This is a genomic window from Mycolicibacter minnesotensis (assembly GCF_010731755.1).
Taxonomy (GTDB): domain Bacteria; phylum Actinomycetota; class Actinomycetes; order Mycobacteriales; family Mycobacteriaceae; genus Mycobacterium; species Mycobacterium minnesotense.
In genome coordinates, this window is the sequence record NZ_AP022589.1 from 1597550 (window position 1) to 1655220 (window position 57671).

28 protein-coding genes (2 of these 28 running past the window's edge) are annotated in these 57671 nt (G+C 68.7%); 9 read left to right on the top strand and 19 right to left on the bottom strand.

Annotated features, from left to right (window positions below; all coding sequences use genetic code 11):
• Positions 1-2523: the 5' portion of a PE family protein gene (locus G6N09_RS20275; RefSeq protein WP_163752706.1), read on the bottom strand. It extends 27 nt beyond the left edge of the window; only the first 2523 of its 2550 coding nucleotides appear in the window; the start codon lies at positions 2521-2523; the stop codon falls past the left edge of the window.
• A 326-nt stretch (positions 2524-2849) separates the two neighbouring features.
• On the opposite strand from G6N09_RS20275, the gene G6N09_RS07570 reads away from it, so the two are divergent.
• Positions 2850-3251, top strand: a complete 402-nt coding sequence (locus tag G6N09_RS07570; RefSeq protein ID WP_083025567.1) for a GtrA family protein — start codon at positions 2850-2852, stop codon at positions 3249-3251.
• A 106-nt stretch (positions 3252-3357) separates the two neighbouring features.
• Here the strand turns inward: G6N09_RS07570 and G6N09_RS20280 are convergent, their stop codons facing one another.
• From G6N09_RS20280 to G6N09_RS07590, 4 genes are all read right to left on the bottom strand, one after another.
• The gene (locus tag G6N09_RS20280) at positions 3358-16359 is read right to left on the bottom strand and encodes a beta strand repeat-containing protein (RefSeq protein ID WP_163752708.1); all 13002 of its coding nucleotides are present in this window, start codon (positions 16357-16359) and stop codon (positions 3358-3360) included.
• A gap of 1126 nt (positions 16360-17485) precedes the next feature.
• The gene (locus G6N09_RS07580; protein WP_163752711.1) at positions 17486-17824 is read right to left on the bottom strand and encodes a hypothetical protein; all 339 of its coding nucleotides are present in this window, start codon (positions 17822-17824) and stop codon (positions 17486-17488) included.
• A gap of 129 nt (positions 17825-17953) precedes the next feature.
• Complete coding sequence (locus G6N09_RS20285) at positions 17954-18085, bottom strand: hypothetical protein (RefSeq protein ID WP_264074652.1); 132 nt, start codon at positions 18083-18085, stop codon at positions 17954-17956.
• Positions 18086-18134: 49 nt separating this feature from the next.
• Positions 18135-18683 carry a hypothetical protein gene (locus tag G6N09_RS07590; protein ID WP_234807119.1) on the bottom strand — a complete coding sequence of 183 codons (549 nt, stop codon included), beginning with the start codon at positions 18681-18683 and terminating at the stop codon, positions 18135-18137.
• 77 nt (positions 18684-18760) lie between these two features.
• Between G6N09_RS07590 and G6N09_RS07595 the strand changes: the two genes are divergently transcribed.
• Genes G6N09_RS07595 through G6N09_RS07610 form a run of 4 tightly spaced genes read left to right on the top strand, consistent with a single transcriptional unit; the run spans position 18761 to position 26092 of the window.
• Positions 18761-20143 (top strand): decaprenylphosphoryl-beta-D-ribose oxidase, encoded by a 1383-nt coding sequence (locus tag G6N09_RS07595; RefSeq protein ID WP_083027979.1) that lies wholly within the window; start codon positions 18761-18763, stop codon positions 20141-20143.
• The gene (locus G6N09_RS07600) at positions 20144-20908 is read left to right on the top strand and encodes a decaprenylphospho-beta-D-erythro-pentofuranosid-2-ulose 2-reductase (protein WP_083027978.1); all 765 of its coding nucleotides are present in this window, start codon (positions 20144-20146) and stop codon (positions 20906-20908) included. It abuts the gene before it with no gap.
• Complete coding sequence (locus G6N09_RS07605; RefSeq protein WP_083027977.1) at positions 20908-22860, top strand: galactan 5-O-arabinofuranosyltransferase; 1953 nt, start codon at positions 20908-20910, stop codon at positions 22858-22860. Before G6N09_RS07600 ends, G6N09_RS07605 begins: the two co-directional genes overlap by 1 nt.
• A gap of 34 nt (positions 22861-22894) precedes the next feature.
• Entirely contained in the window at positions 22895-26092 is a 3198-nt protein-coding gene (locus tag G6N09_RS07610; RefSeq protein WP_083027976.1) for an arabinosyltransferase domain-containing protein, read from the top strand.
• Positions 26093-26215: 123 nt separating this feature from the next.
• Here the strand turns inward: G6N09_RS07610 and G6N09_RS07615 are convergent, their stop codons facing one another.
• Positions 26216-27610: an IS110 family RNA-guided transposase gene (locus G6N09_RS07615; protein WP_083028024.1), complete on the bottom strand. Its 1395-nt coding sequence runs from the start codon at positions 27608-27610 to the stop codon at positions 26216-26218.
• A gap of 261 nt (positions 27611-27871) precedes the next feature.
• On the opposite strand from G6N09_RS07615, the gene G6N09_RS07620 reads away from it, so the two are divergent.
• From G6N09_RS07620 to G6N09_RS07630, 3 genes are all read left to right on the top strand, one after another.
• Entirely contained in the window at positions 27872-28189 is a 318-nt protein-coding gene (locus tag G6N09_RS07620) for a hypothetical protein (protein WP_083027059.1), read from the top strand.
• Positions 28190-28268: 79 nt separating this feature from the next.
• Entirely contained in the window at positions 28269-31544 is a 3276-nt protein-coding gene (locus G6N09_RS07625) for an arabinosyltransferase domain-containing protein (protein ID WP_083027060.1), read from the top strand.
• Positions 31541-34705 carry an arabinosyltransferase domain-containing protein gene (locus tag G6N09_RS07630; protein ID WP_083027061.1) on the top strand — a complete coding sequence of 1055 codons (3165 nt, stop codon included), beginning with the start codon at positions 31541-31543 and terminating at the stop codon, positions 34703-34705. Before G6N09_RS07625 ends, G6N09_RS07630 begins: the two co-directional genes overlap by 4 nt.
• On the opposite strand, the gene G6N09_RS07635 is transcribed toward G6N09_RS07630, so the two are convergent.
• The 13 genes from G6N09_RS07635 to glf form a co-directional block, all read right to left on the bottom strand.
• On the bottom strand, positions 34695-36131 hold the full coding sequence (locus G6N09_RS07635) for an MFS transporter (protein WP_083027062.1): 1437 nt from the start codon (positions 36129-36131) through the stop codon (positions 34695-34697). The two genes, G6N09_RS07630 and G6N09_RS07635, sit on opposite strands and share 11 nt — an antisense overlap.
• 211 nt (positions 36132-36342) lie before the next feature.
• Positions 36343-37635 carry a PE-PPE domain-containing protein gene (locus tag G6N09_RS07640; protein ID WP_083027063.1) on the bottom strand — a complete coding sequence of 431 codons (1293 nt, stop codon included), beginning with the start codon at positions 37633-37635 and terminating at the stop codon, positions 36343-36345.
• Between the two features lie 208 nt (positions 37636-37843).
• Positions 37844-39397 (bottom strand): acyl-CoA carboxylase subunit beta, encoded by a 1554-nt coding sequence (locus tag G6N09_RS07645; RefSeq protein WP_083027064.1) that lies wholly within the window; start codon positions 39395-39397, stop codon positions 37844-37846.
• Positions 39394-44739, bottom strand: coding sequence for a polyketide synthase Pks13 (gene pks13 / locus G6N09_RS07650; RefSeq protein WP_407662685.1), 5346 nt, complete (start codon positions 44737-44739; stop codon positions 39394-39396). The genes G6N09_RS07645 and pks13 overlap by 4 nt, the downstream gene beginning before the upstream one ends.
• 24 nt (positions 44740-44763) lie before the next feature.
• On the bottom strand, positions 44764-46674 hold the full coding sequence (gene fadD32 / locus G6N09_RS07655) for a long-chain-fatty-acid--AMP ligase FadD32 (RefSeq protein ID WP_083027066.1): 1911 nt from the start codon (positions 46672-46674) through the stop codon (positions 44764-44766).
• A gap of 293 nt (positions 46675-46967) precedes the next feature.
• Positions 46968-48020: a carboxylesterase Culp6 gene (gene culp6 / locus G6N09_RS07660; RefSeq protein WP_083027121.1), complete on the bottom strand. Its 1053-nt coding sequence runs from the start codon at positions 48018-48020 to the stop codon at positions 46968-46970.
• 170 nt (positions 48021-48190) lie between these two features.
• Positions 48191-49084: an alpha/beta hydrolase-fold protein gene (locus G6N09_RS07665; RefSeq protein WP_083027067.1), complete on the bottom strand. Its 894-nt coding sequence runs from the start codon at positions 49082-49084 to the stop codon at positions 48191-48193.
• Positions 49085-49249: 165 nt separating this feature from the next.
• Positions 49250-50242, bottom strand: a complete 993-nt coding sequence (locus G6N09_RS07670) for an esterase family protein (RefSeq protein ID WP_083027068.1) — start codon at positions 50240-50242, stop codon at positions 49250-49252.
• A 276-nt stretch (positions 50243-50518) separates the two neighbouring features.
• Positions 50519-52504, bottom strand: a complete 1986-nt coding sequence (zomB, locus tag G6N09_RS07675) for a terminal beta-(1->2)-arabinofuranosyltransferase (RefSeq protein ID WP_109558985.1) — start codon at positions 52502-52504, stop codon at positions 50519-50521.
• A gap of 16 nt (positions 52505-52520) precedes the next feature.
• Complete coding sequence (locus G6N09_RS07680) at positions 52521-53444, bottom strand: decaprenyl-phosphate phosphoribosyltransferase (RefSeq protein ID WP_083027070.1); 924 nt, start codon at positions 53442-53444, stop codon at positions 52521-52523.
• Positions 53441-54004, bottom strand: coding sequence for a phosphatase PAP2 family protein (locus G6N09_RS07685; RefSeq protein WP_083027071.1), 564 nt, complete (start codon positions 54002-54004; stop codon positions 53441-53443). The genes G6N09_RS07680 and G6N09_RS07685 overlap by 4 nt, the downstream gene beginning before the upstream one ends.
• Complete coding sequence (locus G6N09_RS07690) at positions 54001-55896, bottom strand: glycosyltransferase (RefSeq protein ID WP_083027072.1); 1896 nt, start codon at positions 55894-55896, stop codon at positions 54001-54003. Before G6N09_RS07690 ends, G6N09_RS07685 begins: the two co-directional genes overlap by 4 nt.
• Entirely contained in the window at positions 55893-57086 is a 1194-nt protein-coding gene (gene glf / locus G6N09_RS07695; RefSeq protein ID WP_083027073.1) for a UDP-galactopyranose mutase, read from the bottom strand. Before glf ends, G6N09_RS07690 begins: the two co-directional genes overlap by 4 nt.
• A 229-nt stretch (positions 57087-57315) precedes the next feature.
• Here glf and G6N09_RS07700 point away from each other — a divergent pair, with 229 nt between their 5' ends.
• Positions 57316-57671: the 5' portion of a hypothetical protein gene (locus G6N09_RS07700; RefSeq protein ID WP_083027074.1), read on the top strand. 529 nt of this gene lie beyond the right edge of the window; 356 of the gene's 885 nt are visible here — the first part of the coding sequence; it begins with the start codon at positions 57316-57318; its stop codon lies beyond the right edge, outside the window.

Consider the following 57671-nt stretch of genomic DNA (forward strand, 5'->3'; position numbering starts at 1 on the left):
AGCGGTGCCCGGAGTGCCATCCTGGCCCGGAGTGCCGGTCACCGGGCCGGTACCCCCAGCGCCACCGACGCCTGCGGCTCCACCGGCGCTGCCGGTACCCGGGGTGTCGCCGGCCCCACCGTTGAGGCCGTCGTCGCCCAGGTGCGGGGTGACGACGTCGCCGCCGTTACCACCGTTACCACCGTTACCACCGACGTTGTCGCCATCGCCGCCAGCACCACCGTTACCACCGGCACCGCCGTGGACGTTGTCGATCGGACCCGAGGAGGAGTCGCCGGAGGTGGTGTTCCAATCCGGGTCACCCCAACGGATGTCGCTGGCGCTGCCGCCGTTACCGCCGGCACCACCGTCGCCACCGACACCACCGGTGCCGTCGACGTTGGCCAGGCCGAGGCCGCCAGCACCACCGATGCCACCGGCACCACCGTTGGCACCGCCCGCGTTCGGGTCGCTGCCACCGTTACCGCCGTTGCCACCGGCCCCACCGGTGGCACCGAAGCCACCGGCACCGCCGGCACCGCCGAAGCCGGCCGAGCCCTGCGGTCCCACGACGCCCGACCCGGCCGGGCCCTCGACCGAAGCGTGACCGGTCACGTCAGCGATATCGCCACCGTTGCCGCCGTTGCCACCCTTGCCACCATCACCGATGTGTCCGTCGCTGCCGTTGGCCGCGCCCGTACCGGCCGCGCCAGCGTTACCGCCGGAGCCTCCGTAGCCGCCGTTACCGGGGGCGTTGTACAGACCGTGCACGGAGTCGGTTGCGCCGTGGATCGAGGCGCTTCCGTGACCGCCGTTGCCACCGTCGGAGCCGGCCCCGCCGACACCACCGTTGCCACCGTTACCGGCGGTGCCACCACCGTTACCACCGGCACCACCGTGACCGCCCGCGGCCCCGTTGCCACCGCTGGTGGCCGAGACATCGGCCGGCGATCCGCCATCGCGGAAGCCGTTGACACCGTCGCGGCCGTTCGTGGCGGCCGAGGCGTTGCCGCCGTTACCGCCGTTGCCGCCGTCACCGTCAACACCGGCAGCACCCGCGGTCGCGCCGGCTCCACCAGCTGCACCACCGGCCGCAGCAGCGCCACCGTTACCGGCGTTGCCACCGTTACCGCCGGCTGAGCCGTTCTCGCCCACGCCGTTGGCCGCCAAGCCGTCGGCACCGGTGCCGCCGTCGCCGCCGCGACCACCGTTACCACCGATACCACCGTTGCCGTTGGCACCGACCGTGCCGACCACCGAGCCGACACCAGCCGCACCACCGACCCCACCCTGGCCGCCGATCGCACCGTTGCCACCGTTGCCGCCGGTACCACCGTCACCGGAGCCCTCATCCGCGAAGCTGCCCGCCGCACCGGTCACACCAGCGCCACCGTTACCGCCGGCGCCACCGACACCACCGGCACCACCGTTGCCGGCAGCACCGGGGGTGTGCACCCCGAAGAAGCCACCCGCGCCACCGTTACCGCCGACGCCACCGTTGCCAGCAAGCCCACCGATGCCGGCATCGCCGCCGTCGGGCTCGTTCTCGTCACCGGCAGCCCCGGCACCACCCGCGCCACCGTTGCCCCCGACACCACCGGTGCCACCGGCACCGGAGTTGCCGAACAGGCCGGCCACGCCACCGCTGCCGCCCGCACCACCGTTACCGGCAGCGCCACCGGCCTGGCCGATACCACCGGCAGCACCAGTGCCACCGGTACCACCGATACCGCCGACGCCGCCGTTGCCGATCAGGAAGCCACCGTCACCACCGGTGCCACCGGCGAAGCCGATCAGGCCGATGTCACCGATGCCGCCCTGACCGCCGGCGCCACCGTTGCCCATCAGGAAGCCACCGGCGCCACCATCGCCACCGAGGCCGAAGAAGCTGCCACCGTCGCCACCGTTGCCGATCAGGCCGGCGTTGGCGCCGTCGAGGTTCAACGGCGAACCCGCATCAAAGACATACGTGCCGTTCTCGATGCCGGCCAAGGTGACCACGTCACCGTTGCCATCGAGCAACACCGAGCCCCCGGCACCGATCACGTCACCATCGGCGTTGACAAACGCACCCGTGCCACCGTCACCGAACAGGAAGCCACCCGCGGTCGCCGCGTTGTAGACCAGATCCCCGTCACCATCAATGGTCACGAAGGCGCTGGCACCGTTGTTGAAGACACCGTCAATCGCCAGACCGCCACCGATCAAGAACTGACCAATGCCATAGATCGGCTGGTAGATCAGCGCGTTGAGCGTGTTGGCCACCAGCGCGTTCAGGCCATCGAGCGGGGTGGCCGCTGCCGAACCCGCCAGGTCACCATCAAAGAGCGTGTTGAATCCCGACCAGTCAAAACCCGTGGTGTCCACCGCGCCGGGCTCAAACCAGCTGAACAGGTCCCCGAAGAAGTCATCCAGGTCAGCGCTCGCCGGCGCCGCCGTCAGCGGCGTCATGCTCACGGCAAGGAAGGCTCCCACAGCGCTGGTGGCCCCGACGAAACGGTTGATCTTGCGCTTGTTGCCCTTGCCGGCGAAGCGGTCAGACATAGATTCCCCTCAGATTGCTTGACTGTTCACGGTTGACGGCGGCGTAAGTAACTTAGCCACCGTTAAGGTAACAGAACCTGTGAACAGATTCCAAGCGATATCGTTAATTTCCTGAGAAGGTTCGCTGCCTCGTGGGTGGCCAGCGCCTGAACTGCGTCGCTATGCCCGGACGTAGAAGTTTGCTGTGCCGCCGGCCTGCCCTGGGCTAGCCTGGCTCAATCTCGCCCGGCGGACTTCACTGTGATTTTTATTAGGGCCGCGCAAGCAGTCCGTAACTGGTGTGCAGGGTTGAACGCACCCCTGCTTAAGCTGCCCGAGTGGACCAGATGCCCAGCAGTCCGTTACGCCTGTCGACCCAGGTGTGGCGTTTCCTTATTACCGGGGCGCTGTCCGCGGTGGTGGATTTCGGGTTGTACCTGCTGCTGTATCTCGGCGCAGGTGTCCCGGTGGATCTCGCCAAGGCGGGCAGCTTCGTCGCCGGCACTACGACCGCCTACCTGATCAACCGCCGGTGGACCTTCCAGTCCTCAGCGCATGCGGGTCGGTTTGTCGCGGTGATGGCGCTCTATGCGCTGACGTTCGGGGTTCAGGTGGGGATCAACCATGCCTGCCTGGCGTTGCTCGACTACCAACGGTGGGCGCTGCCGGTGGCGTTCGTGATCGCCCAGGGGACCGCGACCGTGATCAACTTCGTGGTGCAGCGGACGCTGATCTTCCGGACGCGCTGACGGACTGCTGCCCGTCCGCTAGGGGCCTGGCTTCGGCAACGAAACGAGGGTGCCCCGCACACGTTGCGTGTGCGGGGCACCCTCGCCTAGGTGCGGGTCGCCGCGGTCAGTTGCTAGTGCCGTTGGTGCCGGCCGTACCAGTCACCCCGCCGGGTTGCCCGACGCCACCGTCACCGCCGTCACCGCCGGTGCCGGACTGGCCGTTGAAGCCGCCGGTTCCGCCGCTGCCGCCCTTGCCGCCGGCGCCGTCGCCGACGCCCGGGCCGCCGTCACCACCGTTACCGCCGTTGCCGCCGACACCGGCACTGCCGGTGACCGAGGTGGGGGCAGGGCCTTGGAGCTGGACATTGCCCCAACCACCGGCACCACCGGCACCACCCTTGGCGCCGCCCGCGCCGTTGAGGCCGCCATCACCGCCAGTACCGCCGGTCGCGGTGCTCGCTGTGATCGAGGTGCCCGGGTAGGTCGCCTGCAACCATGCACGGCCGCCGAGCCCGCCGTCACCTCCCAGGCCGGCACCGCCGTCGCCGGCGGTCAACGTGCCATCGGCCGTCGCGTTGAAGGCGCTCAAGTTGGCCGAGCCACCCTTGCCGCCGGTGGCACCCGCAGCACTCGCGTCGCCGCCGTTACCGCCCTGGGCGATACCGGAAGCTTCGGCCCCAGTTCCACCGGCCAGGATGCTGCCGCGGTCCCCAGCGCCGCCCTTGCCGCCGCCGGTGGCGTCGCCGCCGTTGCCGCCGGTGGCGGTGCCGTGTGCGGTCCCACCGATGCCGCCCCCCTCTGGCCGAGCGCTTTGAATGATGCCGGTGGCGCCGACACCGCCGACACTGCCTGCGCCGGTGGCGTTGCCGCCGCTGCCGCCGGTGGCGGTGCCGTAGGAGAGGCCTCCCGCGCCGTTGGCCTCGAGTTCGCCGAACCAGCCCTTGCCGCCCACGCCGCCGTCGGTGCCGGCGCCGCCGGCGCCGCCGATAGCGATCGCGGTGTTGCCGCCACCGACCGTGCCGCCGGCGTCGTCGACGATCAGCTGACCACTGCCGCCTTCGCCGCCGGTCCCGTTGGTTCCGGCCCCGCCGACCCCACCAAAGGCGGTGCCGGTGATGCTGCTGCCGGCACCGTTGGCACCGGCGAGGACGAATCCGCCGAGACCACCGTGTCCGCCGTCGGTTCCCGCGCCGCCGGCACCGGCAGTGACGGTGGTGTTGGTGACCGACGCGCCGTTGGTGACGGCAACGGTGGCCGCACCACCCGCGCCACCGATACCCCCGGTGGACCCGACGCCGGCGTTACCGCCGGTGGCGGTGCTGCCGGAGACGGTGCTCCCGGTGCCATCGGCCGACACCGTCGCATTGCCGCCGGTGGCCGTGGCGCCGTTCTGTCCGGCGATTGCGTGGCTGCCCGAGATGGAACCACCGTTGGTGGCACTGACCGTGGCATAACCACCCAGGCCCGCGCCGCCGCCGTCAGCCCCCACCGCCGAGCTATTGGCAATGGTCCCGTTGATGGCCTCGACCTTGGCGATTCCGCCGTTGATCGTGCTGCTGGCGTCGCCGCCGGTAGCGGTGCTGCCGGTGATGTTGCCGCCGCTGCCGGCGTCACCCAGGGTGCCGGCGAAGACGTACCCCTGGCCGCCCAGGGCGCCCGAAGCGTTGACCCCGCCGAGGCCGGAGCCACCGTCGCCGCCGGTGGCCGTGCTGCCGGTGGCGATGCTGCCGTCGGCGTTCGCCACGATCCGGCCCTGACCACCGGTGCCACCGCGGCCACCGTCGCTGGCCGCGCCGCCGTCGCCACCGGTCGCGGTTCCCGACGCCTGGCTGTTCTGACCGAACGCCTGGATGTTGCCGATGGTGCCGTTGCCGCCCACACTGCCCGCACCGGTGCCGTCGCCGCCGTTGCCGCTGGACGCGGTGCCGCTGGCTTGTGAGCCGGCGGCGAACGCACCCACCTGGCCGGCGCTGCCGTTGCCGCCGGTGCCGCCCTCAAGGCCGGCGCCGCCGTTGCCGCCGTTCGCGGTGCCGTTGGCCGTCGCCCCGGATCCGCCGGCGACCACGCTGCCGGTGGCGCCGGTGCCGCCCTTGCCTCCGCCGGTGGCGTCACCACCGTTGCCGCCTTGAGCGGTTCCGCTCGCCGAGCCGTCGTTGCCGCCGATGCCCGTTCGGACGAAGCCGGACTGGATGTTGCCGCTGCCGCCCTTACCGCCGATGCTGCCGGCGCCGTCGGCGCTACCGCCGTTACCGCCTTGGCCGTCACCGGATGTGCTGCCGCCGGCGCCGCCCTCGACTCCGGCCGTGACGGCGGAGTAGCCACCGGCTCCGCCGACGCCGCCCTCTGTTGCGCTACCACCGTCGCCGCCGGTCGCCGACCCATTCGTCACGGTGCCGCCAAAGGCGGCCGCGACGTCGGCGTCCGAACCTGTGCCGCCGACACTGTCGACGCCGGAGGCGTTGCCACCGTTGCCGCCGGTGGCGGTGGCACCGTCCACGCTGCTACCGGCGCCGACGGCCGTGATCCGGCCCGCACCGCCGTTGCCGCCGTGGCCACCGTCGGTGCCGGTTCCGCCTTGGCCGCCGTAGGCGGTCGAGTTGGTGACCACGCCGCCGCCGGTGGCGGTGATGGTGGCATCGCCACCGGCACCGTCGGTGCCGGGGACCGAGAAGAGGCTGAAGCCGCCGCGGGCGAACTCTTCGCCACCGCCGCCGCCGTCCGCGCCCACCACATGGCTGCCGGTGATGGTGCTGCCTGAGTCAGCGGTGATCGTCGCGTCGCCGCCGGCCGCGCTGGCCGAGGCATTGCCGCCGGTCGCCGAACTGTCTTCGACGGTGCTGCCGTCGGTGGCGTACACCGTTGCCGACCCGCCAGCGCCACCGTCGCCGCCGTTACCGCCGGTGACCTGAGTGCCGGTGACGGAGGCGCCGCTGTCGACGTTCACGATGGCGCCGCCGCCTTCGCCGCCGTTACCGGCGTTGCCGCCCACGACCGTCACGTTGGTGACGGTGACGTCTGAGCCCACAGCCTCGATGACGGCCGCTCCGCCCGCATAATCGTCGCCACCATTACCGCCCGTGACGGAGCTGTCGATGATGGCGGCTCCGTCGGTCGCGGCCAGCTTGGCGTCGCCACCCGCGCCCCCGGCGCCGGCGTTGCCGCCGGTGATGCTGCCGCCCGTGATGGTGCTGGTCGCGTCGACGGTGACGATCGCCGAGCCGCCCGCGAAGTCCGCCGAGGAACTGCCGCCGGTGATCGTCACGTTCTCCACGGTGCCGTCGATGACGAGGCTGGCCACACCGCCGGTCAGGCCGGGAGCCCCCGGTCCGCTGACGGTGCCGTTCTCGCCGTTGCCGCCCTTGCCGCCGGTGACCGTAGTGCCGGTGGTGTCTCCGGTGCCGCCGAGGTAGGCGCCGCCACCGCCACCACCGCCACCACCGCCGTAGCCGATGTCGCCGGAACCTTGGTGACCGGTGCCGCCGACACCGCCGCCGCCGCCGGTCGCGCCGTTACCGACTCCCGCGCCCTTGCCACCATCGCCGCCGGTGCCTCCGGTGGCGCCGGTACCACCGTTACCGCCGTTACCGCCGGTTCCGCCGGACTGCGGAATGCCGCCGATCAGGCCCGCGGCGTCGCCGCCGTCGCCGCCGTTTCCACCGGCACCACCGGCGCCCGTGGCACCGACGGTTCCGCTGGCGCCCGTGGTGCCACCGGTGCCGCCGGCACCCGCCGCCCCACCAACACCGCCGCTGACGCTGCCGCCATTGCCGCCGTTGCCGGCCAGCAGACCGGTGCCACCGTCGGCACCGTCGCCACCATCACCGCCCTTACCCGCGATACCGCCGGTGCCGCCGTTGCCGCCCTGGCCGCCGGCACTGCCGGACAGACCCGTGCCGCCCTTGCCACCCGCACCACCGGCGCCACCAGCACCGGCGTTGCCACCGTCGCCGCCGTTCGCGCCCGGAGCCACCGCGTCGACACCGTCGGTGCCGTTACTGCCGTTTCCGCCCGTACCGCCCGTACCGCCGGTGCCGCCACCGATGCCGTTACCGCCGGCACCACCGGCGCCTCCGGCGCCGCCGGCAATCCCGTTGACACCGTTGGCGCCGGGAGCGGGGTCGGTGACGACGGGGCCCAGACCGGCGTCGCCACCGTTACCACCGGAACCACCATTGCCGCCGACGCTGGTGGATCCGGTGCCACCGGCACCACCGGCACCACCGATGCCGGCCGCACCGCCCGTGGCGTCGCCGCCATCACCGCCAGCGCCACCGTTGCCGGCTGCGGTGCCCGCCCCCTGGTTGCCGCCGGCACCACCGACGCCACCATTTCCGGCCTTGCCCGGGTTGTAGTCCGAGGGGTCGGGGTTGGCGTTGTTGCCCGCACCCGCCGAGCCGCCGTTACCACCGGCGCCGCCGTTTCCGGCCGCGACGCCAGAGGCACCGTCGGCACCCTTACCGCCCGCACCAGCGGTGCCGGCCCAACCGCCGGCACCCACCGCACCGTCCTGGCCGCCATCGGTACCGGCACCGCCCTGGCCCGCGGCACCACCGTTGCCGCCGTTTCCGCCCTTGCCGCCGTCGAGGCCACTACCGGCCGGCGCGTTGGCACCCGCCGCACCGCCCAGGGCCTGGCCACCCTGGCCACCCCGGCCACCGTTACCACCGCCGACACCACCGATGCCCTGACCACCGGCGCCGCCAGCACCACCGGCGCCACCGTTACCGCCGTCGTAACCGTTGCCGTTCGCATCGGTCCCGGAACCACCCGCGGCCTGACCACCGCGACCACCCAGGCCGCCGTCGCCACCAACGCCGTTGGCGCCATCTGCGGCGTCACCGGCACCGGCACCACCAGCACCCGCGTTACCGCCGTTACCGGCTGTGCCACCGACACCACCGTCACGACCGGGCGCCCCAGTCACCGCGCCCGGGTTGCCCGCCGTACCGCCGCGGCCACCGAGACCACCGTCTCCACCGGCACCGCCGACACCACCACTGGCCGCGTCGATACCCTCACCGCCGGCACCGCCGACACCACCGTTACCGGCGGCACCACCCAGCCCGCCGTCACCGGCGTCGAAGCCGGGCGAGCCATAGCCGCCGTGACCACCGGTGCCACCCGTGCCACCGTCGCCGGCGGCACCACCGGTACCGCCGAACACGCCCTTGCCGCCGACACCACCGTTGCCGCCGTTGCCGCCGATGCCGCCGTTCCCGCCATCCGTGCCCTGCAGCGAGCCCCAGCCGCCGCGGCCGGCTTCGCCACCGACACCACCGGCCCCACCGGTACCGCCCGTACCGGCGTTGGACTCGCCGCCGGCGCCACCGACACCGCCTTCGCCACCATTGCCGGCGTTACCGCCGATCACACTGTGGTCGTAGCCGTCGGAGATCGAGCCCGGGAGCTCTGCGGTACCGGCCCAGCCGCCGACACCACCGGCGCCACCGGCGCCACCGGCGCCACCGTTGCCGATCACACCGGTGGCAGCACCACCCTCGCCACCGGTGCCACCCTTGCCGCCGGCGCCACCGGTGCCGGTGGTGTTTCCACCGTGGCCGTTCTGGAAGCCGCCCTGGCCACCGTTACCGCCGGCACCGCCAGCACCACCGGCGTAACCGTCCCCGGCGGCGTTGTCCGCACCGGCCGCACCGGCGCCACCGTTGCCACCGGCGCCACCGTTGCCCGCACCCTTCAGCGGGTCGTTGTAGCCCGCGGTCGCGGCGCTACCGCCGTTACCGCCGGCCGCACCGGCCTGGCCGGTGCCGTCGGGGAGCTGGCCCACGCCGTCTCCGCCGTTGCCGCCGTTACCGCCGTCACCGCCGAGACCGACCGCGCCCTGGGAACCCGCCGCAGCGTAAGTGCCGTCACCGTTGTCGCCGCCAGCGCCGCCCGTACCGCCGCGACCGACAAACCCGCCGGTGCCACCGTTGCCGCCCTTGCCCGCGGCGATGCTGGAAGCGCCGTCGCCGTCGCCGCCGGTGCCACCATTGCCGCCGACACCCGCGTTGCCGCCGAGGCCGCCATCGCCGCCCGCACCGCCTTGGCCGTGCTGGCCGGAACCGCCTCCGCCCGCGGCACCGGCCGCGCCACCGGCGCCACCGGCACCACCAGCGCCACCGATTGTGGCGTTGCCGCCCTTACCGCCATTACCGCCGGCCACACCGGTGTTGCCCGAGTTGTCGGTGCCCGCGGCACCGTCCACGCCGGAGCCGCCGGCACCGCCGGTGCCGCCTTCGCCACCCTGACCACCATTGCCGCTGACGCCCGAGACCGCGCCACCGGCACCGCCGACACCACCAGCGCCACCCTTGCCACCGGCACCACCGGCGGTAGTGGCCGAAGATCCTGCCGCCACACCGCTGATACCTGCCGCGCCGTCAGCACCCGATCCGCCGGCACCGCCGACACCACCGTCGGCGTGCGCTCCACCGGCGCCGCCGGCACCGCCGAGGCCGCCGTCCTGACCAGTGACGCCGTCGACTCCGAAGCCCTGGGCGTCACCACCCGCGCCGCCGGCACCGCCGGCGCTGTCGGTGCCGCTCGTACCGGCACTGCCATTGGAACCGCCCGCGCCGGCCCCGGCCAGTCCGATGCTGCCCGCCGCGCCGCCGTCGGCGCCGTCACCACCCTTGCCACCGGCACCAGCGTTGTTGCCGCCACCACCACCGGCACCGTCACCACCGTTGCCGGCGGTACCGGCGTTGCCACCACTGCCGGCGTTGCCACCGTTGCCCGCGGTTCCGTTGGCACTGCTGCCGCCCTCGCCGCCGTTACCGCCGGCGCCACCGGCACCTGCGCTACCGCCGTTGGTGCCCGAATCGCCGCTGCCCGCCACCGCGGTGTAGCCGTCGCCGCCGTTGCCGCCGACGCCACCAGCGCCACCGGAACCGCCGGCACCAGCGACGAACCCGCTACCGCCCTTACCGCCGGCACCACCGGCACCACCGGCGCTGGCGTTATCGCCGGCAACTCCGACTCCGGGACTGTTCACGCCGGTGTAGCCGGCGCCACCCGTACCGCCGGCACCACCAGCGCCACCGTTTCCGGAGTCTGCGCGATCGGTACCGTTGACCTCAAAACCACCTAGACCGCCGTCACCGCCCGCGCCACCAGTACCGCCATCGCCACCGTCCACACCCACGGTGGAGCTGTCCGAACCCGTGGCACCGTCCTTGCCGGCACCACCATTGCCGCCCACGCCGGCCGCACCGTCAGCGGCATTGCCACCGCCGACTTCAGCCCCACCCTTACCGGCGTTACCGCCGGTGCCACCATTGCCACCAGCAGTACCCGCCGCCGCGCCGCCATCAGAGGCCGCGTCGTACCCGACGCCACCAGCACCACCATCGCCACCGGTACCAGCCGAACCATTGGTTCCACTGGCGGCCTGAGTGCCGCCACCAGAGAAGCCACCCGCGCCACCGGCACCGGCGTTACCACCATCGCCACCATTGCCACCGGCACCACCGTCAGGGCTTCCCGCCGTGCCCGCGGTACCGACACCACCATCAGCACCATCGGTGCCCGAACCGCCCTGGCCACCGACACCACCCGCGCCGTGGTTTCCGGCCACCGAACCGGCACCCGCGATACCGCCGTTGCCACCCATACCACCGTTGCCGCCCGAGGTCCCCGCCGCAGCACCAGCACTCACCGCGTCATAGCCGGCACCACCAACACCACCGGCACCACCATCGCCACCAAGGCCCTGAACCGCACGAGTAACGCCATCGCCCTGCAAACCACCCAAGCCACCATTACCGCCACCACCACCGGCAGTACCCGCAGTGCCGTTGACATTGATCGCATCCCCAGCAGTACCGGCAGCACCGTCCTTGCCATCGCCACCATTGCCGCCCACGCCGGCCGCACCGTCAGCGGCATTGCCACCGCCGACTTCAGCCCCACCCTTACCGGCGTTACCGCCGGTGCCACCATTGCCGCCATTAGTACCCGCCGCCGCGCCGCCATCAGAGGCCGCGTCGTAGCCGGCGCCACCGACACCACCATTACCGCCCGCGCCGGCGGAACCGTTTCCGCCAGTGGCGGCTTGAGTGCCGCCACCAGAGAAGCCACCCGCGCCACCGGCACCGGCGTTACCACCATCGCCACCATTGCCACCGGCACCACCGTCAGGGCTTCCCGCCGTGCCCGCGGTACCGACACCACCATCAGCACCATCGGTGCCCGAACCGCCCTGGCCACCGACACCACCCGCGCCGTGGTTTCCGGCCACCGAACCGGCACCCGCGATACCGCCGTTGCCACCCATACCACCGTTGCCGCCCGAGGTCCCCGCCGCAGCACCAGCACTCACCGCGTCATAGCCGGCACCACCAACACCACCGGCACCACCATCGCCACCAAGGCCCTGAACCGCACGAGTAACGCCATCGCCCTGCAAACCACCCAAGCCACCATTACCGCCACCACCACCGGCAGTACCCGCAGTGCCGTTGACATTGATCGCATCGCCAGCAGTACCGGCAGCACCGTCCTTGCCATCGCCACCATCGCCACCGACCCCGGCCGCGCCGTTAGCGGCGTTGCCACCGACCTGACTGCCACCCAGACCCGCGTTACCGCCCGCACCACCATTGCCACCAGCAGTACCCGCCGCCGCAGCACCATCGCCGGCAGCGTTGTACCCGGCACCACCGGCACCACCGCTGCCGCCCTTACCGGCCACACCATTAGTGCCCGCAGCAGCCTGCACCCCGCCACCGGACACACCACCAGCGCCACCAGCTCCGGCGTTACCACCATTGCCACCATTGCCACCCGCACCACCGTCAGGGCTACCGGCCGTACCCGCGGTACCGATCACACCATTGGTGCCGTCGGTTCCACTACCGCCCTTGCCGCCGACACCACCGGCGCCCTGCGTGCCGGCCACCGAACCGGTACCCGCCACACCACCATTGCCACCAGCACCACCAGTACCACCAGACGTTCCGGCTGCCGCACCCGCAACCACCGCGTCATAACCAGCGCCACCAGCACCACCAGCACCACCATTGCCGCCGGTACCTGTCGTGGCCCGCGTGACACCGTCAGCCTGCACACCACCGAGGCCGCCGTTACCACCCTTGCCACCGGCGGTACCCGCAGTGCCATTGACGTTGATGGCATCACCGGCAGTACCGGCAGTGCCGTTCTTGCCCGAACCACCATTGCCGCCAACACCGGCCGTGCCATTGGCGGCATTGCCACCGACCTGGGAACCACCCAAACCGGCGTTTCCACCGAGGCCACCGTTGCCACCGGCGGTACCGGCCGCCGCAGCACCATCGCCGGCAGCGTTGTACCCGGCACCACCGGCACCACCGCTGCCGCCCTTACCGGCCACACCATTAGTGCCCGCAGCAGCCTGCACCCCGCCACCGGACACACCACCAGCGCCACCAGCTCCGGCGTTACCACCATTGCCACCATTGCCACCCGCACCACCGTCAGGGCTACCGGCCGTACCCGCGGTACCGATCACACCATTGGTGCCGTCGGTTCCACTACCGCCCTTGCCGCCGACACCACCGGCGCCCTGCGTGCCGGCCACCGAACCGGTACCCGCCACACCACCATTGCCACCAGCACCACCAGTACCACCAGACGTTCCGGCTGCCGCACCCGCAACCACCGCGTCATAACCAGCGCCACCAGCGCCACCAGCACCACCATTGCCGCCGGTACCTGTCGTGGCCCGCGTGACACCGTCAGCCTGCACACCACCGAGGCCGCCGTTACCACCCTTGCCACCGGCGGTACCCGCAGTGCCATTGACGTTGATGGCATCACCGGCAGTACCGGCAGTGCCGTTCTTGCCCGAACCACCATTGCCGCCAACACCGGCCGTGCCATTGGCGGCATTGCCACCGACCTGGGAACCACCCAAACCGGCGTTACCGCCCACACCACCATTGCCACCCGCAGTACCCGCCGCGGCAGCACCATCGCCGGCAGCGTTGTACCCGGCACCACCGGCACCACCATTGCCGCCCTTACCGGCCACACCATTAGTGCCCGCAGCAGCCTGCACCCCGCCACCGGACACACCACCAGCGCCACCGGCACCGGCGTTACCACCATTGCCACCATTGCCACCCGCACCACCGTCAGGGCTACCGGCCGTACCGGCAGTACCGACCGCGCCCGTCGCGCCCGCAGTGCCCGAGCCGCCCTTGCCGCCCACGCCGCCCGCGCCGTGCGCACCGGCAACCGAACCGGTGCCCCCGACACCACCGTTGGCACCCGCACCACCATTGCCACCGGAAGTCCCGGCTGCCGCACCCGCAACCACCGCGTCATAACCAGCGCCACCAGCACCACCAGCACCACCATTGCCGCCGGTACCTGTCGTGGCCCGCGTGACACCGTCAGCCTGCACACCACCGAGGCCGCCGTTACCACCCTTGCCACCGGCGGTACCCGCAGTGCCATTGACGTTGATGGCATCACCGGCAGTACCGGCAGTGCCGTTCTTGCCCGAACCACCATTGCCGCCAACACCGGCCGTGCCATTGGCGGCATTGCCACCGACCTGGGAACCACCCAAACCGGCGTTTCCACCGAGGCCACCGTTGCCACCGGCGGTACCGGCCGCCGCAGCACCATCGCCGGCAGCGTTGTACCCGGCACCACCGGCACCACCATTGCCGCCCTTACCGGCCACACCATTAGTGCCCGCAGCAGCCTGCACCCCGCCACCGGACACACCACCAGCGCCACCGGCACCGGCGTTACCACCATTGCCACCATTGCCACCCGCACCACCGTCAGGGCTACCGGCCGTACCCGCGGTACCGACCGCGCCCGTCGCACCGTTGGTACCGGAACCACCGTTGCCGCCGACACCGCCAACACCGTGCAGACCCGCCACCGAGCCCGTGCCGGCCAAGCCACCGTTGCCGCCTACACCGCCGGCACCACCATCGGTACCCGGTGCCGCTCCGGCACCGACCGCGTCATACCCGGCACCGCCCTTCCCGCCAGCACCACCATCGCCACCGAGACCCGTGGTGGCGCGGGTGAGGCCATCAGACTGCAAGCCGCCTAATCCGCCATTGCCCCCGCGGCCACCCGCCTGACCGTCCGTTCCATCGATGTCGGTGGACGTCCCGTTGACGCCGTTCGCCCCGTCCTTGCCGTCGCCGCCATTGCCACCCACACCGGCCGAACCAGCACCGGCACGAGAGCCATCGACCTCGAGGCCGCCGACACCGGCGTTACCCCCGATGCCGCCATTACCGCCGGCAGTACCCGCAAGTGCCCCGGGGTCTGTGGCCGCGTCATATCCATGGCCACCCACCCCGCCATTGCCACCCGCACCTGCCGTGCCATCGCTACCGTCCGCTGCAAAGTTGCCGCCACCCGAGGCGCCGCCGGCACCACCGGCACCGGCATTGCCGCCAGTCCCACCGTTGCCGCCGTCGCCGCCATTCATCGTCGACGCGGTCCCGGCAATACCGGTCGCACCGTTGATGCCCGCGGTACCCGAGCCGCCATCACCGCCGATACCGCCCGCGCCATGCGTGCCGGCTACCGTGCCAGTGCCGCCGACACCGCCGTTGCCACCGACACCACCGTTACCCCCGGACACACCGCCGCCGGCACCCTCGGTGACCGCGTCGTACCCGGCACCACCGGCAGCACCACTGCCACCATTGCCGCCGTCACCGGTGACGGCGCGCGTAACGCCATCGGCCTGCACGCCACCAAGACCACCGTTACCGCCAGCACCACCATTACCGCCAGCAGTGCCGTCGGCGGACAACGCGGTGCCATCGACGCCGGCAAAGCCTTGCCCGCCGGCACCGCCGTTGCCGCCGCTACCGGCGATGCCACCGGCGCCGCTGGCGGCCTGCCCGCCGGCACCCTGACCGCCAACACCGCCAAGTCCGGCATTTCCACCCGCACCACCGGCCTGACCAGCGAATCCATCGACATGCAGGGCCGTGCCATCGTCGCCGTCGGCGCCATCATGGCCGTCACCACCAATGCCACCGTCGCCACCGGCCGCACCGACACCCTGGTCTCCTGCGGTGCCCGCAGCTCCCGCACTGGCGAACCAGCCGCCGGCCCCGCCGGCACCGGCCTTGCCGGCCGCTCCACCGTTGCCACCGGCACCACCGTTGCCGCCACTGACCGCATCGACGCTGCCCGCCGTGCCGTCCGCTCCGTCTGCGCCGTCGCCGCCGGCACCACCAGCGGCACCGGAACCACCCGAGCCACCCTTACCACCGGCGCCGAAGAGCAGGTACGAACCCCGACCACCGGCGCCGCCATTGCCCCCGGCGCCGCCACTCTGACCGGCCTCACCGTCGGCACCAGGCAGAACACCGGCCAAGCCCGCGACCCCTGCTAGACCGTCGGCACCGTTTCCGCCAGCACCAGCGGTGCTGAACAGGCCCCACAGCGCAGCATCGCCACCGCGACCGCCGACGCCACCGTCGTCACCGGCGAAGAAGGCCTCGCCGCCGTCCCCACCGTCGCCTCCTCGGCTGAACCAAGCGAACAGACCCGCCGCGCCGCCATCGCCGCCATCGCCGCCCTGATAGCCGTCGCCACCGGCACCGCCGTCGCCGCCGAACAAGCCACCCTGACCACCCGAACCACCATCAAACTCGCCGCCCGTGCCATCGGCGTTCCAACCGGTTCCACCCGAACCCCAAATCCATCCGCCGGCAGCACCGTCGGGGTTGAGCGCAGTTCCGTCCGCCCCATCACCGAACGGCCGGAGCCAATCGATGTCACCCCAGTTGAAGGACGCATCCGCAGAACCCGGTAGATCAAGGAAATCCGCGCCGATAGCGCTCAGGCTCAGGTCCGCAAACAGTGCGTCCCACGTGGCCTGGTTGCCCAAGCCATCAAAGAACACCGACCAACTGGCCGGGTCCAAGACCACCGTCCACGCGTCCTGATCACCCCAATTGACGCTCACGCCGGCCATGGCGTCCCACAGCCCCTCACCGAAGAGGTCCACCCACACGTCTTCGACATCGGCATGCGCCGCGGGCGCTGCCGTCGGGAGCATCCCGAACGCCAGGAACGCGCTGACCGCAGTTCCCGCGCCAAAGATCCGGCTACTGCGAGTGTTCTGTGAACCACTCCGACGGTGACGAGACATGGGCACGTTCTCCTTAGCTGGAGATATTGACGGCGGCGTCAATTCTTATGGGTGGCTAGGCTAGCAGGGGCATTCCGCTAGTCAACCCCGCTTGCCTCGACCTCGAGACGGTTCGACGGCCCGGCCGATACCAGTCCTGAACAGGCAAGGCGTGGATTGACTGGCATTTACACCGGATACTTACAGCTAACTTGCAGCATGTTGTCGGATTGAGTTTTTTCTTAGATTTAACTCAAACGGTGGGCCACCCGGGCGACAGGGAGGCCATGGCGCTCGCGCGTCGGCGGGCGGGCGGGTGTCGCCGGCGATCGGCGTGGCGCCCCCGGCCGATGCCGCAGCACCAGACCGGAAGGGCGGATTACCGGGACGGCGACAACCACGTCCCCATACGTCGAGGTTGGGCTGGCCGCTGAGCGGAGTGCGCACCGAAGACGGCTCACTCCCAGGGACAAGTGCGCTCGCCAGATTCCGGACTCCGGGCACACAAACCTTCCGGTACTCATTATTAACCTGGCGACTACAGGCCATGTCGTCTCCCATTAACTGGTACTCAACTCTGGCACAGCATTTCCGCTGTAGGGCCACGCTAACAGCGTTCCCGGGCAAGTCAACCCCTATTCGCCCAGGCAGATCGATGGGCACGCTCACCCCCTGTGACCTGCACCTTCGGTTAGCGAGACTCCATAAATCGACTTATAACGAAAGTTAATTTGCCATCGCAGATCGTTATTGTTTGAAATTCGGACGATTTGACGAATTCTCAGCAAGCGATATTAGGCTCGCCTGATTTTGCTGGCAGCACGAGCGATCGCTTCGCCGTCGCCAGCGCAGCAGGACGGTGTGAGGTCACCGGAGACGCCGAAGGACGGCAGCCGGCACGGAACCGCCAGTGAGCCTGCCACCGGCTCGGGCCGCGAACCGTGGCTCTCACTTTCTGCCCATCAAGGACCAACGCGGCCATCCCGTAGCCGGGATGACCGCGTTGGTCCTTCGAGTCAGGATCAGCCTTTGGGGCCGGACCCGTTCGGGCCGTTGCCGCCGTGCCCACAGTCACCACCGCCGCCCAAGTTGCCGCCGTTACCCCCCGCGCCGCCGGCACCACCGGTGCCCGACGATCCAGTGTTGTTTAGCCGTCACCGCCGTTGCCGCCGTTGCCAACTGGGCCACCGGGCACACTGCCCGCACCGCCGGCGGTCGCGTTGCCGGCGCCGGTTCCGGCACTGCCGCCCAGGGCGCTCGGGTAGGAGACACCACCGCCGCCGCCGTTGTGATTGGTGGCGTCGCCGTTCGCTCCGGCACCTCCGTCGCCGGCCACGCCACCGTTGCCACCGTTGCCACCCGCACCGAGGTTGCCCGCACCGAGGTTGCCCGCGGCGCCGTTTGCCGCGGTTCCGCCGTTGCCGCCCTTGCCGCCGATGGCGCCGTCCTGGCCGTTGTTGGCCTGACCGGCCATGCCAGAGGCCACGACGCCCTCCGCTCCGGATTTGCCACAGCCACCCGCGCCGCCGTCGGCGCCGGTTCCGCCGGCTCCACCGGTGCCGACCGATCCGGCTTCGCCTCCGTTGCCCCCGTTACCGCCGCCGCCGCCGGCGACCTATCCAGTGCTGGCGTCGTAGCCCGCACCACCCGTGCCACCGGCTCCGCCGGCGGGTTTGGCTCGCGCCCGGAGGTCCAACTCGCGGTAGGTGAGCAGGTCCACCAACGTAAATGCGCTGGGCTCTGTCATCGACATCGCCCAGCGCACCTACAGATTGAACGGAATTACTACTGCTGAACTACTGCTGCTGGCAGAGGTTGTCCAGGACGTCGATCTGGCCGCGCAGCTGGTCGCGCAGCGGCTGCTGGACCTCGTCCTCGGGAGCGTGCCCCGCCAGGTAGTTGATGCTCAGCGCCTCGAGGGTGTCGGCCATGTCGCCGACCGCCTGGGCCACGTCGGCCGGGGTGGCCGGGTTGTCCGCCAGGATCTGGTTCAGGTAGGAGCCACCGGCGAACAGCGAGAGCCGCGCGTTGGTGCCGACCGCCAGGTCACCGGCGAGGTCGCCCGGGACCGGGTTCTGCAGGTTGGTGTTGAACTGGGTGCCCTGACGCACGACGCTCTGCGCGTTGCAGATGTTGCCCTTGGCCTGCGTCCGCTGGTCATCGTTGAACTTCTGGCTCGTCGACGGGTGGAACCAGCCGAGAATAGCCAGAACGATGCCGATCACGGCCAGCGCCAAAGCGACGATCGTGGGCACCGACAACGCCGACGCTGAGGTGGAAGATTGCGGAAAACCCGCGCTCTTGGGCTTGGCAGAGGACGATTCACTCGCAGAGGTCTCAGGCATTGCGCGATCGTAACGGGACAGGTCCGTTTAGTCACGCTGAATCGAGATCCGGCGCGTTGCCGGTACCCTCATGTGCGATGTTGAGCACCGAGCTGCAGACGACAACGCGCCGCCTCACCGGTTGGGGGCGCACTGCGCCGAGCGTGGCGCAGGTCTTGTCGACCCCGGACGTCGACATCATCGCCAAGGCGGTGGCCCGATCGGCCGATTCCGGGAACCGCGGTGTGATCGCCCGTGGCCTGGGCCGTTCCTACGGCGACAATGCCCAGAACGGCGGCGGCCTGGTGATCGACATGACCGCACTGAACCGGATCCACTCGATCTCCTCCGACCGCGGCGTCGTCGACGTCGACGGTGGGGTGAGCCTGGATCAGCTGATGAAGGCGGCGTTGCCCTTCGGGTTGTGGGTGCCGGTGCTGCCCGGGACTCGCCAGGTCACCATCGGCGGGGCGATCGCCTGCGACATCCACGGCAAGAACCACCACAGCGAGGGCAGCTTCGGCAACCACGTGCGCTCCATCGAGTTGTTGACCGCCGACGGTTCGGTGCGGCAGCTGACTCCGGACGGACCCGAGGCCGCATTGTTCTGGGCCACGGTCGGCGGCAACGGCCTGACCGGGATCATCCTGCGCGCCACGATTGCCATGACGCCGACCGAGACGGCGTATTTCATCAACGACGGCGACAACACCAGCACTCTCGATGAGACCATCGCTTTTCACAGCGACGGCAGCGAAGCCAACTACACCTATTCTTCGGCGTGGTTTGACGCGATCAGCGCACCACCCAAGCTGGGCCGCGCCACCATCACCCGCGGACGCCTGGCCCTGCGCGACGAGCTGCCGGCGAAGCTCGCACGCAACCCGCTGAAGTTCGACGCACCGCAGTTGATGACAGTGCCCGACATCTTCCCCAACGGGTTGATGAACAAATTGAGCCTGAGCGCCATCGGCGAGCTGTACTACCGTCGAGGCGGCCACTATCGCGGCAAGGTGCAGAACCTGACGCAGTTCTATCACCCGCTGGACCTGCTCGGTGAGTGGAACCGCGGCTACGGCCCGGCCGGCTTCGCGCAATACCAGTTCCTGGTGCCCACCGAGGCCGTCGAGGAATTCAAGAGCATCATCATCGACATCCAGGCCAGCGGGCACTACTCGGCCCTCAACGTGTTCAAGCTGTTCGGACCGGGGAACGAAGCGCCGCTGAGCTTCCCGATGCCCGGCTGGAATGTGTGCCTGGACTTCCCGATGAAACCCGGCGTCAACGAGCTGCTCAACTCCCTCGACCGCCGGGTCCTGGAGTTCGGCGGCCGGCTCTACACCGCCAAGGACTCCCGCACCACAGCGGAGAACTTCCACGCCATGTACCCGCGGATCGGCGAATGGATCGCGGTACGCCGCCAGGTGGATCCCGACGGGATCTTCGCCTCCGATATGGCCCGACGTTTGGAGCTTATGTAGATGGTGTTCGACGCAACCGGAAACCCCCAGTCGATTCTGCTGCTGGGCGGTACCTCCGAGATCGGCCTGGCGATCTGCGCGCGCTACCTGCGCCACGCCTCGGCGAGCGTGGTGCTGGCCTGCCTGCCCGGTGATCCCGGCCGGGACGGCGCCGTTGCCGCGATGGAGGCGGCCGGCGCCAAGTCGGTGCGGATCGTCGACTTCGACGCGCTGGACACCGCAAGCCACCCGGCGATGATCGACGCCGCGTTCAGCACCGGCGATATCGATGTGGCGATCGTGGCCTTCGGTATGGACGCCGACGCCGAGGAACTCTGGCACAACCAGGCCAAGGCCGTGCTGGTCGCCGGGGTCAACTACACGGCGGCGGTTTCGGTGGGGGTGCTGCTCGCCAACAAGATGGGTGCCCAGGGTTTCGGGCAGATCATCGCGATGAGTTCGGTGGCCGGTGAGCGAGTGCGCCGGACCAACTTCGTCTACGGCTCCACCAAGGCGGGGCTCGACGGCTTCTACCTTGGTCTGGGCGAGGCGCTTCGCGACGACGGGGTGCGGGTGCTGGTGATCCGGCCCGGGCAGGTGCGCACCCGGTTCTCGGCCCACGTCAAGGAAGCGCCGCTGACCGTCGACAAGGAAGACGTCGCCGAGCTGGCGGTGACCGCGGCCGCCAAGGGCAAAGAGATCGTCTGGGCGCCCGGGGCATTCCGCTACGTCATGATGGTGCTGCGGCACGTCCCGCGAGTGATCTTCCGCCGGCTGCCCATCTGATGCGCACCGCGCTGGCCACCGTCGGTCAGATGATGCTGGCCGCCGCGGTGGCCGTCGTCGTCGCGGTGGTCGCGTTGGTGGCGATCGCGCGGGTGCAGTGGCCGGCGTATCCCTCCTCGAACCAGCTGCATGCGCTGACCACCGTCGGACAGGTGGGCTGCCTGGCCGGGCTGGCCGCCGCCGCCGTGCTGTCGCGGCGCGGCCGGCAGGTTCTGGCCTGGCTCGTCGCGGTGACGTTCGTCAGTGCGTTCGCGGTGGTGACGCTGGCGATGCCGCTGGGGGCCACCAAGCTCTACCTGTTCGGGATCTCGGTCGATCAACAGTTCCGCACCGAATACCTGACCCGCCTAACCGACAGTCCGCGGCTTGCCGACATGACCTATCTGGGACTGCCGCCCTATTACCCGCCGGGCTGGTTCTGGCTGGGCGGACGGGCCGCAGCCTGGACCGGCACGCCGGCATGGGAGATGTACAAGCCGTGGGCGATCACCTCGATGGCGGTGGCCGTCGCGGTGGCGCTGGTGCTGTGGAACCGCATGATCCGCTTCGAGCTGGCCCTGCTGGTCACCATCGCGGGCGCCGCGGTGACGCTGGCCTACAGCTCACCGGAGCCGTACGCGGCGATCATCACTGTGCTGTTGCCCCCGGTGCTGGTCCTGGCCTGGTCGGGCCTGCGGGCCGGATACCGGCTTGCCGCCCCTACCCCCGCCGAGCGTGAAGCTGCGCTCACGGTGGGAGCCGAGCGTGAAGCCAGCTTCACCCTCGGCGGGAGAAACGGCTGGGGCGCGGTCGCCGGCACCGGCCTGTTCCTGGGCTTCGCCGCCACCTTCTACACCCTGCTTGTGGCCTATGGCGCGTTCACGGTGACATTGATGGCGGTCGTGCTGGCGGCGTCACGGGCCGTCACACGCGCCGGTGTGAAGACCACGCTGAGCCCGCTGGCTCGGTTAGCGGTGATCGGCGTGATCGCTGCGGCCCTCGCATCGATCACCTGGACGCCCTATCTGCTGGCGACCCTGCGCCGCCCGGCGGGCGAGAGCCGCAGCGCCTTCCACTATCTGCCCGGCGACGGCGCCGAGCTGAGCTTCCCCATGCTGCAGTTCACGCTGCTCGGGGCGTTGTGCCTGCTGGGCACGCTGTGGCTGGTGGTCCGGGCGTCCACGTCGACCCGGGCAGCTGCGCTGGCGATCGGTGTCGTCGGCGTCTACCTGTGGTCGATGTTGTCCATGCTCTCGACTCTGGCCCGCACCACGCTGCTGAGTTTCCGGCTGCAGCCGACGTTGACGGTGCTGCTGGCGACAGCCGGCGTATTCGGCTTCGTCGAAGGTGCGCGCGCGCTCGGTCGCGCCGCGCAAGGCTGGCACACCGTGGTGTATCCCGCGGCGACGGCGGTGGGCCTGGCCGGGGCATTGGCATTCAGCCAAGACATCCCCGAGGTGCTGCGGCCCGACATCACTGTCGCCTACACCGACACCGATGGCCACGGCGAGCGCGGCGACCGCCGACCACCCGGCGCGGTGAAGTACTACGAGGCGGTTGACGCCGCGATCCTGGCGGCCACCGGCAGACCACGCAATGAGACGGTGGTGCTCACCGCCGACTACAGCTTCCTGTCCTATTACCCCTACTGGGGTTTCCAGGGCCTCACCCCGCACTACGCCAACCCGTTGGCCCAATTCTCGGCCCGCGCGGCGGCGATCGAGGCCTGGTCGACGCTCGAGACGTCCGAGCAGTTCACCCACGCACTCGACGACCTGGCGTGGCCGGCTCCGACCGTATTTCTGATGCGCCCCGCCGCCACCGACAGCTACACGTTGCGGCTGGCCAAAGACGTCTACCCCAACCATCCCAACGTGCGCCGCTACACCGTGGAGCTCGGCGCGGCGCTGTTCGCGGGGCCGCAGTTCCGGGTGCAGAAGATCGGGCCTTTCGTGCTGGCCGTCCGCACCTGACAGGCGCTGCAGACCGCCCCGATAACATCTCTGCGTGACCGATACGCGCGCCGACTACCCGATCGCTCGGACCGTCGCTGTCGTCGCCGGCATTCTGGGTACTCTGCTGGCGATCCTGACCCCGTTGTTGCCGGTCAAACAGACCACCGCCGAGCTCAACTGGCCGCAGAACGGCGTACTGGCCAGCGTGCAGGCGCCGCTGATCGGCTACGTCGCCACCGACCTGAACATCAGCGTGCCGTGCCAGGCCGCGGCCGGTCTCACCCCGGCCAAGTCGGTGCTGCTGTCCACCGTGCCCAAGCAGGCTCCCAAGGCTGTCGACCGCGGACTGCTCATCGAACGCGTCAATGACGATCTCGTTCTGGTGGTGCGCAACGTGCCGGTGGTGGTGGCACCGCTGTCGGCGGTGCTCGGCCCGGATTGTCAGAAGCTGACCTTCACCGCACACGCCGACCGGGTCACCGCCGAGTTCGTCGGCCTGACCTACGGGCCCAACGCCGAGCACCCCGGCTCGCCGCTGACCGGCACCCGCAGTGGCTACGACTTCCGCCCGCAGATCGTCGGCGTCTACACCGACCTGGCCGGCCCGGCACCGGCCGGTCTGGACTTCCACGCCACCGTCGACACCCGCTTCTCCAGCGCACCCACGCCGCTCAAGCTCGCCGCAATGCTTCTCGGGGTGGCACTGACGATCGCCGCCCTGATCGCGTTGCACATCCTCGACACCGCCGACGGCACCCGGCACCGGCGCTTCCTGCCGGCCCGCTGGTGGTCGATGAAACCGCTGGACGCGCTCGTAACGCTGGTGTTGGTGTGGTGGCACTTCGTGGGCGCCAACACCTCCGACGACGGCTACATCCTCACGATGGCCCGGATCTCCGAGCACGCCGGATATATGGCCAACTTCTACCGATGGTTCGGCACCCCGGAGGCGCCGTTCGGTTGGTACTACGACCTGCTCGCAGTGTGGTCGCAGGTGTCCACCACCAGCATCTGGATGCGACTGCCCACCCTGGGCATGGCGCTGGCCTGCTGGTGGCTGATCAGCCGTGAGGTGATCCCCCGCCTGGGTCACGCCGTCAAGCACAGCCGGGCCGCGGCCTGGACCGCGGCGGGCATGTTCCTGGCGTTCTGGCTGCCGCTGAATAACGGCCTGCGCCCGGAACCGATCATCGCGTTGGGCATCCTGGCGACCTGGTGCTCGGTGGAGCGGGCGGTGGCCACCAGCCGACTACTGCCGCTGGCGATCGCCTGCATCATCGGCGCGATGACGCTGTTCTCCGGGCCGACCGGGATCGCGTCGATCGGCGCCCTGCTGGTGGCGATCGGGCCGCTGCGCACGATTTTGCACCGGCGCTCGAAGCAGTTCGGGCTGGCGCCACTGCTGGCCCCGATCGCCGCTGCGGTCAGTATCACCGCGATCGTGATCTTCCGGGACCAGACCCTGGCCAGCGAGATCGAAGCCAGCACGCTGAAATCGGCGGTCGGGCCCAGCCTGGCCTGGTTCGAAGAGCACGTCCGCTACGAGCGGCTTTTCTTGGCTACCCCCGACGGATCGGTGGCGCGCCGGTTCCCGGTGCTGGCCCTGGGCGTCGCGTTGGCGGTGTCGGTGGCGATGGCGCTGCGCAAGGGCCGGATTCCTGGCACCGCCGCGGGGCCCAGCCGGCGCATCATCGGGATCACGATCATCTCGTTCATCGCGATGATGTTCACCCCGACCAAGTGGACCCACCACTTCGGCGTGTTCGCCGGGCTGGCCGGGTCGTTGGGCGCACTGGCCGCCGTGGCGGTGAGCGCAGCCGCCATGCACTCCCGCCGTAACCGGGCACTGTTCACCGCGGTGGTGCTGTTCATCACCGCACTGTCGTTCGCCAGCGTCAACGGCTGGTGGTACGTCTCCAACTTCGGGGTGCCCTGGTCGAACGCGTTCCCCAAATGGCACCTGGCGTTCGCCACCATCGGTGTGGCGCTGACCGTGGCCGCCGCACTGGTGGCGGCGTGGTTCCACTTCACCGGGGGCCCCGACCGGCCACCGCGCTGGGCGGCGCTGTCGGGCTACCCGCTGGCGATCGCGTCCTGGGTGCTGATCGTCTTCGAGGTGGTGTCGCTGACCGCGGCGATGGTGGGTCAGTACCCCGCCTGGACGGTGGGTCGCTCCAATCTGGGTGCTCTTCCGGTGGTGGGCACCGGTAGCACCTGCGGGTTGGCCGACGACGTGTTGGTCGAGCAGGACCCGACCGCCGGGATCCTCACCCCGATCGACGCTCCGGTCGACGACGCTCTGGGCGCGACGTTTTCGGTCGGGTTCACCCCCAACGGGATCCCCGCCGATGTCTCGGCCGATCAGGTGATCGGCCCGCCCGGGTTGGGCCGGCTGGCCGATGACGACGCGCAGACCGCCGGCGGCGAGGCAGGCACTGAGGGTGGCACCACCGCGGCCGAGGGTGTGAACGGCTCGCGAGCCCGCCTGCCCTACACGCTGGACCCGGCCCGGGTGCCGGTGCTGGGTAGCTGGCGCCCCGGTATTCAGGTGCCCGCGCTGTTGCGCTCGGCCTGGTATCGGCTACCGGCCGATCGGGCCAACGCCGGGCCACTGCTGGTGGTGACGGCGGCGGGTCGCTTCGACCGCGGTGAGGTCATCGCACAGTGGGCCACCGAATCCGGCGCGGCCGCCGACAAGCCTGGTGGCACGGTCGAGTTCGGTGACATCGGTGCGGTCCCCGCCTGGCGCAATCTGCGGGCGCCCCTGTCGGCGATCCCGGCCGAGGCCACCCGCGTGCGGCTAGTGGTCCGCGACGACGACCTGGCACCGCAACATTGGATCGCGGTGACTCCACCGCGGGTCCCGCAGCTGCGCACCCTGCAGGATGTGGTGGGCTCGTCCGACCCGGTGCTGTTGGACTGGCTGGTCGGCCTGGCATTCCCCTGCCAGCGTCCGTTCGGCCACCAGAACGGGGTGACCGAAGTGCCGAAGTGGCGGATCCTGCCGGATCGGTTCGGCGCGGAGGCCAACTCCCCGGTGATGGACAACAACGGCGGCGGTCCGCTCGGCATCACCGAGCTGCTGGTCCGTGCGACCACGGTGCCCAGTTATCTGAACCACGACTGGTTCAGCGACTGGGGTGCACTGCAGCGGTTGACGCCGTACTACCCCGCCGCCACACCGGCTCAGCTGGATCTGGGCACCGCCGTACGGTCCGGGCTGTGGAGCCCCGCGCCACTGCGGCACTGATCGCCGTCACCCGTCTCACTCGTCTGCCACACGCCTCACTCGCCCCAGGCGTCACCGGATCCAGGCGCGTTGCAGTTGCCCGCCTCTGAGCGACAACTGATCGCAGTGAGTTCCTAAGGGGTGTCAAGCCACGTGGCGGCTCGTAGGCTTGGGTTTGGCGGGCTGGGATGTTGGAGCGCTTGGCGACTCCTGTGACTCCTGGCCCGCCGCCTGCTTGCGGCGGTCTCGCATGCGCTGGTGACGGATGTTGTCACGGCGGCGTGGCTCGATTTGGTAGCGCTGCGTGACGATCATGCGGCCCTGGGCCTCGGTGATTGGGGTGCCGCCGACGTCGCGCAGGGCGTAGGGCTGACCGTTGCGCATGCAGCTGGCGATCCGGGTGACCAGCAGCGTCGCTAGGTGACAGATCGCTGAGTCGTGGTGACGGTCGCCGGCCATCAGTCGCTGATATTTCGCAGCGATCTGCGGGTCAACCTTGCGGGCCTGGTCAGCTGCGGTGCACAGCATCTCGCGCAGCAGCGGGTCGCCGGCCTTGGTGATCGAGGACTCGACCTTGCTCAGCCCGGACTGACTCACCTTCGGGACCAGTCCGGTGTAAGCGCGGATCGCAGCTAGCGAGGTGAAACGGTGGGGATCGCCGATCCGTCCGGCGATCACAGCGCTGATCACCGGCCCGACGCCGGGTGCTGAGGCCACGATGCCGTCGGGGTCGGCGTCGGCGTAGAGGTTGGCGACCCGCTCGTCGATCTGCTTGACCTGCCGGGTTAAAAACAGTGCCTGTTCGGCTTCGTGGGCGATGTCGTCGGCGAGTTCGGCGAAGTTCATCCCATCGGGACCCCACAGCGCGAGGGTTTCCTTGGCCGCGACGATGAGGCTGGCGGCGTGATCATCTCGCCAGGCGCCGCGGGAGCGGGCGATCAAGAACCGGCTCAGACGTCCCTGGCCGAGCCGGATCACGGCGTTCGGGTCGGCGTAGCGAGCGAGGAATTCCAGTGCCGCGATGCCGTAGTTCGAGCCGAGCACCGCATACCAAGCCGGACCGAGCAGCTCGACGAGCGCATCAAGCCTGGCGTAGACCGCGACCCGGCGTTTGACCATGGTGGAGCGCTGCTTGACCAACCGCCGCAACGGATCTGCCGGCCCCTGACCGGAATACTCCCGCAATCCCTCGGGGTGCAGCAACGGTAACCGGGCCAACAGTTCTGAGTCGATCCGATCGTTCTTAGTGTGCTTGGAGTAGTACTTGCGCAGATCCGCCGACTGCGTGGTGGGGACCATCACCACCCGGGCGCCGCGACGGCGGAACCACTCGGCCAGCACGATCCACGCGTTGCGGGTCGGTTCGACTACTACGGTCACATCATTCGGATCGGCCAGCTCCAGATCCGACCACAGCCGCTCCAGATCCCTCGGCCGGGTCGAGAACTTCCGACCCCGCCACAGCGTGACCCCGTCACGGGCAAGTGTCGCCTGGTGCGCCGCCCGCACGGCCACGTCGATACCCAACGTCAATGTCATCGTCGTTACTCCTGTCAGCCCTGATCCTGTTCACCCAGGTGGCTGACCATCGCGGCCGCGGCCCAGACATTCTCTAAGCAGGAGTCCACACCTCACAGGCTGGCTCCAAGTTCCCGAACAAGGACACCGCTCGACCAGACACCGGGCCCGCGGTCGACCACTCAAAATTCAGGGATCACCAGGTGTCCCGGTCGGACGTTCGGCCCAGCCGCGGACCTACTCCAAGGCTAAATGTCGGACTGCGGTGCCAGGGTTCGCCCCATGACGAACCGGAGATCCTTACGCGGCATCGAGCTGCGTTACGTCCTGACCCACTACCTGCTGCATCACGGGACGTGCAGCATCGGCCAACTGGCCGCAGAGCTGGACGCGCGGAGCTTCGGCACCCCGGGAAGACCCTCGAAGGCAATCTCGGATGCCCTGCGCTGGGAACGTGGCCGCGGCCGGGTGTTCCGACGCGGTCGGGGCCGCTACGGGCCCGCGTCGATACCGCGCAGTACCGAGTACCGAATTCACCAGCGGGTGATGTCGTTGCGCGCCGAGGCGGCGCATCTGCAATCCGTCCACACGCCGACATAACGTGGGTTGTCGCTCAAAGGCGGGCAACTCTCCCTATGGTCCGCCGCGGCGCCGACGCGGTCGCCTAACATCGAGGCTCGTGTCCTCCACCCATGAACGGCCCCAGGACCAGCCCAGGCAGCGTCACCGCATCGCGCGGCTGATCGCGGTGGTGGCCGGCGTCACCGGCGTGCTGTTGTGCGGCGTCACCCCGCTGCTCCCGGTCAAACAGACCACCGCAACCATCGCCTGGCCACAGGGCGTCGACGCTGACGGCCACGTCACCGATGTCACCGCTCCCCTGGTCTCCGGCGCGCCCCAGAGCCTGGACATCACCATCCCCTGCTCGGCGATGGCCACCCTGGGAGAAAAGGGCGGCCTGGTGCTCTCGACGGTGCCGGCCGGTGGCGTCGACGCCACCGCGCACGGCCTGTTCGTGCGGGCCAACAAGACCACCGTGTTCGCCGCCTACCGCGACCAGGTCGCTGCGGCCGCGCCGCGGAGCAAGCTCGCCGACTGCAGCGAACTGCACCTGTGGGCCGGGGCCGGCGAGGTCGGCGCAGATTTCGTGGGGATCCCCGGCGCCGCCGGCACGCTGCCCCCGGAAAACAAGCCGCAGATCGGCGGGGTCTTCACCGAACTGGAGATCGGCCCACAGCCGGGACTGAACGCCCGTATCGATATCGACACCCGATTCATCAGCGGGCCCACCCCACTCAAGACCGCCGTGATGGCGCTCGGCGTGCTGGCGGTGCTCGCATCGATCGCGGCTCTGGCGGTACTTGACGGGCCACGACGCCGGCGGGCCAGATCCAAGGTTCACACGGTGACGCGACTCGCCGACGTGGGCGTCCTCGGCACGCTGGCGCTGTGGCACGTGATCGGGGCCATCTCCAGCGATGACGGCTACAACCTGACGATGGCACGCAACGTCGGGCACGCCGGCTACGTGGCCAACTACTACCGATTCTTCGGCGCCAGTGAGGCCCCGTTCGACTGGTATCCGGCGCTGTTGGGCCAGTTGAGCACCATCAGCACCGCCGGAGTGTGGATGCGCCTGCCCGCCACGCTGGCCGCCATGGCCTGCTGGTTGATCATCAGCCGTCGGATGCTGCCTCGCCTGGGCAGGTTGTCGGGCAACCGGGTGGCGGTGTTCACCGCCGCGGCCATGTTCGTCGCGGCCTGGCTGCCGTTCAACAACGGACTGCGGCCGGAGCCGCTGATCGCGCTGGGCACCCTGGTGGTCTGGGTGCTGGTGGAACGCACCATCGCCACCCGCCGGCTGGTGCCCACCGCGCTGGCGATCCTGGTGGCGGTCTTCACCGTCACGCTGGCCCCGCACGGGCTGATCGCCCTGGCCCCGCTATTGACGGGTTCGCGGGCCATCGAAGGAGTCATCCGCAGGCGCCGCGCCGTCAACGGCCTGGCCGCGCCGCTGGCGGTGCTGGCTGCGGCCGCCTCGGTGCTGGCCGTCGTGGTGTGCCGGTCGCAGAGCCTGGCCGCCGTGGCCGAGTCGGCTCGGATCAAGTACGTGGTCGGGCCGACCATCGCCTGGTACCAGGAATTTCTGCGGTACTACTTCTTGACCGTCGAGGAGAACGTCGACGCCTCGCTGACCCGCCGGTTCGCCGTCCTGGTGCTGCTGTTCTGCATGCTCGCCATGCTGGTGGTGCTGCTGCGTCGCGGACGCATCAGCGGGGTGGCCAGCGGCCCGGCGTGGCGACTGATCGGCACCTGCGCGGTGGGCCTACTGCTGTTGACGTTCACCCCGACCAAGTGGGCGGTGCAATTCGGCGGTTTCGCCGGGCTGGCCGGTGCGCTGGGCGCGCTCACCGCCTTCACCTTCGCCCGCGTCGGGCTGCACAGCCGACGCAACATGACCCTGTATGTCACCGCGCTGCTGTTCCTGGTGGCCGTCGCGACCTCAGGGGTCAACGGCTGGTTCTACGTCGGCGGCTACGGCGTGCCGTGGTTCGACATCCCGCCGGTGATCGCCAGCAAGCCGGTGACGTCGATGTTCCTGGCGGCCTCGATCGCCACCGGCCTGCTGGCCGGCTGGCAACACTTCCGGTTGGACTACACCGGCCACACCCAGGTGACGCCCAACCGGCGCAACCGGATCCTGGCCTCCACTCCGCTGCTGATCGTCGCGAGCCTGATGGTGCTGCTGATGGTCGGCTCGATGGCCAAGGCAGCAGCCGGACGCTACCCGGCCTACACCACCGCCAAGGCCAACGCCGAGGCCGTGCTTTCCGGCATTCGGGGCGCCGCCAGCTGCGCCATGGCCGATGAGGTCCTGGCCGAACCCGATGCAGGAGCCGGCCTACTGCAGCCGGTGCCGGGGCAGAAATTCGCCGAGCTCGGCCCGCTGGGCGGCGCCGACCCCTACGGCTTCGACCCCAACTCCATCGATGAGGACCTGACCTCGCTGGCAGTCATCGCCAAGCCCGGCGTGCCCAACGCCGATGCCTCCCCCAACAAGCCCAGCGCCAACCAGAGTGACGCGGCGGGCACCGCCGGCGGCAAGATCCCCGACGACGCCCCCGACGGAGTGAACGGCTCTCGGGTGGCCCTGCCGTTCGGCCTGGACCCGGCCGTCACCCCGGTACTCGGCTCCTACCAGGAGCAGGTGGCCGCACATGCCACCTCGGTCTGGTACCGGCTGCCGGAACCGTCGCAGGACCGAGCGCCGATTGTCGTGGTCAGCGCGGCCGGTGCCATCTGGTCGCACGGTGAGGACGGCAAGCTGGACTACGGCCAGCCACTGAAGCTGGAGTGGGGCACCAGCAATCCCGACGGGACGTTCAAGGCACTCGGCGAGGTGGAGCCGATCGACATCGGACCGCAGAACTCCTGGCGCAACCTGCGTTTCCCACTGGCGTGGGCGCCGCCGGGCACCGACGTGGTGCGCATCGTCGCCAACGACCCGAACCTGTCCACCGAACAATGGATCGCATTCACCCCGCCGCGGGTGCCGGTGGTCAAGACCATCAGCGAGCTGATGGGGTCGCAGACTCCGGTGTTGATGGACATCGCCGTCGCGGCGAACTTCCCGTGCCAGCGGCCGTTCACCGAGCACCTGGGCGTAGCCGAGCTGCCCGAGTACCGGATCATGCCCGACCACAAGCAGACCGCGGCGTCGTCGAACCTGTGGCAGTCGGCCGAGGATGGTGGTCCGTTCATGATCACCCAGGCCATGCTGTGGACCACCACCGTTCCGACCTATCTGCGCAACGACTGGTATCGCGACTGGGGCGCGGTAGAGGCCTATCACCGACTGATCCCCGCCACCGAGGCACCGGACGCCGTCATCGACCAGGGCACCGCCACTGTTGCCGGCTGGAGCCGGCCCGGACCGATTCGAGCATTGCCATGACGCGCGACCTGAAAGTGACCCGATGGGTGGCCGTCATCGCCGGCCTGGTGGGCTTCCTGTTGTCGGTGGCCACGCCGCTGCTGCCGGTGGTGCAGACCACCGCCACACTGAACTGGCCGCAGCACGGCGAGCTGAGCAGCGTAACCGCGCCACTGATCTCGCAGACCCCGATCTCCATGACAGTGAAAGCGCCGTGCGCTCTGGTGCGCCAGTTGCCCGCCGAGGGCGGCACGCTGCTGGCGACCGCCCCCGCCAAGGGCAAGGACGCCGCACTGAACGGGCTGTTCATCACCGTCACCGAGAAACGGGTGGACGTCACCGACCGCAACGTGGTGCTGGCGACTGCCCCCCGCGCCAAGGTCGAGGGCCCCGGCTGCACCGACATCGAGGTCACGTCGTCGCACGCCGGAACCTTCGCCACCATCGGCGGGATCACGCAGCGCTACGGTTGGGCCGATCCCAACCTGCGCCCGCAGATCGTCGGCGTGTTCACCGATCTGGCCGGTCCCGCACCGGCCGGTCTGGCGTTGACCGCCGACATCGACACCCGGTTCTCCACCAAGCCGACGGCACTCAAGCGGGCCGCGATCTTCGCAGCCATTCTGGCCACCGTGATCGCGGTCCTGGCGCTGTGGCGACTGGACCGGCTCGACGGCCGACGGATGCACCGGTGGATCCCCAGCCGTTGGCGTTTCTTCTCCCTGGCCGATGTGGCCGTGGTGTTCGGGTTCGTGCTCTGGTACGTGATCGGTGCGAACTCCTCCGACGACGGCTACGTCCTCGGGATGGCGCGAGTCGCCGACCACGCCGGCTACATGAGCAACTACTTCCGCTGGTTCGGCAGCCCGGAAGATCCGTTCGGCTGGTACTACAACCTGCTGGCACTGATGACCCACGTCTCCGACGCCAGCATCTGGATCCGACTCCCGGATCTGGTCGCCGGGCTGGTCTGCTGGCTGCTGCTGAGCCGCGAGGTGCTGCCCCGGTTCGGTCCGGCGGTGGCGGCCAGCAAGCCCGCGCTGTGGGCGGCCGGGCTGGTGCTGCTGGCGGCATGGATGCCGTTCAACAACGGCCTGCGCCCCGAAGGGATCATCGCCGTCGGGGCGCTGATCACCTGGGTGCTGGTAGAACGGGCGATCATCTCCAGCCGGCTCACACCGGCGGCGTTGGCGATCATCTGCGCGGCCTTCACCCTGGGCATTCAACCGACCGGGCTGATCGCGGTGGCCGCACTGCTGGCCGGTGGACGGCCGCTGCTGCGGATCCTGGTGCGTCGCCACCAGATTCACGGCACGTGGCCGCTGGTGGCACCGCTGCTGGCCGCCAGCGCGGTGATCCTGACCGTGGTCTTCTCCGACCAGACCATCCGTACCGTGATGGAAGCCACCCGGGTGCGCACCGCGATCGGCCCCAGCCAGGCCTGGTACACCGAGAACCTGCGGTACTACTACCTGATCCTGCCGACCGTCGACGGCTCACTGTCGAGGCGGTTCGGATTCCTGATCTGCGCGCTGTGCCTGTTCACCGCGATGTTCATCATGTTGCGCCGCAAGCGCGTTCCCGGTGTAGCCAGCGGACCGGTGTGGCGCCTGATGGGCGTCATCCTGGCGACCATGTTCTCGCTGATGTTCGCGCCCACCAAGTGGGTGCACCACTTCGGGCTGTTCGCCGCGGTGGCCGGAGCCATGGCGGCACTGACCACGGTGCTGGTATCGCGACAAGTGGTGCGCTGGTCGAGAAACCGAATGGCGTTCGCCGCAGCGGTGCTGTTCATCCTGGCGTTGTGTTTCGCCACCACCAACGGCTGGTGGTACGTCTCCAGCTACGGGGTTCCGTTCAATGCCGACATGCCGCGGATCGGTGGGATCACCGTCAGCACAATTCTGTTCGCCCTGTTCGCCGTCACGGCCGGATGGGCGACCTGGCTGCACTTCGCGCCGCGGGACCGCGGTGAGGGGCGGCTGGCACGCGCCCTGACCGCCGCACCGATTCCGGTGGCGGCAGGCTTCATGGTCTGCGTATTTGTGGCGTCGATGGTGGCCGGGATCGTTCGTGAATACCCGACGTACTCCAACGGCCTGGCCAACGTGCGGGCGTTCGTCGGTGGCTGCGGGCTGGCCGACAACGTACTGGTGGAACCGGACCCCAATGACGGTGCCCTGACGCCGCTGCCGGGCGCGTACGGCGACCTCGGACCGCTGGGCGGTGTGGACCCGGTCGGTTTCACCGCCAGCGGAGTGCCGGAGAAGGTGGTGGCCGAATCGCTGCGGATGCCGATCACCCAGCCCGGCACCGACTACGACTGGGATGCCCCCAAGAAACTGAAGAAGGCCGGCATCAACGGCTCGACCGTGCCGCTCCCCTACGGCCTGGATCCGGCCCGGATTCCGCTGGCGGGCAGCTACAGCACCGACGGCCAGCAGGAGAGTCGGCTGACGTCGGCGTGGTACGCGCTGCCGCCCGCCGATGCCGGCCACCCGCTGGTGGCGGTGACCGCGGCAGGCACGATCGCCGGCAACAGTGTGCTCAAGGGCTACACCACCGGGCAGGATGTGCAGCTGGAGTACGGAGTTCCGGGGCCCGACGGCGTTCCGGTGGCCGCGGGTCGGCTGGTGCCCTACGACCTGTTCGGCGAGTGGCCCCGGATGTGGCGCAATCTGCGCTACCCGCGGGCACAGATTCCCGCGCAGGCTGTCGCGGTACGCATTGTGGCCGTGGACAAGTCCTTGAACCCGCGGGACTGGATCGCGTTCACCCCCCCGCGCCTGCCCGAGGTGAAGACCATCCAGTCCTACATCGGCTCCGACAAGCCGGTCCTGCTGGACTGGGCGGTGGGTCTGGCCTTCCCGTGTCAGCACCCGATGCTGCACGCCAACGGTGTCACCGAGGTACCGCAATACCGGATCACCCCGGACTACAACGCCAAGAAGCAGGACACCGACACCTGGCAAGACGGGGTCAACGGCGGGTTGCTGGGCATCTCCGACATGTTGCTGCGCGCCCACGTTATGGCGACGTACCTCAACTACGACTGGGGCCGGGACTGGGGTTCGTTGCGTCAGTTCGACGTGATCACGCCCGCGACGCCCGCGGAGTTGGACCTGGGAACCGCCACCCGATCCGGTTGGTGGTCGCCGGGCCAGATAAGGATCAAGGCGTGAGTTCGCGGTCGTCGCGCGGGTCGGCCCGTGGCTGATTCGCGATGACGGCCGCCAGCTCCCGTTCCAGTTCGCCTTGCTCTCCGGGGATGCCGGTGCCGCGCAGCGAATAGCCCAAGGTCTCGGGGAGGAAGCGCAGGGCGATCAATCCGAGCACCGCCGCGGCCACCAGATAGGCAGCCGGAAAGAGCTGCCAACCGGTGTGCTCGATGACCGAATCGGCGACCACCGGCGCGGTGCCGCCGAACACGGCGACGGCCGCATTGTCGGCCACGGCGAACCCTGCGTAGCGCACTTGAGTGGGAAACATCGCCGGAAAGGTCGCGGCCACCGTGGCCAGCGGTGCGGCGAACAGCACGCTGAGCACGGTGAAGCCCACCAGTGCGTATCCGAATCCCTGACCCATGAGCCAGTACATCGGCAGCGCCATGACGATGAAGCCGACTAACGAGCCTCGCCATAGCGGCTTCCGGCCGATCCGATCCGACCAAGCACCCGCAAACGGGATGCAGGCCATCATGGCCAGCTCCCCGACCAGCACCACCGCGGTCCTACTAGGTTCGTCGAGCCCGGCCGAGGCATGCAGGTACGTCGGCTGGTAGGTCACCAAGGTGTAGTCAATGATGTTGAGCGCGACCAGCAGCGCGAACGTGACGAGGATCGGCCGGGTGTAGTTGGTCAGCAGATCGACAAGTCGATCCCAGGCCGACCCTTTGATCGCATCGCAGGCGGCACACTCGGCGAACACCGGCGTCTCGGGCATCCTGGTGCGCAGCACCAGCCCCAGCACCCCCAACGGCAGGGCGAAGAGGAACGGAACACGCCAGCCCCAGGCCGTCATCTGCTCATGGGTGAGCATCGCCTCCAGAGCCAGCACGACAGCGCTGCCAAGGACAAAGCCACCGACGGCACCGAACTCCAGGAAGCTGCCATAGAGGCCACGCTTGTCGTCGGGCGAACTTTCGGCCATAAAGGTTGCTGCGCCACCGTATTCACCGCCGGTGGAGAAACCCTGCACGACCCGCAGCGCGATCAGCAGGCCCGGCGCCCACCATCCCGCGGTGGCATAGCTGGGCAGCACGCCGATCAGGGTTGTTGCGACAGCGATCAGCGCGACGGTGGCCACCAGGACGGACTTTCGCCCGAACCGGTCACCGATCGGACCCCAGACCATGCCACCCAAGGGACGGAGCACGAACGAAACCGCGAATCCGAGCATGGTTCCGAGGTTGCCCAGCGTATCGGGGAAGAAGGCCTCGGTCAGATAGGTGGCCACCACGGCATAGACGCCGTAGTCATACCACTCGGTGGCATTGCCGATAGCCGACGCCGCAATTGCTTTGCGCAGCAGCCTTTTCTGTCGATCCGGAGCGGTATGTGGTTTCCGCGCGAGCGGCGCCGACGGCTTCGCCGGCAGCAGTAGACTCATCGCGCCTCGCCGCTAGGACACATACCTGCCCCCTCGTCATACCCCTGACGATTCACACGGCCGTCCGGCAACCGCAATCACGTTACGGCCGGGCACAATTGGAACCCCAGAGGCCAGCCCATCCTGGGATTGCCTGGGGTAAACGATAATTGGTTTGTGCCCGAAGTTACCGGTGTTGCTCAAGCGTTATGCAACGCTTACGCCGCCGAGACTAGGCCGCGTCCGCCCAGTAAGCGGGATCCAGGTATTGGCCGACCAACGATTGCCACATCATGTTGGTCATACCGTTGAGCATGTCGTCCACCGACGGGTTGTCGCCCTCGGCGACGCCCGCGGCCGTCATAGCCGCAAGCAAGCCGTCCAGGGCGGGGTTGTCGAGAACCCCGACCTCCACATACGTCTGGGGGTCGAACAGATCGGTGACGAAAGCGCCGATGCCGCTCATCGCCGCCGAAAACAGCGCGTTGCTGACCTCGTTCCAGTCGAGGTCCGGCATCAGATTGCTCACCATCGTCGGCTGATCCGCCGGGCCCTCGTTCCAGCCGTTCTCGATATTGCCGTAGCCCAGGTTCACCAGGATCCGCATGACCGGCTCCAGCAGGTCATAGATGGGCTTTCCGGTGATCGGGACGAACAGCAGGGGGTACAGCAGTGGAAGGTACTCACTGGGGATCATGTAGGAACTGATCATGCTGTCCGGGCTGGACTCCAGCAGGACGGCGTCCGCGATCTGCTCGGGAGTCAAGCCGAGGTAGGCAATGTGCTGGATAGCCATGCCCATGATGGCGTTCAGGCTGGAGATCGGGTTGAGGAAATATTGCGGGAAATCCGCGTAGCCGTCGTACTCCAAGGTGTAGATGTCGGTGGGATACAGATCATTCGGGGTCGGGTTACCGAGCGTGACATTTCCCTCGGCCAAGCTCTCAACGACCTCCGGGTAATCCGCGAATCCGACCAGCAGACCGCCGAGGGGGTTCGCCGAATCGCCGATCAGCACAAAGTGCACGGCCGAACTCGGCACGCCGGCCTCGTAGAGCTGCTGCATCGCCAGTGTCGTCAGGGCGGCACTCTGCGAGTACCCGAAGACCGTCACCGGGTTGCCCTCGCCCGCTGCGCCTTCGTCGAGCAGGGCCAACACCCTGTCAGACAGGATCTGTGCACCCTTGGCCATGGACTCGTCCAGCAAGTAGGCCTCTTGCGGAGTGGTCAGCACCTCGAGCTGACCGTCGAATCCGTGCGGCTGCAGGAAGAGGTCGTTGACGGTTTCGGCGTATTGCTCACTCGGCGTGGGGAGCATGCTGGGGCCCATGATGAGCGCGATGCCGGAGCTGGCCAGCGAGCCCGCGCCTGCCGAAGACAGCAGCACCTGGGCATGCTCGGGAGCCTTGGTCAACGACGTGACCTGCGGCGCGCCGCTGATACCGACGGCCACCACAACAGCGGCGAGAGCGGCACGAAAGCCGGTGTCAAAGTGGCTGGACCGCGCCGCACCTGCATCAAACATCCAGAATTCCTCGCCAGACTCTCGAGGCCGCACAGATCTGCGGCATTGTTAATTTTGGATGATTTCAATCACACTCTGTTATGTCAAATTCAGGTTCACTAATCTGGAAACGCGCCCTCACCTGGGAAAAATGGAGCACACCACCAGAGTTAGGGACACCTAATTGTTCGGCGAACCTGAGTCAGGACTTAGCGCAGCTCAGCGGCGTTTAGATCGGCAGCAGGCCGTGCTTGCGCTGCACCTTGGGGGCGTTCTGCTTGTCCCGCAGCAACCGCAGCGACTTACGCAGCAGCAACCGGGTCTCGTGCGGCTGGATCACCGCGTCGATGTAGCCACGCTCGGCAGCAGTCCACGGGATCGCCAAGTTCTCGTTGTAACCGGCGATGAAGTCCGCCTTGATCTTCTGCACCTCGGGCGCGGTCGGGTCCGGGAAGCGCTTCACCAGCAGTTGGGCCGCACCGTCGGCGCCGATCACCGCGATCCTGGCCGTCGGCCAGGCGAAGTTCAGGTCAGCGGACAGCTGCTTGGAGCCCATCACCGCGTACCCGCCGCCGTAGGCCTTGCGGATGATGAAGGTCACCTTCGGCACGTCGGCCTCGACGATGGCGTTGAAGAACCGGCCACCGCGCTTGATGATCCCGTTCTTCTCCTCCGCCACCCCGGGCATGGCGCCGGGAGTGTCGACGACGAAGACCAACGGCAGGTTGAAGGAGTCGCAGAACCGGATGAAGCTGGCTGCCTTGTCGGAGGCCTCGGTGTCGACCGCCCCGGACATGTACATGGGCTGGTTGGCGATCACCCCGACCGGATGCCCGTCCACCCGGGCGAACGCGGTGATCATCGCCTGGCCGCGCTGGTCGGAGATCTCGAAGACATCGCCGTCGTCGAACATCCGCAGCAGGATCTCGTGCATGTCGTAGGCGGTGTTGTCCGCGTCCGGAACGATCGAGTCCAGCTCAAGGTCGTGCGGGGTGATCTCGGGCTCGAGACCCGGGTTGACGATCGGCGCGTCGTCGAAGTGGTTGGCCGGCAGGAACGACAGGTAGTCGCGCACGTATTGGAACGCCGCGGCCTCGTCCTCGACCACCTTGTGAATGTTGCCCCGCTGCGCCTGCACATCCGCGCCGCCGAGCTCGTCGAACGTCACGTCCTCACCGGTGACGTCCTTGATCACGTCGGGGCCGGTGATGAACATGTAGCCCTGATCGCGCACGGCCACCAGCAGGTCGGTCTGGACCGGCGAATACACCGCTCCCCCAGCACATTTACCCAAGATGATCGAGATCTCCGGCACCAGGCCGCGCAGCATCTCGTGGCGACGGCCCAGCTCGGCATACCAAGCCAGCGACGTCACCGCATCCTGAATGCGGGCGCCGGCGGAGTCGTTGATGCCGATGATCGGGCAACCGACCATGGCCACCCACTCCATCAGCTTGGCCACCTTGCGGCCGAACATCTCGCCGACCGACCCCTGGAACACAGTCTGGTCGTGGCTGAACACCCCGACGGGGCGGCCGTTGATCCGGCCGTGGCCGGTGACGACGCCGTCGCCGTACAGCGCGTTCGGGTCACCGGGGGTCTTGCACAGCGCACCGATCTCCAGGAACGTGCCCGGGTCCAGCAGCGCATGGATGCGCTCACGGGCGCTCGGAATGCCCTTCTTGGCCCGCTTGGCGATGGCCGCCTCACCGGCAGGCTCCTTGGCCAGCTCCAGCTTTTCGCGCAGTTCGGCCAGCAGTTCGGCGGTGGTCTTGTTACTCACTGCTCTCCCTGGATCCGATTGATCGCCTCACTCATGTGGGCGCCCACCTTGGCAATGTACGGCTCGTCGATGACCTGGACGTGCTCGCCCCCGATCGGCACGATCTCCAGGTCGGAGATGTATTCGCCCCAGCCACCATCGGGCTTGCGGGTCGCGTAGGCGGGCTCGAACACGATGGCGTCATCGTGGTAGCGGTCGGCCATGTACAGCGTGACGTGTCCCTCGTAGGGCTGGATCTCGATGGTGTCCAGGGCCCGATTGTCCAGGTACGACGTGCGCTGGTGCTCGATGATGCCGCCGGGGATCTGTACGCCGCTCTGGGCCACCACGTCCAGCACGAACCGGACCTGACCCTCGTCGTCGAGCTTCTCCAGTTCCTCGTACGGGATCTCGGGAACCTCGACATTGAAGGTGCGCTCGGCAAACCGTGCATAACGGTCCCAGCGTGCCCGCATGCCTTCCTTGCTCTGGTCGATCGGCTCACCGGGAAGCACCAGGTCGAGCAGACCGACGTAACGCACATCGGCGCCCGCTTGCTTCAGTCCGATCGCGCATGCGTAAGCCAGCGCCCCGCCCAGCGACCAACCGGCCAAGAGGAACGGCCCATCGTGCAGGTCAAGCAACTTGGGCACGTACTCGGCGGCGCGTTCCTCGATGGAGCCTTCCACCCGCTCGATGCCGTATACCGGCAGGTCAGCGGGCAACCGCTTCATCAGCGGCTCGTAGACCACGGTCGAACCACCCGCGGGATGGAACACGAACAGCGGAGCCTTGTTGGAGCCTTCGGGTTTGGCGCGCAAGGTGCGAACGAATCCGTCCACCACGCCGTCCTCGAGCTGATCGCGAACGATGGTCGCCAGCGCCTCGATGGTGGTGGCCGACTTCACGTCGTCGACCGTGATGATGCCCTCGGCACGCTCCGCCAGCCGCTCGGCCACCTTGGTCGCGGTGTCCTCGTCCAGCTTGGGCAGCTCGTTGAAGATGCCGCCCGGCGACTTCCCGGTGACGATCGCCCAGGTGGCGAACGTGACCCGTTCGGCGGCGTCACGCGGTGGCACGTCGGCGCCCAGCGCCTCGGTCACCGCCTCCTGGGTGAGCACCTTGGCCGCTGCCGCGGCAGCGGTCTTGGTGCTGACCCCGCTCGAATTGGCACCCGGGCCGGAAGGATCGGTGGGCGGCGGCGGAATCGGTGCGCCCCCCGCGGGCCCGGCCGGGTTCGTCGGCGGCGGCGGGATCGGGATGTCCGAGGCCGGCGGTGCGGCATCAGCTTCGGCTGCCGGAGCCGGCGCGTCTTGCGCCGCCTCGGCCGCTTTGGCTGCCGCGATGATGGCGGCCTGTTCGGCGGCGATCTCGTCGGCCGTCTGGGTCTTCTGATGCTCGTGCAGCGCCTCGATCTCGTCGCGGTGATCGACGGCGTACTGGATCATCTCCGCGACGTTGTAGAGGTTCGCGTCGCGGACCGCGGTCAGCTGGATCGGCGGCATGTCGAAGTCGTATTCGACCCGGTTCTTGATCCGCACCGCCATCAGCGAATCGAGACCCAGCTCGATCAGCGGCACCTCCCACGGCAGGTCCTCGGGCTCATAGCCCATGGCACTGCCGACGATGGTGCCCAACCGATCCGCGATGGTCTCACCGGATTCCGGTGACCACTTGGCGAAACCGGCCGCCAGACCGGCGCCAGCCGTCAGGTTGTCGTGCAGGATCGCGGCGTCGTCGACCGGTTCGTCAACCGGCGCAACCGAAGCCGAAACGGACTCACTCACCGCAGTGCCCGCGCCGACGGCGACCGGCAACACCCCGGCTGCGCCGCCACGCGACACCAGCGCGTCGTAAACCAGCGTGAACGACTCACCGATCCGGGCGTGCACCTGCACGGCCGCGCCGCCCGGATGCCGGGTCAGCGTAGTGACCAGTCGGGAACCCTCGCCCGGAACAGCCCGCTGCTCGGCGGCCGACAAGGTCGAATCCGGAAGGACAGTCGCGGCAGCGGCTTTGACCAGGGCGGCCAAGTCCGTCTCGCCGCGACCGGCGTACTCGAAGACGTGCCGGCCGTCCGGGGTAGCGACGTGCGATCCAGGCATCACACCGGTGGCGTCTCCGGAGAACCGGGCGTCGAGCCAGTGCGGCTTGCGCCTGAAGCGCGTGGGCGGAATGTTGGCGAACTCCGCCGGACTGATCGGCCCCTGCACCTCACGCGGGAACAAGGTGCGGAAATCGAGGTCGTGGCCATAGACGTAGAGCTGTGCCATTGCCATGGTCATGGCGTCGACATCGTCGGTCTTGCGGGCCAATGTGGCGATCAATTGGGCATCGTGAAGCCCCGCGCTGGCCGTCGTCAGCCCCACCTGCATGAGCGCGACCGGGTTCGGCGCCAGCTCAAGGAAGGTGGTGTAGCCATTGTCGACGGCATTGCGAACACCGTGGGTGAAGTAGACGCTGTGCCGCATCCCCTTCTTCCAGTACTCCACATCGTGGATCGGCTCGCCGCCGGGCTTGACGTAGCTGCCCTCGTGCACGGTCGAGAAGATGCCGATGTTGGGAGTGTGCGGCTCGATGCCCTGCAGCTCCGCGGAGAATTCGCCCAGCAGGGGGTCCATCTGCGAGGTGTGGCCGGCGCCCTTGGTCTGCAGCTTGCGGGCGAACCGGCCCTCGGATTCGGCCCGCGCGACGATCTCGTCGATCTGTTCGGGCGGTCCGCCGATCACCGTCTGGGTGGGAGCGGCATAGACGCACACCTCCAGGCCGGGGAAATCCGCGAACACCGCCTTGAGTTCCTCGGCGGAGTACTCGACGAGCGCCATGAAGCGGATGTACTCGCCGAACAGCATCGCTTCGCCCTCACCCATCAGGTGAGCGCGCGAGCAGATCACTCGGGTGGCATCGGCCAGCGACAGACCTCCGGAGAAGTACGCTGACGCCGGCTCGCCCAATGACTGGCCGATCACGGCGGTCGGGCGCGCTCCGTGGTGCTTGAGCACCTCGCCGAGGGCGATCTGGATGGCGAAGATGGCGATGTTGGAGGTCTCGATGCCGTACTCGTGTGAGTCGTCGAGGATCAACTCCAGCACCGAGTAGCCGCGCTCGTCCTGGACGTGGGCGTCGACCTTCTCAATCCATTCGGCGAAGATCGGGTCGCGCAGGTAGAGGTTCTTGCCCATCTTGCGGTGCTGGGCACCGAAGCCGGCCATCACCCAGACCGGCCCGTTGGTGACCGGGCCGTCGACGGAGTACACGTTGGGCTTTTGCTTGCCCTCGGCGACCGCGCGCAGGCCCGCGATGGCCTCGTCGTGGTCGTGAGCCAGGACCACGGCACGCGAACGGCCATGGTTGCGCCTCGACAGCGACCGGCCGATCGACGTCAGCGGGGTGGCCCGGCCCTCTTCGCTGTCGATCCAGTCGGCAAGCTCGGCCGCAGCGGCCTTCTTGCGGGAAGTCAGAAACGCCGAGATCGCCAGGGGGATCAGAGGTTGCACGGGCTCTTGCTCGGCCAGCTCGGCGAGCGCCTCGTCGCGCAGCCGCAACGCCTCATCGGTCAGGCCGGGCAGTTCGTACGCGGGTTCGTCGCCGTAGCCATGTGAGCTCTCCGGCGCGATGAACTCGCCGTATTCGTCGAAGCGGGGGGCTTCGTGCTCGATCTCGGGTTCCGAAGCCTCTTCGGCGACAGGCGCTTCGGTCTCCTTGACGATCACGTCGCGCGGCAACACCTCGCGTACCACCAGGTGGGCGTTGGCCCCACCGAAGCCGAAGCCAGACACCCCAGCGACCGCATACCCGCTGTAACGCGGCCAGTCGGTAGCGGTGTCGGCGACCTGCAGGTGGGTGCCGACGAAGTCGATGTAGGGGTTGGGTCCGGCGTAGTTGATCGACGGCGGGATCTTGTCGTGCTGCATGGCGAGCACGACCTTGGCAAGGCTCGCCGCACCGGCTGCCGACTCCAGATGGCCCACATTGGATTTCACCGCACCCAACAGCGCGGGCTTGTCCGCGGCGCGGCCCCGGCCAACCACCCGGCCCAGCGCCTCGGCCTCGATCGGGTCACCCAGGATGGTTCCGGTGCCGTGCGCCTCGATGTAGTCGACGGTGCGCGGGTCGATACCGGCGTTCTTATAAGCCTTGCGCAGGACCGCGGCCTGAGCGTCCGGGTTGGGCGCCAACAGGCCGTTGGACCGGCCGTCGTGGTTGACCGCCGAACCGGCGATCACCGCGAGGATCTGGTCGCCGTCACGGCGGGCGTCATCCACCCGCTTGAGCACCAGCACACCGCCACCCTCGGCACGGGAGTAACCGTCGGCGTCGGCCGAGAACGACTTGATCCGGCCATCGGGTGAGAGCACCCCGCCGACCTCGTCGAAACCGACCGTCACCAACGGGGTGACCAGCGCGTTGACACCGCCGACAACCGCCACGTCGGCCTCACCGTTGCGCAGCGCCTGTACACCCGAGTGCGCGGCGACCAGCGACGACGAGCAGGCGGTGTCGATGGTGATCGACGGGCCGCGGAAGTCGTAGAAGTAGCTCACCCGGTTGGCGATGATCGAGCTGGAGTTGCCGGTGATGGCATACGGGTGGGTGATGCTCGGGTCGGACAGTGCCAGGTTCTGGTAGTCACCGTTCGTCGAACCCATGTAGACCGCGACCGCTTCGCCGCGCAGGCTCGACGCCGGGATCCGGGCGTGCTCCAGCGCCTCCCAGGTCAGCTCGAGCGCCATCCGCTGCTGCGGGTCGACGTTGTCGGCTTCCATCTTCGACAGCGCGAAGAACTCCGCGTCGAAACCCTTGATGTCAGAGAGGTAGCCACCGCGGGTGCGCGCCTTCTTGACCCGCTCGGCGACCCTCGGCTCCTCCATGAACTCCGACCAGCGCCCCTCGGGCAGGTCGGTGATCGCATTGAACCCCGCCAGCAGCTTCTCCCAGGTGTCCTCGGGAGTGTTCATGTCGCCGGGGAAGCGGGTGGCCAGGCCCACCACCGCGATGTCGGCGACATCGGCGTCGCGTGACCAGTCCTCGCCGGCCGCGTCGTCATCCAGCACAGGCTCGCCCTCGACGATCACGGTGGCCAGCGCCTCGATCGTCGGGTGCCGGAATGCCACCGTCGCCGACAGCGTGACCCCGGTGAAGTCCTCGATGTCCGACGCCATGGCTACCGCGTCACGCGACGACAGACCCAGTTCGATCAGCGGCGCGGTCTCGTTGATCTTCTCCGGCGACTGGGAGGTGGCGTTGGCCACCCAGTTGCGCAGCCAGGCCCGCATGTCGGCGACGGTCAGGTCGGTGCGGCTGGTGCCGCGCAGGATTGCGTCGTCGCCGTCGCTGCGCTCTGCCTCGTCGTCGCCGGTCATCTGCGGAGCCTCGCTCATCTGGGTTTAGACCTCGTCGGGGTAAGCGTTCGGGCCGGTGGTGCCGCTGCGCAGGCTGCCGTCCAGGTAGGCGGCCCGGCAGGCGCGGCGACCGATCTTGCCACTGGACGTCCGCGGCACCGTGCCCGCAGACACCAGCAGCACGTCACGCACGGTCACGCCGTGGCGCACCGCGATCGCCGCCCGAATGTCATCGGCGATGGGCTGGTATTCCAGCTTGTGAGCGCCCGGTGCCCGCTCGGCGACGATCACCAACTGCTCGGAGCTGTCTTCGGGGTCGAACTTCAGCCCGGAGTGCGGGTTGTCGAAGGCCGACTGCGGCAACTGGTTGGCCGGCACCGAGAACGCCGCGACATACCCCGCCCGCAGCGCCCGGCTCGCCTCCTGCGCGGAGTACTCCAGGTCCTGTGGGTAGTGGTTGCGGCCGTCGACAATCACCAGGTCCTTCACCCGACCGGTGATGTAGAGGTCGTCCTCGTAGTAGGCGCCGTAGTCACCGGTGCGCACCCAGAAGCCGTTCTCGTCGGAGCCCTCGGCCCGAGACGGGCTGGTACGCGACTTGAGCACGTTCTGGAACGTGTCGGCGGTCTCTTCCTCACGGTTCCAGTAGCCGATGCCCATGTTGTTGCCCTGCAACCAGATCTCGCCGATCTGGCCGTCGGGCAGCTCGGCGCCGGTCTCATAGTCGACGATGATCGTCCACTGGTCGACGCTGATCCGCCCGGCCGACGCCTGCGCGACGGCGTTCGGGGCGTCCTCCGGCACCTCGACCAGACGGTTGGCGTTGTTGAGCGCCTCGCGGTCGACGTAGATGATCTTCGGCTTCTCGCCGATCGGGGTCGTGGACACGAACAGGGTGGCCTCGGCCAGACCGTAGGACGGCTTGATGGCCTCCTCGCGGAACCCGTAGGGCGCGAAGGCCTCGTTGAACTTGCGCAGGGACGCCGCGGACACCGGCTCACTGCCGTTGAGGATCGCCTTGACGTTGCTCAGGTCCAGCGGCGGCTCGCCCTCCTTGGGCAGGCCACGCGCCGCGGCATGCTCGAAGGCGAAGTTGGGGGCCGCCGAGTAGACCTCGCCGGTCTCCCCCTCCTTGCGGGCCAACTCCCGGATCCACCGGCCTGGCCGGCGCACAAAAGCGGCCGGGCTCATGAAGGTGAACTGCTGACCCATCACCGACGACAGCAGGATGGTGACCAGCCCCATGTCGTGGAAGAAAGGCAGCCAGCTGACGCCCCGGTCGCCCTCGCGGCCCTTGAGCGAGTCCAGCAGCTGCACGACGTTGGTGGGCAGGTTCAGGTGGCTGATCTTCACCCCGGTCGGGGTGCGGGTGGAGCCGGAGGTGTACTGCAGGTAGGCCACCTCGCTGCGGTCGGTATCGGGCATCACCCAAGTCGACCCCACCTCTGGCGGCAACGCGTCGACCGCGATGACCCGAGGCCTGGCGTTGGCCGGGCGGCTGCGGAAGAACTTGTTCACGCCTTCAGCGGAGTCGCTGGTGGTCAGTACCGCCGACGGAGTGCAGTCGTCGAGCACCGCGTGCAGCCGGCCCACGTGGCCCGGCTCGCCCGGGTCGAACAGCGGCACGGCGATGCGGCCGGCGTACATGATCCCGAAGAAGGACACCAGGTAGTCCAGGTTCTGCCCACACAGGATCGCCACCCGGTCACCCGGCTTGGTGACCTGTTGCAGCCGGGCACCGATCGCCCGGTTCCGCGCCCCGAAATCCGACCAGGAGATGTCGCGCTCGATGCCGTCACGCTCGGTGGAGAAGTCCAGGAACCGATACGCGACCTTCTCGCCACGCAGACCAGCCCAGCGCTCGACGGTCCGCACCAGGTTGGCGTTGTCCGGGAACCGGATCTTGCCGTCCTTGACGAACGGGTTGTGGTAACTGGCCTGTGTTGCCGGGGCCATGCAAAATCTCCTGTCGCGAACATACGTTTCAGTCAACTGCCGGGGCGCGTCGCGCATGGCGCGTTACATCGCGCGGCTCCGGGACCCACCGAATGGTAATGGGTTTCCCGTACCCGGCGACGCTCGCCGCCCTGCGACTACGGGCCGCTGCTCTTAAATTGTTCTTAATGTTAGAGCCCGGTGCGGTCCAATCCAAATCAAACGGTACCGCGTGTGATGCCGATCTCGGGGTCACGAGCTGGTTCCAGCTTCGCCTCTCCTTCGTCGAGCCTCACTGAACCGCTCGTCGAACCTCAGCCGTGTGGCGGACGGGGCGCGTTGTCGATGAGTTCACGCGCCCAGTTCAGCGTCCACTGGGTTGCGGACAAGCCGTCCTGGCTCCAGACGTCGGTGGTGCCGTACAGCGCGTGCACCGGCTGAGCAGCACCGCCGGCCAGCGTTGACAGCGTCGCCGGCAGCTTGCCGACGCTGAACGCCTCCTGCGGGGCCGCGCAGACCAGGTCACCGACCGCGCAGATCTCATTGGTGCGCTTATCGAGGTCGCCGAAACCGCCCTCGCGCGCGCCGGTCATGGTCAATCCCATCCCGGACAGGATCGGCAGCTCGTGCAGGGTCACCTCGGCGCCCTGACCGGGCGGAGACGGCGGGACGTCTACACCCACGCCAGTCTGACGGCGGCCGTCGGCGATCAGCGTGACGCCCAGCACCAGATCTTCGTCGACCGGTCCCTCCCAGTTGCCGATCTTGCTGGCCACGTCGCCGGCGATCACCGCGCCCTGCGAGAAGCCGACCAGCACATAGCTGGTCAGCGGGCACCGCTCATTCATCTCGGTCAGCGCCTTGATGGTGGCGCGGGTTCCTTCGGCGCGGCTGTCGTTGTAGCTCATCTGCTTGTCGGACGACAGCGGGTTATGGAACTGCGCGGTGTAGGGAACCGTGTAGGTCTGCACCCGGGCAGCGTCGAACTGCTGCGCAATCGGACGGGTGACGGTGAGCAGCAGCGCGATCGGAAACTGGTTGGGGTCGAGCGGGTTGTCCGTCGGCGAGGTCTCCCAGGTGCCGGGCACCGACACCAGCTGCACGTCTGGGCAGCTGGCGTCCTGATAGGCCGGGCGTGGCTTCTTGGTCCGCGTCGGCACCGAGCTGGTGGACGGGCTACCCGCCCCAGGCTGCTCGGCGATCGGTGGCGTGGCCGGGCGGCGGATCCAGATCACCACCGCCACGATCACCAGCGCCACCACCAGAGCCATCGCTCCGGCGGCGATCCAGGCGAGGACACGCCTCCGGTTGGCTTGCGACTTGCGGGGCGACTTCCGGGGGGATTTCGCTGTCTTCTTCTTGGCCATGTCGCCTTTCACGGTACAGATCGGCGACGGCACGCATTGACTCTGCGTCCAGGGCTGGCCTTACTCGAACTTTCCCGCCCTGGGCGCAGAGTCAACGGCGAACTAGCTTGGCGCCGCCCTAGCGGATCGCTCGGCCCAAGCGCGATCCCGCTTCGCCCGGCTTCGCCGCGCTAGCGGATCGCGCCGACGATGTCGCCGGCCATTGCGCCCAGCTGCGACGACCACGAACCCCAGCCGTTGTCACCGGGCGAGAAGTCGAAGTGGCCGTTCTTGCCACGTACCTGGCGGTACTGAGCGTTGAAGAACCGGCCACTGCCGGCCGCCTGCGACGGGTCGCCGATCATCGCCGCCGGGTTGGAGGCGCCGCCCAGCGGGGCGTAGACCCAGACCCGGGTGTTGTTCTGCGCGAGCAGGGTGGCGTGCACGGTCGGGTCGTGCCACTTCCAGCGACCGAGCTGCGGCGCGCCCCACATGCCGTAGGGGTCGACGCCACCGAAGTTCTGCAGGCCCGCGGCGATCACGCCGCCCTCGGTGGTGTTGGCCGGCCCCAGGAAGCCCGACATCGACCCGGCGAAGCCGAACCGGTCGGGGTGGAAGGTGGCCAGCGCCACTGCCGCGTAACCACCCTGGGCCGCGCCGACCACCGCGTGCCCGCCCGGCGCCAGGCCCCGGTTGGCCGCCAGCCAGTCCGGCAGCTCACTGGACAGGAAGGTGTCCCACTGCTTGCTGCCGTCCTGCTCCCAGTTGGTGTACATGCTGTAGGCCCCACCGGCCGGCGCGACCACCGAGACGCCCTTGCCCGCCAAGGTGTTCATCGCGTTGCCCGCGGTCACCCAGTTGCTCAGCTCGGGGTGCGCGTCGAACGCGTCGAGCAGGTACACCGCGTGCGGGCCCTGGTTCAGGAACGCCACCGGGATGTCCCGGCCCATCGACGGCGACGGGACCATCAGGTTCTCGAACTGTGCGGCGTGCGCTCCCGGGCTCACGATGGTGCCCCCGCTCCACAACCCCAGCATCAGCACTCCGACGCACAGCGCCCGCAGCAACTTCGACAGTCCGCTCATATCCACCTCGTTCGTCGGCACAGATTCTCCGATGTTTCCACCCGCTGGTCACGCGCCCTGACCCCGGGAGGTAGTCAATCACACGGCGCTTGCGGGCAGGGCAGGAAATGACTGACGGCGACGACCCGTAGGTCGCCGCCGTCAGCGGTAGATCTGTGTTCGGGACTATTCGCCCGAGCTGCTGCTCGCGCCGCCCCCGGGCGTGGCGCCCAGGTGGCTCTGCAGGTCCGGCTTCATGGCCTGCAGCTGCTGACCCCAGTACTCCCAGCTGTGCGTGCCGTACTCCGGGAAGTTGAAGATCGCGTTGTTGCCACCGGCAGCGGCGTAGAGCTCCTGGAACTTCTTGTTCGCACCGATCATGAAGTTCTGCTCGAGGAACACGGCCGGGATGTTGTCGCCGCCCAGTTCGTTGGCCTTGCCGTTACCGCAGAAGACCCACAGGCGGGTGTTGTTAGCGACCAGCTTCGCGACATTGACCGTTGGGTCGTTGCGCAACCACGCCGGGTCACTGTCGTCGCCCCACATGTCGTTCTTCTTGTAGCCGCCGGCGTCACCCATCGACAGGCCGATCCAGCCCTTGCCGTTGGACGGGTTGAGGTAACCCGACAGCGAACCCGCGTAGGTGAACTGGTTGGGGTGGTAGATCGCCAGCGTCATCGCCGACGAACCGGCCATCGACAGGCCGACCGCGGCGTTGCGGCTCTGGCTCACGCCGTACTCCGACGCCAGGTAGGCCGGCAGCTCGCTGGTCAGGAAGGTCTCCCACTTGTAGGTGGAGCAGCCCGCCTTGCCGCAAGCCGGCTTGTACCAGTCGCTGTAGAAGCTGGACTGGCCACCGACCGGCATGATCACCGAGATACCGGAGTTCAGGTACCACTCGAACGCCGGGGTGTTGATGTCCCAGCCGTTGAAGTCGTCCTGGGCACGCATACCGTCGAGCAGGTACAGGCCCGGGGAGTCCGAGCCACCGCTCTGGAACTGGACCTTGATGTCACGGCCCATACCTGCCGAAGGCACCTGCAGGTACTCGACCGGCAGACCGGGCCGGGAGAACGCGCTCGCTTCGGGGGTACCGCCGACGACACCGACCAGTCCCGCCAGCAGGGCCGCGCCACCGGCGACGACCATCAACCTGTCAAGCAACTTCATCCTTGGCATCCTCATTCATTCGTTGCCGTACTTTGCTCATAGCGTGGCCCGACTCGGGCCCGATCTGTGCGTTCAAACGCCACAGTGCTGCTGTAGTCAACCACAAAATGGCGGAAATCCAAGACTCGGGGTTCACCCATCGGGCTCGCCGACTCACTAAATGCCTGGTTTTGTGACATCGACGCCCTGGCCCGTTTATGCCCATTCGAGCCGGTGAGAACCGGCTCCGTGGGCGGACACGCCCGAGGAGCAATGACGTCGGTCACATTTTGCGGGGATGCGCAGTCAGGGCAGCTCCGGAGGCATCCCCGTGTAGGCCGGTTTGGTCGGCTCAGGCACAGCCAGACCGCAGCGCAGCAGTTCGTCGCGCGGGACGCGCTCGATCCGGTACCGGGTGAAGCTCGGCGAATGCAGCACGTTGGACAGGAACCGGCGCGGGCCCATCGGCGCACGCACCGAGCCCAGTACCGCCGCGGTGTCGGGGCAGCGCAGGGCGGCTTCGGACTGGGCGATCCAGTCCTGGTCGAGATACCCCGGGATCAGCGGGTACCACTTGACCCAGGGTCCGTCGGCGACGATCCAATCCCGGAACAGGTCTTTGTCGTGACCGATCCGGCCGTGCTCCAGCCGTTCGGTGTGGGCCGCGATCGGATTGATCAACCCGATCTGGTCCAGCACCCGGACGTCAAGACCGGTGTTCATACCCAGCATGCCCATGTTGGTGAAGAAGACGGTGTGCGGTCCGCTTCCGCCAGGGTCGGGCTCGGCCGGGACGCCGATTCCCGGCGGCACCGGCAGGATCACCGGCACCACATCCCATTGGTCGTAGTTGCCCGATGGCAGGAGCAGCGCCCCGTCCGGGGTGTTGGCGATCGTGGTCAACACCGCACGCATCCGCGGATAGCCCAGGTAGTCCGCTGCGGTCAGCGGGTGGGCGTTGCCGGTGGCCTGGGAGTAGAACCGGCGCTCGTCGACGATCCCGGAGTAGGTGACGCGGGTGGCGTCATCGCCCATGCCGTGTGAGTTGGCCGCCCACAGGGCCCAGCCGGCGACCGCCAGCCACAGCAGACCGACGGCACCGCTGAGCGGCAGGCTCGCCTCGCGGCGGTAGCGCGCGCCGTCGGGCAGTAGCACCGGGATGACAGCCACCGGTGCCAGCATGCAGAACAGCGGAGCCAGCAGCACCCGCCCGTGCATGAAGTCGCCGCCCTGGCGCACCCAGTAGGCAGCCTGCAGGAGCCCGCTCAGCACGAAGAAACACACCACCGCGCCGGGGCTGCGCACCAGCCGGGCCCACCGTCCGACGCCGGGCGGCACCGGACGGCGCGGCCGGTAGCGGACTGCGGCGCCCACCCACAGGGCCGCGCCGAGCGCGACCAGCAACACCGCGGGCACCCACAGCGCATAGGGAGCATTGAAGTTGGCCAGGTAGATCATGCCCTGCGACCACTTGTCTGCGGCGGCATCCTTGGCCAGCGCGGTTCCCGGCACCAACAGGCCGTAGTAGCCCATCCGGAAGACCTGATAGGCCACCGGCAGGGCGCCGCCGGCCACCAGTACCAGCGCGCGGGGCCGCCAATCCCGGGCGGCGATCAACAGCATGATCAGTGCCCCGCCGCCGATCAGCGCCAGCTCGGGGCGGACCAGCACGCTGCAACCCGCCACGAATGCCAGGCACCCGGTGAACCAGGCGCCGCGCGCACGCGAACGCGGCATCCGCAGCGCCTGCGACCAGCAGACCAGCATCCACCACAACAGGCCCAGGTAGGCCAACACCAGACCGGCCTCCAAGCCGGAGGTGGCGAAGTCGCGCGCGGGCGGCAGCGCGATGTAGACCAGTGCACCGGCCGGCAACAGCAGCGCACGGCGGCCCTGCAGACCAGGCGCGTAGAGGCGGGCGGCGCCGAGCATCAGCATCGCGACGCCGGCCAGACTCAGCCCCAGCGCCAGCGCCAGCGCCACGTACTCCATGCGGACCGGCCCACCCAGCCAGCTGCCCAGGTACATCAGGTAGGTCCAGGCCGTGGAGGTATTGGCCTCGACCCGCTCCCCGACGTTGAACACCGGGCCGTTGCCGGCCAGCAGGTTGCGCACGGTGCGCAGCACGATCAGCCCGTCATCGGAGATCCAGCGTCGTCGCCACGCTCCGATGCCGAACATCAACACGACCACCGCTACCCCGGCCCACGAACTCAGCCGAACCGAGGTGCTGTAGCGAACGGCGGGCCAGCCCAGCGGCCGGACCCGGGGGTCCGGCGCTCTGCCGCTCACGGCCCCCCGGGCGGAGCTAGCCGAAGGCGACGGCGGCACCGATTGTTCCGATCCAAGCCAGCGCCATCAGCTGCAGCACCCGGTCACGTCGCAGAATGTCCTCTGCTTCCCCGGCCATGCCACCGTCGACGTCGACCGCGTAACGCAGGATCGCGATGACGATCGGGACGATCGACACCGCGTACCAGGATCCCGAGCCGTTGTCGCGCTCAAAGGCGAACAGGCTGTAGCAGACCAACATCGCAGTAGCCGACATCGTCCAGACGAACCGCAGATAGGTGCCGGTGTAGCTCTCCAGCGACTTGCGGATCTTGGCCCCGGTCTGTTCGGCCAGTTGCTTCTCGGCGTAGCGCTTACCGGCCACCATGAACAGCGAACCGAACGCCATCACCAACAGGAACCACTGTGACAAGGGGATGCTGGCGGCCACGCCACCGGCGATCGCCCGCAGCAGATATGCCGACGAGACGACGCAGATGTCCAACACCGCCTGGTGCTTGAGCCCGAAGCAATAGGCCAGCTGCATGGCGAGGTAGATGGCGATCACCAGCGCCAGGTTCGGGGTCAGCCACCAGGAGAGGGCCAGCGACGCCACCCCCAGCAGCACTGCCAGCGCGTAGGCAAGTCCGACCGGCACGACCCCGGCCGCGATGGGCCGGAACCGTTTGGTCGGGTGTGCCCGGTCGGCTTCCACGTCGCGGGAGTCGTTGACCAGGTAGATCGCCGATGCCGCCAGCGAGAACACCACGAAGGCGATCAGCGATTTGCGGGCCAGATCGGCGTAGTCGTAGTGGACACCGCCACCGAGCGCGGCCAGCGGTGCCGCGACCACCAGTACGTTCTTGACCCATTGGCGGGGGCGGATGGCCTTGATGACGCCGGAGAACAGGTTGCTCGGGGGACCGAGCTGTGCGGTTCGATCGTGCGTGTCTGCGCTCATCGCGAGTCTCCAGAGTCGTCCAGCCGGATCACCCGGGTTGTCATGGCCGCGACGGCGGCGCCCACAGCGGCGCCGGTGAGCACATCGCTGGGATAGTGCACCCCGAGCACCATCCGCGACAGCGCCATCGGCGGTATCAGCAGTGCCGGCAGGGTCCCGCGCCGCAGGCCGGCCGCCCTGCCCAGCAGGATCGCCGCCGCCGCGGTGGAGGTGGCGTGTGCCGACGGGAAACTCAGTGCGCTGGGGGTGGCGACGTTGATTGCGATCGCTGGATGACTCGGGCGCCTGCGGCGCACGATGCGCTTGATGATCACCGCGGCGGCGTGGGCGGCCAGGGTTCCGGCGCCGGCCAGCAGCCAGCTGCGGCGGCGCTGCGGCTGCACCAGTGCGCCCAGCGCTGCCAGCGCCAGCCAGCCCAGGCTGTGCTCACCGAAGTGCGACATCGCCCGGGCCGTCGGCAGCACGCCGGGCCGGCCGGTCAGCGCCGACTGCACGGCGACCAGCACGGCGTCTTCGCCGTGCGGAGGGACCGCATCGGGGTCACGAGCGAGTTCGGTCATGCCGAGGTGGCACCTTCAGGAAGCAGTACGGTCTCCCACTGCTGCTTGCTCGACAGTGTGGGCAGAGCCGCGCGGTAGGTCCGGCGCAGGGCGTCGAATCGGCGCGCCAGCTGGTACTGGCGGCGCAGGGACTCGCGCAGCAGCGTCAGCATCTGCTCGCGGTCGCGCTGCCGGTAGACCACCCCACGTCCATCGGCGGTGGTGACGGTGACGCCGTCCTGGGTGCACAGCAGGAACCAGCGGGCATCCTGGGTGGCGACATTGAGCTGCGGACGTCGATGATGCTCGGGCTCGGTGGCCTTGAGGTTGTGCAGGATGCCGCGGGCCAGCCGGTAGCCGATGGTCAGCGGCTGCACCGGTGGGCGCATTGCCCGGCTGCGCCTCGACGGAGCCGGCAGTTCGCTGGCCGCGGGAAGCACCACCGCATCGGGGTAGGTCTTACGCAGGGCATGGATGTCCGGCAGTGCCGATTCCAGAATCGAGAAGATGTGCTCGGGCCCGGCCATGAAGTCGTCCAGCGCCTTGTTCTGCACCGCCACGGTCGAATACTCGAGGCAGGCGAGGTGCTTCAGAGTCGCCTTGAGGTGGCTGCGGATCAGTCCGGAGATGTTGCCGTCCCAGTGCAGCGCCGCCACCATCAGCCGGTTGCGCAGGTGGAAGTAGGCCTGCCAGTCGATCGCGTCGTCTTTGTCGCTCCAGGCCATGTGCCAGATCGCCGCGCCCGGCAGCGTGACGGTCGGGTAGCCGTGCTCGCCGGCCCTGATCCCATATTCGGCGTCGTCCCACTTGATGAACGACGGGATGGGCTGGCCGATCTCTTCGGCGACGGAGCGCGGGATCATGCACATCCACCAGCCGTTGAAGTCGACGTCGATGCGCCGGTGCAGATCCGGGGATTCGGCCAGCGAGTCGGTGGCGAAGTTGTGGTCGTACTCGGTGTGCGGCGCATTGGTCCACATGAAGACGCCCGAATCGACGACCTCGCCCATGATGTGCAGGTGTGAGGGCTCCTGCAGGTTGAGCATGTGCCCACCGATCAGGGTGGGCTTCTTGGCGAACCTGTTCAGCGCCAGCGCCCGCAGGATCGAGTCCGGCTCGATGCGGATGTCGTCGTCCATGAACAGGATCTGCTCGCAGCCGGTGTTCTTCAGCGCCTCGTACATGACCCGGCTGTAGCCGCCGGACCCGCCGAGGTTGGGCTGGTCGTGAATCGACAGCCGATCTCCCAGTCCGGCGGAGGCCGCCGCGAAGCCGGGGTGATCGCGCACCTTTCGGGTGCCCTGGTCGGGGACGATCACCGCGCTGATCACTTCGTCGACGTCCGGGTCGGAGGTCAGCGCCAGCAGCGCATTGACGCAGTCATCGGGCCGGTTGAAGGTCGGGATACCGATGGCGATGTCGGCCCGGCCGGGGGCCTCGACCGGGGCGTACCAGCCACCTCGCTCCAGCGTGACCGCGGTGTCGGTGGTGATGTCGAACCAGATCCAGCCGCCGTCCTCGAACGGCTGCAGGCCCACCTCGAACTCGACCACCGTCGGGGTGTCGCTGTTGGCGACCGATCCGAAGGGCTTGCCGTCCACCGCGATACGCGCGCCGGTGGCTTTGGAGCGGTAGATATCGACGCGCCCGGATCCGGTCAGCTCCAGATGCAGCACCACGGATTCGAGTGTCGACCAGCGCCGCCAGTACGACGCCGGGAAGGCATTGAAGTACGTCGCGAACGAGACCTCCGACTCTTCGCCGATCTCCAGGCTGGTGCGGGTCAGCGGGTGCGCCCGCCGGTTGTTGGTCTCGGACTCTTCGATGTAGAGCTTGCGCACATCCAGCGGCTCACCCTGGCGGGGCAGGATGATCCGCGAAAGCCGGCTCACCGCGCGGGAACTGTCGGTCATGCCTTACTGCCCTCCCCCAGCGGCGCACCGTCGGACAGATGCGGCGCCAGGACGTTGTCGTACATGTTCAACGCACTGGCGATGGCCATGTGCATGTCCAGATATTGGTAGGTGCCCAGCCGGCCGCCGAAGAGCACCTTGGCCGTGTCCAGCTCGGCTTTGGCGCGCGCCCGGTAGGACGCCAGGACCGCCCGGTCGGCCTCGGTGTTGATCGGGTAGTAGGGCTCGTCGGTGTCGTCGGCGAAGCGCGAGTACTCCCGCATGATCACGGTCTTGTCGGTCGGGTAGTCGCGCTCGGGGTGGAAGTGCCGGAACTCGTGGATACGGGTGAACGGCACGTCGCCGTCGTTGTAGTTCATCACGGGCGTGCCTTGATAATCGCCGGTGTCGAGGACCTCGAGTTCGAAGTCCAGGGTGCGCCAGCCGAGCTTGCCCTCGGCGTAGTCGAAGTAGCGGTCCAGCGGCCCGGTGTAGACAACGGGAGCGTCCGGGTTCGCTGCGCGCAGTTCGTCGCGGACGTCGAACCAGTCGGTGTCCAGCCGCACGTCGATACGTTCGTCGGCCGCCATGTTCTCCAGCCACGCGGTGTAGCCGTCGACGGGCAGGCCCTCGTAGGTGTCGTTGAAGTAGCGGTTGTCGAAGGTGTAGCGCACCGGCAGCCGAGCGATGTTGGCCGCCGGGAGTTCCTTGGGATCGGTCTGCCACTGCTTGGCCGTGTAGTCCTTGACGAATGCCTCGTACAGCGGGCGCCCGATCAGGCTGATCGCCTTCTCTTCGAGGTTCTGCGCGTCGGCGGTGTCGATTTCGGCAGCCTGCTCGGCGATCAGCGCTCGGGCCTCTTCGGGGCTGAAGTAGCGACCGAAGAACTGCGACACCAGGCCCAGACCCATCGGGAACTGGTAGGCCTGCCCGCCGTGCATGGCGAACACCCGGTGCTGGTAGCCGGTGAATTCGGTGAACTCCCGCACGTAGTCCCAAACCCTCTTATTAGAGGTATGGAACAGGTGGGCACCGTACTTGTGGACTTCGATGCCGGTCTGCGGCTCCGCCTCCGAATAGGCGTTGCCGCCGATGTGGGGGCGTTTCTCGACGACGAGAACACGCTTGCCGAGCTGCGTCGCTACGCGCTCGGCGATGGTCAGGCCGAAGAATCCGGAACCCACGACAAAGAGGTCAAAACGAGCGGTCATCGGCGCCAAGGGTAGCCGACCAGCGGCCGCACGCATCGTCGGCGCCCCGCGGTCACCTCGCGCGGGGGAAGGGTTGGTAGCAGTTTCCTCACGATTCGATCTCGTCACTCTTTTCACACGAGTCACACGCGTACCGTCGGTCACGTAGGTCAGATGCAAGTGCAGTAAGCGCCACGACGGCCCCGAAGAGAACCGGGACCGGACGGCAAAACATATTGAGGAGACTTCCGTGCCGAACCGACGTCGACGCAGGCTCTCGACAACCATGAGCGCAGTCGCCGCCTTGGCGGTCGCGAGTCCGTTCGCAGTTGTCGCAGTGTCCGAGCTGGTTGCCCACAACAGCGCACCGCAGCACCACGACTTTGTTGCCGCCTCCTCGGTGGCCGACCTGCCCGGTGAGCTGATCACCGCCCTGACCCAGGGACTGTCCCAGTTCGGGGTCAACCTCCCACCGGTCCCGGGCTTCAACAACAGCAGCGCCTCCACGGGCATGTACCCGGGTCTGACCTCGCCGGGCCTGGGCACCCCCGGGCTCACCGACCCGTCCCTGCTCACCCCGGGCCTCACCTCGCCCGGCCTGGGCAC

Bases quoted from the DNA above. Each gene is read 5' to 3' on its own strand.
- G6N09_RS07570 (WP_083025567.1), top strand. From the start codon at position 2,850: ATGCCCAGCAGTCCGTTACGCCTGTCGACCCAGGTGTGGCGTTTCCTT.
- G6N09_RS20280 (WP_163752708.1), bottom strand. From the start codon at position 16,359: ATGTCTCGTCACCGTCGGAGTGGTTCACAGAACACTCGCAGTAGCCGG.
- G6N09_RS20285 (WP_264074652.1), bottom strand. From the start codon at position 18,085: ATGACAGAGCCCAGCGCATTTACGTTGGTGGACCTGCTCACCTACCGC.
- G6N09_RS07590 (WP_234807119.1), bottom strand. From the start codon at position 18,683: ATGCCTGAGACCTCTGCGAGTGAATCGTCCTCTGCCAAGCCCAAGAGC.
- G6N09_RS07595 (WP_083027979.1), top strand. From the start codon at position 18,761: ATGTTGAGCACCGAGCTGCAGACGACAACGCGCCGCCTCACCGGTTGG.
- G6N09_RS07600 (WP_083027978.1), top strand. From the start codon at position 20,144: ATGGTGTTCGACGCAACCGGAAACCCCCAGTCGATTCTGCTGCTGGGC.
- G6N09_RS07605 (WP_083027977.1), top strand. From the start codon at position 20,908: ATGCGCACCGCGCTGGCCACCGTCGGTCAGATGATGCTGGCCGCCGCG.
- G6N09_RS07615 (WP_083028024.1), bottom strand. From the start codon at position 27,610: ATGACATTGACGTTGGGTATCGACGTGGCCGTGCGGGCGGCGCACCAG.
- G6N09_RS07620 (WP_083027059.1), top strand. From the start codon at position 27,872: ATGACGAACCGGAGATCCTTACGCGGCATCGAGCTGCGTTACGTCCTG.
- G6N09_RS07630 (WP_083027061.1), top strand. From the start codon at position 31,541: ATGACGCGCGACCTGAAAGTGACCCGATGGGTGGCCGTCATCGCCGGC.
- G6N09_RS07635 (WP_083027062.1), bottom strand. From the start codon at position 36,131: ATGAGTCTACTGCTGCCGGCGAAGCCGTCGGCGCCGCTCGCGCGGAAA.
- G6N09_RS07640 (WP_083027063.1), bottom strand. From the start codon at position 37,635: ATGTTTGATGCAGGTGCGGCGCGGTCCAGCCACTTTGACACCGGCTTT.
- pks13 (WP_407662685.1), bottom strand. From the start codon at position 44,739: ATGACCGGCGACGACGAGGCAGAGCGCAGCGACGGCGACGACGCAATC.
- fadD32 (WP_083027066.1), bottom strand. From the start codon at position 46,674: ATGGCCCCGGCAACACAGGCCAGTTACCACAACCCGTTCGTCAAGGAC.
- culp6 (WP_083027121.1), bottom strand. From the start codon at position 48,020: ATGGCCAAGAAGAAGACAGCGAAATCCCCCCGGAAGTCGCCCCGCAAG.
- G6N09_RS07665 (WP_083027067.1), bottom strand. From the start codon at position 49,084: ATGAGCGGACTGTCGAAGTTGCTGCGGGCGCTGTGCGTCGGAGTGCTG.
- G6N09_RS07670 (WP_083027068.1), bottom strand. From the start codon at position 50,242: ATGCCAAGGATGAAGTTGCTTGACAGGTTGATGGTCGTCGCCGGTGGC.
- G6N09_RS07680 (WP_083027070.1), bottom strand. From the start codon at position 53,444: ATGAGCGCAGACACGCACGATCGAACCGCACAGCTCGGTCCCCCGAGC.
- G6N09_RS07685 (WP_083027071.1), bottom strand. From the start codon at position 54,004: ATGACCGAACTCGCTCGTGACCCCGATGCGGTCCCTCCGCACGGCGAA.
- G6N09_RS07690 (WP_083027072.1), bottom strand. From the start codon at position 55,896: ATGACCGACAGTTCCCGCGCGGTGAGCCGGCTTTCGCGGATCATCCTG.
- glf (WP_083027073.1), bottom strand. From the start codon at position 57,086: ATGACCGCTCGTTTTGACCTCTTTGTCGTGGGTTCCGGATTCTTCGGC.